The organism is Verrucosispora sp. WMMC514 (assembly GCF_027497295.1).
Classification (GTDB): domain Bacteria; phylum Actinomycetota; class Actinomycetes; order Mycobacteriales; family Micromonosporaceae; genus Micromonospora; species Micromonospora palythoicola.
Genome location: NZ_CP114906.1, coordinates 6,636,147 through 6,691,268, shown reverse-complemented (window position 1 = coordinate 6,691,268; position 55,122 = coordinate 6,636,147). Strand labels below are relative to the sequence as shown.

The 55,122-nt window shown below is 69.7% G+C and carries 58 protein-coding genes and 3 riboswitches (2 of these 61 running past the window's edge); of the genes, 28 read left to right on the top strand and 30 right to left on the bottom strand.

Annotation, left to right across the window (positions count from 1 at the left end; all coding sequences use genetic code 11):
- Positions 1-632, bottom strand: partial view of a DinB family protein gene (locus tag O7597_RS30880; RefSeq protein WP_281581557.1) — the 5' portion only. Its footprint begins 100 nt before the window's first position; only the first 632 of its 732 coding nucleotides appear in the window; its start codon is at positions 630-632; its stop codon lies off the left edge, out of view.
- A gap of 147 nt (positions 633-779) precedes the next feature.
- On the opposite strand from O7597_RS30880, the gene O7597_RS30875 reads away from it, so the two are divergent.
- Complete coding sequence (locus tag O7597_RS30875) at positions 780-1,289, top strand: O-acetyl-ADP-ribose deacetylase (protein WP_281581556.1); 510 nt, start codon at positions 780-782, stop codon at positions 1,287-1,289.
- Between the two features lie 158 nt (positions 1,290-1,447).
- On the opposite strand, the gene O7597_RS30870 is transcribed toward O7597_RS30875, so the two are convergent.
- From O7597_RS30870 to O7597_RS30855, 4 genes are all read right to left on the bottom strand, one after another.
- Positions 1,448-1,801, bottom strand: coding sequence for a DUF1801 domain-containing protein (locus O7597_RS30870; protein WP_269742209.1), 354 nt, complete (start codon positions 1,799-1,801; stop codon positions 1,448-1,450).
- A 381-nt stretch (positions 1,802-2,182) separates the two neighbouring features.
- Positions 2,183-2,842: a hypothetical protein gene (locus tag O7597_RS30865; RefSeq protein ID WP_281581555.1), complete on the bottom strand. Its 660-nt coding sequence runs from the start codon at positions 2,840-2,842 to the stop codon at positions 2,183-2,185.
- Positions 2,817-3,215: a PadR family transcriptional regulator gene (locus tag O7597_RS30860; protein ID WP_281581554.1), complete on the bottom strand. Its 399-nt coding sequence runs from the start codon at positions 3,213-3,215 to the stop codon at positions 2,817-2,819. The genes O7597_RS30865 and O7597_RS30860 overlap by 26 nt, the downstream gene beginning before the upstream one ends.
- Positions 3,216-3,523: 308 nt before the next feature.
- Positions 3,524-4,102: a hypothetical protein gene (locus O7597_RS30855; protein WP_281581553.1), complete on the bottom strand. Its 579-nt coding sequence runs from the start codon at positions 4,100-4,102 to the stop codon at positions 3,524-3,526.
- A 227-nt stretch (positions 4,103-4,329) separates the two neighbouring features.
- Here O7597_RS30855 and O7597_RS30850 point away from each other — a divergent pair, with 227 nt between their 5' ends.
- Positions 4,330-4,815 (top strand): hypothetical protein, encoded by a 486-nt coding sequence (locus O7597_RS30850; RefSeq protein ID WP_281581552.1) that lies wholly within the window; start codon positions 4,330-4,332, stop codon positions 4,813-4,815.
- 420 nt (positions 4,816-5,235) lie between these two features.
- Here O7597_RS30850 and O7597_RS30845 read toward each other — a convergent pair whose 3' ends face one another.
- The 3 genes from O7597_RS30845 to O7597_RS30835 form a co-directional block, all read right to left on the bottom strand.
- Positions 5,236-6,315: a hypothetical protein gene (locus tag O7597_RS30845; protein WP_281581551.1), complete on the bottom strand. Its 1,080-nt coding sequence runs from the start codon at positions 6,313-6,315 to the stop codon at positions 5,236-5,238.
- Positions 6,316-6,956: 641 nt separating this feature from the next.
- Entirely contained in the window at positions 6,957-7,937 is a 981-nt protein-coding gene (locus O7597_RS30840; RefSeq protein ID WP_281581550.1) for a hypothetical protein, read from the bottom strand.
- Between the two features lie 11 nt (positions 7,938-7,948).
- Positions 7,949-8,431, bottom strand: a complete 483-nt coding sequence (locus O7597_RS30835; protein WP_281581549.1) for a sigma-70 family RNA polymerase sigma factor — start codon at positions 8,429-8,431, stop codon at positions 7,949-7,951.
- Positions 8,432-8,613: 182 nt separating this feature from the next.
- Here O7597_RS30835 and O7597_RS30830 point away from each other — a divergent pair, with 182 nt between their 5' ends.
- Both O7597_RS30830 and O7597_RS30825 read left to right on the top strand, forming a co-directional pair.
- Entirely contained in the window at positions 8,614-8,877 is a 264-nt protein-coding gene (locus tag O7597_RS30830; protein WP_281581548.1) for a hypothetical protein, read from the top strand.
- Positions 8,878-9,122: 245 nt separating this feature from the next.
- A complete protein-coding gene (locus O7597_RS30825) occupies positions 9,123-10,241 on the top strand; it encodes an IS630 family transposase (RefSeq protein ID WP_281581547.1) in 1,119 nt (372 codons plus the stop codon).
- A 141-nt stretch (positions 10,242-10,382) separates the two neighbouring features.
- On the opposite strand, the gene O7597_RS30820 is transcribed toward O7597_RS30825, so the two are convergent.
- From O7597_RS30820 to O7597_RS30810, 3 genes are all read right to left on the bottom strand, one after another.
- Positions 10,383-11,096 (bottom strand): VOC family protein, encoded by a 714-nt coding sequence (locus tag O7597_RS30820; protein ID WP_281581546.1) that lies wholly within the window; start codon positions 11,094-11,096, stop codon positions 10,383-10,385.
- Between the two features lie 69 nt (positions 11,097-11,165).
- Positions 11,166-12,209, bottom strand: a complete 1,044-nt coding sequence (locus tag O7597_RS30815) for a hypothetical protein (RefSeq protein ID WP_281581545.1) — start codon at positions 12,207-12,209, stop codon at positions 11,166-11,168.
- A gap of 290 nt (positions 12,210-12,499) precedes the next feature.
- Complete coding sequence (locus O7597_RS30810; protein WP_281581544.1) at positions 12,500-13,519, bottom strand: aldo/keto reductase; 1,020 nt, start codon at positions 13,517-13,519, stop codon at positions 12,500-12,502.
- 154 nt (positions 13,520-13,673) lie between these two features.
- Here O7597_RS30810 and O7597_RS30805 point away from each other — a divergent pair, with 154 nt between their 5' ends.
- Positions 13,674-14,252, top strand: coding sequence for a TetR/AcrR family transcriptional regulator (locus O7597_RS30805; protein ID WP_269742777.1), 579 nt, complete (start codon positions 13,674-13,676; stop codon positions 14,250-14,252).
- Between the two features lie 82 nt (positions 14,253-14,334).
- Here the strand turns inward: O7597_RS30805 and O7597_RS30800 are convergent, their stop codons facing one another.
- The 3 genes from O7597_RS30800 to O7597_RS30790 form a co-directional block, all read right to left on the bottom strand.
- Positions 14,335-14,997, bottom strand: coding sequence for a hypothetical protein (locus O7597_RS30800; protein WP_269742197.1), 663 nt, complete (start codon positions 14,995-14,997; stop codon positions 14,335-14,337).
- A gap of 15 nt (positions 14,998-15,012) precedes the next feature.
- Positions 15,013-16,746 carry a hypothetical protein gene (locus O7597_RS30795; RefSeq protein WP_281581543.1) on the bottom strand — a complete coding sequence of 578 codons (1,734 nt, stop codon included), beginning with the start codon at positions 16,744-16,746 and terminating at the stop codon, positions 15,013-15,015.
- 149 nt (positions 16,747-16,895) lie between these two features.
- On the bottom strand, positions 16,896-17,786 hold the full coding sequence (locus O7597_RS30790) for an alpha/beta hydrolase (protein WP_281581542.1): 891 nt from the start codon (positions 17,784-17,786) through the stop codon (positions 16,896-16,898).
- Between the two features lie 187 nt (positions 17,787-17,973).
- Here O7597_RS30790 and O7597_RS30785 point away from each other — a divergent pair, with 187 nt between their 5' ends.
- Positions 17,974-18,357, top strand: a complete 384-nt coding sequence (locus tag O7597_RS30785) for a VOC family protein (protein WP_281581541.1) — start codon at positions 17,974-17,976, stop codon at positions 18,355-18,357.
- Positions 18,358-18,477: 120 nt separating this feature from the next.
- Here O7597_RS30785 and O7597_RS30780 read toward each other — a convergent pair whose 3' ends face one another.
- A complete protein-coding gene (locus O7597_RS30780; protein WP_281581540.1) occupies positions 18,478-19,380 on the bottom strand; it encodes a hypothetical protein in 903 nt (300 codons plus the stop codon).
- Positions 19,381-19,798: 418 nt separating this feature from the next.
- Between O7597_RS30780 and O7597_RS30775 the strand changes: the two genes are divergently transcribed.
- Positions 19,799-20,458, top strand: coding sequence for a class I SAM-dependent methyltransferase (locus O7597_RS30775; protein WP_281581539.1), 660 nt, complete (start codon positions 19,799-19,801; stop codon positions 20,456-20,458).
- 244 nt (positions 20,459-20,702) lie between these two features.
- On the opposite strand, the gene O7597_RS30770 is transcribed toward O7597_RS30775, so the two are convergent.
- On the bottom strand, positions 20,703-21,596 hold the full coding sequence (locus tag O7597_RS30770) for a WYL domain-containing protein (protein WP_281581538.1): 894 nt from the start codon (positions 21,594-21,596) through the stop codon (positions 20,703-20,705).
- 9 nt (positions 21,597-21,605) lie between these two features.
- Here O7597_RS30770 and O7597_RS30765 point away from each other — a divergent pair, with 9 nt between their 5' ends.
- Entirely contained in the window at positions 21,606-22,652 is a 1,047-nt protein-coding gene (locus O7597_RS30765) for an alpha/beta hydrolase (protein WP_281581537.1), read from the top strand.
- 80 nt (positions 22,653-22,732) lie between these two features.
- Here O7597_RS30765 and O7597_RS30760 read toward each other — a convergent pair whose 3' ends face one another.
- Positions 22,733-23,140 carry a hypothetical protein gene (locus tag O7597_RS30760; RefSeq protein ID WP_269742189.1) on the bottom strand — a complete coding sequence of 136 codons (408 nt, stop codon included), beginning with the start codon at positions 23,138-23,140 and terminating at the stop codon, positions 22,733-22,735.
- A gap of 146 nt (positions 23,141-23,286) precedes the next feature.
- Here O7597_RS30760 and O7597_RS30755 point away from each other — a divergent pair, with 146 nt between their 5' ends.
- Positions 23,287-23,574 (top strand): DUF2277 domain-containing protein, encoded by a 288-nt coding sequence (locus O7597_RS30755; RefSeq protein ID WP_269742188.1) that lies wholly within the window; start codon positions 23,287-23,289, stop codon positions 23,572-23,574.
- Positions 23,575-23,626: 52 nt separating this feature from the next.
- Here O7597_RS30755 and O7597_RS30750 read toward each other — a convergent pair whose 3' ends face one another.
- Positions 23,627-24,574: a hypothetical protein gene (locus O7597_RS30750; RefSeq protein WP_269742187.1), complete on the bottom strand. Its 948-nt coding sequence runs from the start codon at positions 24,572-24,574 to the stop codon at positions 23,627-23,629.
- 190 nt (positions 24,575-24,764) lie between these two features.
- Here O7597_RS30750 and O7597_RS30745 point away from each other — a divergent pair, with 190 nt between their 5' ends.
- Both O7597_RS30745 and O7597_RS30740 read left to right on the top strand, forming a co-directional pair.
- Positions 24,765-25,373 carry a histidine phosphatase family protein gene (locus tag O7597_RS30745; RefSeq protein ID WP_269742186.1) on the top strand — a complete coding sequence of 203 codons (609 nt, stop codon included), beginning with the start codon at positions 24,765-24,767 and terminating at the stop codon, positions 25,371-25,373.
- A 140-nt stretch (positions 25,374-25,513) separates the two neighbouring features.
- Entirely contained in the window at positions 25,514-25,708 is a 195-nt protein-coding gene (locus O7597_RS30740) for a DNA-binding protein (protein WP_269742185.1), read from the top strand.
- Positions 25,709-25,740: 32 nt separating this feature from the next.
- On the opposite strand, the gene O7597_RS30735 is transcribed toward O7597_RS30740, so the two are convergent.
- Positions 25,741-26,298, bottom strand: coding sequence for a helix-turn-helix transcriptional regulator (locus tag O7597_RS30735; protein WP_269742184.1), 558 nt, complete (start codon positions 26,296-26,298; stop codon positions 25,741-25,743).
- A 75-nt stretch (positions 26,299-26,373) separates the two neighbouring features.
- Between O7597_RS30735 and O7597_RS30730 the strand changes: the two genes are divergently transcribed.
- Positions 26,374-27,996 (top strand): bifunctional NAD(P)/FAD-dependent oxidoreductase/class I SAM-dependent methyltransferase, encoded by a 1,623-nt coding sequence (locus tag O7597_RS30730; protein WP_281581536.1) that lies wholly within the window; start codon positions 26,374-26,376, stop codon positions 27,994-27,996.
- Positions 27,997-28,012: 16 nt separating this feature from the next.
- Here the strand turns inward: O7597_RS30730 and O7597_RS30725 are convergent, their stop codons facing one another.
- Entirely contained in the window at positions 28,013-28,633 is a 621-nt protein-coding gene (locus tag O7597_RS30725; protein ID WP_269742182.1) for a LysE family translocator, read from the bottom strand.
- 1 nt (position 28,634) lies between these two features.
- Positions 28,635-29,081 (bottom strand): acyl-CoA thioesterase, encoded by a 447-nt coding sequence (locus tag O7597_RS30720; RefSeq protein WP_269742775.1) that lies wholly within the window; start codon positions 29,079-29,081, stop codon positions 28,635-28,637.
- A gap of 188 nt (positions 29,082-29,269) precedes the next feature.
- A riboswitch (cobalamin riboswitch) is annotated at positions 29,270-29,487 on the bottom strand.
- A 235-nt stretch (positions 29,488-29,722) separates the two neighbouring features.
- Positions 29,723-29,804: riboswitch (cobalamin riboswitch) on the top strand.
- Positions 29,805-29,925: 121 nt separating this feature from the next.
- Here O7597_RS30720 and O7597_RS30715 point away from each other — a divergent pair.
- The 10 genes from O7597_RS30715 to O7597_RS30670 all read left to right on the top strand — a co-directional run bounded on the left by O7597_RS30715 (position 29,926) and on the right by O7597_RS30670 (position 39,657).
- Positions 29,926-30,984 (top strand): prenyltransferase/squalene oxidase repeat-containing protein, encoded by a 1,059-nt coding sequence (locus O7597_RS30715; protein WP_269742181.1) that lies wholly within the window; start codon positions 29,926-29,928, stop codon positions 30,982-30,984.
- A 31-nt stretch (positions 30,985-31,015) separates the two neighbouring features.
- On the top strand, positions 31,016-31,510 hold the full coding sequence (locus tag O7597_RS30710) for a hypothetical protein (RefSeq protein WP_332317159.1): 495 nt from the start codon (positions 31,016-31,018) through the stop codon (positions 31,508-31,510).
- Between the two features lie 77 nt (positions 31,511-31,587).
- A riboswitch (cobalamin riboswitch) is annotated at positions 31,588-31,730 on the top strand.
- 127 nt (positions 31,731-31,857) lie between these two features.
- Positions 31,858-33,312, top strand: a complete 1,455-nt coding sequence (locus tag O7597_RS30705) for a prenyltransferase/squalene oxidase repeat-containing protein (protein ID WP_281581535.1) — start codon at positions 31,858-31,860, stop codon at positions 33,310-33,312.
- Positions 33,309-34,238: a hypothetical protein gene (locus O7597_RS30700; protein ID WP_281581534.1), complete on the top strand. Its 930-nt coding sequence runs from the start codon at positions 33,309-33,311 to the stop codon at positions 34,236-34,238. Before O7597_RS30705 ends, O7597_RS30700 begins: the two co-directional genes overlap by 4 nt.
- Complete coding sequence (locus O7597_RS30695) at positions 34,231-35,475, top strand: CbiQ family ECF transporter T component (protein ID WP_281581533.1); 1,245 nt, start codon at positions 34,231-34,233, stop codon at positions 35,473-35,475. The genes O7597_RS30700 and O7597_RS30695 overlap by 8 nt, the downstream gene beginning before the upstream one ends.
- Positions 35,472-37,103, top strand: coding sequence for an ATP-binding cassette domain-containing protein (locus O7597_RS30690; RefSeq protein WP_269742176.1), 1,632 nt, complete (start codon positions 35,472-35,474; stop codon positions 37,101-37,103). The genes O7597_RS30695 and O7597_RS30690 overlap by 4 nt, the downstream gene beginning before the upstream one ends.
- On the top strand, positions 37,100-37,996 hold the full coding sequence (locus O7597_RS30685; RefSeq protein WP_281581532.1) for an ECF transporter S component: 897 nt from the start codon (positions 37,100-37,102) through the stop codon (positions 37,994-37,996). The genes O7597_RS30690 and O7597_RS30685 overlap by 4 nt, the downstream gene beginning before the upstream one ends.
- Before the next feature lie 142 nt (positions 37,997-38,138).
- A complete protein-coding gene (locus tag O7597_RS30680) occupies positions 38,139-38,753 on the top strand; it encodes a superoxide dismutase (protein ID WP_281581531.1) in 615 nt (204 codons plus the stop codon).
- Positions 38,754-38,758: 5 nt separating this feature from the next.
- Complete coding sequence (locus tag O7597_RS30675; protein ID WP_281581530.1) at positions 38,759-39,019, top strand: superoxide dismutase; 261 nt, start codon at positions 38,759-38,761, stop codon at positions 39,017-39,019.
- Between the two features lie 98 nt (positions 39,020-39,117).
- Positions 39,118-39,657 carry a GNAT family N-acetyltransferase gene (locus O7597_RS30670; RefSeq protein WP_281581529.1) on the top strand — a complete coding sequence of 180 codons (540 nt, stop codon included), beginning with the start codon at positions 39,118-39,120 and terminating at the stop codon, positions 39,655-39,657.
- 40 nt (positions 39,658-39,697) lie between these two features.
- On the opposite strand, the gene O7597_RS30665 is transcribed toward O7597_RS30670, so the two are convergent.
- Positions 39,698-40,408, bottom strand: a complete 711-nt coding sequence (locus O7597_RS30665) for a DJ-1/PfpI family protein (protein ID WP_281581528.1) — start codon at positions 40,406-40,408, stop codon at positions 39,698-39,700.
- Positions 40,409-40,819: 411 nt separating this feature from the next.
- Between O7597_RS30665 and O7597_RS30660 the strand changes: the two genes are divergently transcribed.
- Positions 40,820-41,671: a glycosyltransferase family 2 protein gene (locus O7597_RS30660; protein WP_281581527.1), complete on the top strand. Its 852-nt coding sequence runs from the start codon at positions 40,820-40,822 to the stop codon at positions 41,669-41,671.
- Complete coding sequence (locus O7597_RS30655) at positions 41,668-42,888, top strand: CorA family divalent cation transporter (RefSeq protein WP_281581526.1); 1,221 nt, start codon at positions 41,668-41,670, stop codon at positions 42,886-42,888. Before O7597_RS30660 ends, O7597_RS30655 begins: the two co-directional genes overlap by 4 nt.
- Positions 42,889-42,958: 70 nt before the next feature.
- On the opposite strand, the gene O7597_RS30650 is transcribed toward O7597_RS30655, so the two are convergent.
- Positions 42,959-43,726: an NAD(P)H-binding protein gene (locus O7597_RS30650; protein WP_281581525.1), complete on the bottom strand. Its 768-nt coding sequence runs from the start codon at positions 43,724-43,726 to the stop codon at positions 42,959-42,961.
- 69 nt (positions 43,727-43,795) lie between these two features.
- Here O7597_RS30650 and O7597_RS30645 point away from each other — a divergent pair, with 69 nt between their 5' ends.
- Positions 43,796-44,677, top strand: a complete 882-nt coding sequence (locus tag O7597_RS30645; protein ID WP_281581524.1) for a sigma-70 family RNA polymerase sigma factor — start codon at positions 43,796-43,798, stop codon at positions 44,675-44,677.
- 221 nt (positions 44,678-44,898) lie between these two features.
- Here the strand turns inward: O7597_RS30645 and O7597_RS30640 are convergent, their stop codons facing one another.
- The gene (locus tag O7597_RS30640; protein ID WP_281581523.1) at positions 44,899-45,753 is read right to left on the bottom strand and encodes a DUF6745 domain-containing protein; all 855 of its coding nucleotides are present in this window, start codon (positions 45,751-45,753) and stop codon (positions 44,899-44,901) included.
- A 210-nt stretch (positions 45,754-45,963) separates the two neighbouring features.
- Positions 45,964-46,578, bottom strand: coding sequence for a GntR family transcriptional regulator (locus tag O7597_RS30635; protein WP_281581522.1), 615 nt, complete (start codon positions 46,576-46,578; stop codon positions 45,964-45,966).
- Positions 46,579-46,818: 240 nt separating this feature from the next.
- Here O7597_RS30635 and O7597_RS30630 point away from each other — a divergent pair, with 240 nt between their 5' ends.
- The 3 genes from O7597_RS30630 to O7597_RS30620 are packed head-to-tail and all read left to right on the top strand — an operon-like array spanning position 46,819 to position 49,498.
- Positions 46,819-47,823, top strand: coding sequence for an NrtA/SsuA/CpmA family ABC transporter substrate-binding protein (locus tag O7597_RS30630; protein WP_281581521.1), 1,005 nt, complete (start codon positions 46,819-46,821; stop codon positions 47,821-47,823).
- Entirely contained in the window at positions 47,820-48,683 is an 864-nt protein-coding gene (locus O7597_RS30625; RefSeq protein ID WP_269742165.1) for an ABC transporter permease, read from the top strand. Before O7597_RS30630 ends, O7597_RS30625 begins: the two co-directional genes overlap by 4 nt.
- A complete protein-coding gene (locus tag O7597_RS30620; protein ID WP_281581520.1) occupies positions 48,680-49,498 on the top strand; it encodes an ABC transporter ATP-binding protein in 819 nt (272 codons plus the stop codon). Before O7597_RS30625 ends, O7597_RS30620 begins: the two co-directional genes overlap by 4 nt.
- A 22-nt stretch (positions 49,499-49,520) precedes the next feature.
- Here O7597_RS30620 and O7597_RS30615 read toward each other — a convergent pair whose 3' ends face one another.
- The 5 genes from O7597_RS30615 to O7597_RS30595 form a co-directional block, all read right to left on the bottom strand.
- Positions 49,521-50,738, bottom strand: a complete 1,218-nt coding sequence (locus O7597_RS30615; RefSeq protein ID WP_281581519.1) for an iron-containing alcohol dehydrogenase — start codon at positions 50,736-50,738, stop codon at positions 49,521-49,523.
- On the bottom strand, positions 50,731-52,209 hold the full coding sequence (locus O7597_RS30610; RefSeq protein ID WP_281581518.1) for an NAD-dependent succinate-semialdehyde dehydrogenase: 1,479 nt from the start codon (positions 52,207-52,209) through the stop codon (positions 50,731-50,733). The genes O7597_RS30615 and O7597_RS30610 overlap by 8 nt, the downstream gene beginning before the upstream one ends.
- Before the next feature lie 268 nt (positions 52,210-52,477).
- Positions 52,478-53,554: an ABC transporter ATP-binding protein gene (locus O7597_RS30605; protein WP_281581517.1), complete on the bottom strand. Its 1,077-nt coding sequence runs from the start codon at positions 53,552-53,554 to the stop codon at positions 52,478-52,480.
- On the bottom strand, positions 53,554-54,621 hold the full coding sequence (locus tag O7597_RS30600; RefSeq protein WP_281581516.1) for an ATP-binding cassette domain-containing protein: 1,068 nt from the start codon (positions 54,619-54,621) through the stop codon (positions 53,554-53,556). The genes O7597_RS30605 and O7597_RS30600 overlap by 1 nt, the downstream gene beginning before the upstream one ends.
- Positions 54,621-55,122: the 3' portion of a carbohydrate ABC transporter permease gene (locus O7597_RS30595; RefSeq protein ID WP_269742159.1), read on the bottom strand. Its footprint extends 410 nt past the window's final position; 502 of the gene's 912 nt are visible here — the last part of the coding sequence; its start codon lies beyond the right edge, outside the window — the gene reads right to left on this strand; it ends in the stop codon at positions 54,621-54,623. The genes O7597_RS30600 and O7597_RS30595 overlap by 1 nt, the downstream gene beginning before the upstream one ends.

The window sequence follows — 55,122 nt, the reverse complement described above, 5'->3', positions numbered from 1 at the left end:
CATTGCCGCACTGTCCGCCCCTTGGCGTACGGGGGCCATCTGTCGTCGTCCGGGACCGGCGCGGTCTTCGCGAGCTGAGCAGGCGTGACCTCGGCCAGCCATGTCTCGATCTCCGAAGCCTGCCGGACTCGTACGGCGAGCACCTCGTCGAGGCTCGGTCGGGCGGACGGGTCGAGCCCGTCCTCTTGGTCCATGACCAACGGTGGACCCAGTCCCATGGCCGTGAACGGCTCGGTGAGCCCGAGCACGCAGCGTCGGAACCAAGAGTCGTGCACGAAGACAAGGTGGCGCAGGGTGTCGACCATCGACCACTCGCCGTCGACGCCGCGATGTTCGCTGTCCTCGGGCATCGACCGAACCCGCTCGGTAGTCCTCGCCCAATCGGCGCCCAGTTGCTGCCAGGCATCTCGCAGGTCGTCCGGCTGATCGGAGCGGATCAGCAGCCGTACCGGGTGACGACGGTCGAGTTCCGCCTCGACGTACGACATCACTTCGACCCCGTTGACCACAAGATTGGTGACCAGGCCGTCGATCTCGGCGTCCTGCATGACCACGCCGACCATCCGCGCTCTACTCAGGTCGCACTCGCGGAATTCAGCGCCGGTGAGGTCCTCATCGTGGAAGCGTCGCATACACACAGGCTAGGTCGCACCGCACACGCAACGCCCGGATCTGGCGCCGATCGTGTGGCGGGAGCTTTCGATCTGGCCGGATGAAGTGGCTGCCCGGTTGGCGACGGTGGGCCGGCGTGCCGTCGTCCGGTGTGCCAGGATCCTGCTGTGGTCGTGATCGAGATTGTGATGGGTGACATCACGCGGGAGCACGTGGACGCTATCGTCACGGCCGCGAACGAGTCGCTGCTCGGTGGCGGCGGTGTGGACGGCGCGGTTCACCGCGCTGCTGGGCCTCGCCTGGCGCAGGCTGGCGGTGCGATCGGCCCCTGCGAGCCGGGAGACGCGATGGCTACCCCGGCGTTCGACCTCGACCCGCCGGTGCGGCACATCATCCATGCTGTCGGGCCGATCTGGGAAGGCGGCGGTCACGGTGAGGCCGACGTTCTGGCCTCCTGCTACCGCAGGAGCCTGCAGGTCGCCGACGAACTCGGCGCCCGCAGCGTCGCCTTCCCGGCAATCGCCACCGGCGTGTACGGCTTCCCCGCCGACCAGGCCGCCCGGATCGCCGTAGCAACGATCAGGTCCACCTCGACAAACGTCCAACGTGCAAGACTCGTCGCATTCGACGAGGACACCCGCAAGCACCTACAAGCCGCAGTGACAGCCACCGGCTGACCCATCCGGATCTGCCGCGGATCGGGCGCTACCCAGCGTGACGACGATCGTGGATGCCTTGCGTCCGATCGTGCCAAGGTAAGCGCACATGCCGTTGCCTCGGCCCGCCCCGTGACGAGGTGCGGTCCACCCTCATCCCGGGACGGGGGAGCAGACGATCAGTCGACCACGGAGCGGACGATCTCGGTGATGCGCCTCTCAGTGACGGCATCCACCGTTTCGAAGTACCACGCGGCCGGCATCAGCCCCCCGTCCGCGCCGCCTGCCGCGCGGAAGGCTGCCTTCTCGGTGATCGCGAGGTTCAATCGTTCGTCCATGCGCAGCGTGACGAGCGCGGGTGTGCTCGCCGACCTCGCGTAGGCGGGCATGCCGTACCAGATGCGCGGCTTCAGGGTTGGGGCCGCGGCCATGATGATGTCGTGCACCCGCTGCATCGTCGAACGGGTCGGCTCGTCCATCTTCGAGATCTTGTTGGCGACCTGCGTCAGGTTCTTCTCGTCCTTCGACGACATGTCATGTCCTTTCGTCTACCGATGTCGGGCACCGGCGGTTTGAAGTCGGCGCGACAGTGCGCCGCACCCCACCCGGACATGTCCTGAGCTGCTCAGGTCTCTCCGCGATGATTCACGTGGTCTGTCACGTGGAAGCGCAGTCGGTGGTGGACCACCGCAGTCAGGCTAACGGATCCGCCGCGGCGTGGTCGTCCGGATGGAGCCGCCGAGCGCTCGTCGCTGGAGGTGACTTTGGTGTCGGCCGCTGGTTGCGCGGCCGAGACGCGGATGCCCTTATCGGCAGCATCGTTTTCGGCTTCGTGATGGGCGCGGGCATGACGCATGTCTCGTGGTCCTCCGCCCAACGGCCGACGGCGCTGATGATGCGTCACATCGGCTGGCTTAGCCTGCCGCGGTCACGGACCAGCGGCGGGCCAGCGCCGTTGCGGCGAGGAAGGCGGCGAGGACGATCGTCGCTTCGGTCCCGATTGCCAGTGGGGTGAGCGGGAAGTCGAGCGCCCAGCCGAATGCGGCTGCGGCAGCGATGGCGGCGGCGATCGTGGGTGGCAGCAGCAGTGTCATTCGCGTAGCGGTGTGTCGGATGCGGGGTATGTCGCGCAGGGTGATGCGCACGGCGAGGACGGCGCCGGCGACGACGACCGCCGCGACGGCGCCGTAGAAGACACCAGCGGCGAGCCACACCGGTACGCGTACGTCTCGCGGCAGGTCGAATGCTGCCACGAATGTCTGGTGCAGGCCGATGACCAGGATGTATCCCGCGATGAGGGAGAGCACTGCGCCTGCGCTCGCCACGCCAAGCACGTGGCCGTAGCGCGGTGGGATCCGCTGTACGCCGGCTTCCTCGGCGATCCTCAGGGCGAACTCGGTGGGGTCAGTGCCGAGAAGTGTCGCAGGATCGATCCCGTCGGCAGTTGCGGCGTCGAGTTCGATTCGCAGGTCGGCAGCGAGGGTGGCCCGGTCATGACGGTGGATGCCGAGGGCGCGCCATTCTCGGTCGGCGGCGGCGAGGAGGTGGTCAACGGCTGGCGTCGACGTGCTCATGGTCATCTCCCGGATTCGGTGGACGGACGGTGAGGGTTTCGTTCACGACGCTGGCGAACTGGGTCCACTGCTCGCGCCAGACGTTCAGTCGGTGATGGCCGGTTTCGGTGAGCCGGTAGACCTTGCGGGGTGGGCCGTTGGGGCTGGGCTGCATCGCGTTGGCCACGAGTCCCAAGCGGTGCAGTCGGGTGATCAACGGGTAGACGGTGCCGTAGCTGACCGTTCCGAATCCGGCGGTGTCGAGTCGGCGGACGAGTTGGTAGCCGTGCGCAGGCTCGGCGGCAAGTAGCGCGAGCAGGCACATGTCCAAGCAGCCGCGCAGGAGCTGGGCCTGCCGGTCGGCCGATTCGCCGGCCTCGCTTTTCACTACCATGTGGCACATAGTACGGCCGGTACTATGCGTCGCCCAATAGGTGTCCCGGAAGAGGGTCACAGCGGCTCAGATCAGCCACCCGCGCCACCCAGGTGCTCCATGTCGCGGCACCTCGCCAACCACGCTCGCTCGTGGAGCCCCTCGGCCCGGGTTCCGTGACCGGTCCGGCCCGAAGAGCGACCGAGGTCTGACCGCGCACCCCACGAAGATCGAGCGCACGAATCTGGCGTAGCGATCGTCACCAAAGGTGGCGTCGGCCCAGTTGCTGGTTGTCGAACGTGCCGAGCTGCGGTTGTATCGACGCTGGCTCAGTGGTTGCCGTGAGGCGCGTGATCGGCCTCCGCCCGCTCGCTCGGAGGCGGCGACCCATCGAGCAGGGCACCCAATTGGGCGGCGGATTCGTCGGTCAGACGGTAGACACCCTGGAGGCTGACGGAGCGTTCGAGACGGCCGTTGACGACGTACTTGAGGGTGCGCTGGTCTCCGCGTCGGTTGCGCCAGGTGAGCGTGCTGAGCAGGTCGCCGGGGACGGCGACGTCGAAGCGGATCGGTGTGGCTTCGACGTGTACCGGGCTTGCCCCACATCCATTGGCGCCGAGCATCGCCCAGGCGTGGTGACCCGGATAGGACGGGTCACGCCATGTGGTGGCGGCGGCGCCGCAACAGTCGCGCCGCTGCTTGTCGACGACGCGCAGGCGGCTCACCAGGTAGACCACGCATCGATTGACATGCAGCGCGAAGACGTCGTCGCCGACACCGACGCTGGTCCAACTGGGAAGAGACTGGTGTACTCCGCTGAACGCCACCGAGGGCCGCTCACCGACTCGGTGGCGGCGTAGCTCCCGGCAGACGTCATGGGTCCACAAGGTGGTGAACGCAGTCGGCATGGCCGTGATCATAAGAGCGACGACTGACAGTCTCGACCCCATCACGGTCACCCACTGAGGCCACTACGCGGCCCTCGCGCACCCGCTCGTCGAACCCATGCGGATCTACCGCTTCAGCGCGTCGACAGGCTGCGTACCCGTCGTCGCCGGTAGTCGACCGTCTCTGTGCGGGCGTTCGGCTTCGTCGAGGAGGATGGGTCGATCTGAAGGGCGTTACGCTGCTGTGGGTGAGCTTCGACCTGTACTTCTGGCCGTCCGGGGCAGCAGCGGATCCCCGCCGGTTGGCTGATCGGCTCGCGGACGAGGAGGCCGACGCTCTGGTAGCGGATGAGCGCGTTCTGGCGTTCCGCGCCGAGTTGCTACGCCGCTGGCCGGACCTTGCCGACATGATTGCTCCGTGGCACCACGATCTGGGTTGGCGGCAGCCATGGGGTCGCACTGACCTCGCCGATCGATTCGTCGGGGTGACACTGCCCTACGGTTGGGACGGCACCAGCGCACTGCCGTTTCTGGCCGGTGCGTACGGGCTCGACTCGTACGACCCGCAATCGGAACAGTTGCTGACGGCGCGGTCGTTGTCGCAGGACGGCACGGTCCGGGGTGAGGTGGTGGCGCAGGTCGAGGGATGGGTGACCGAGGAACACGTCGTGCGGTTGCTCCGGCAGATCAGCTCTGCCGAGCACGGTCGACACTTGCGCTGCCTCGTCGGTTGACAACCAGCTACGGCCTGGATGACGAACCTGAAGTTCGAATCGCGCAAAGGCGGCTGGCCGGTAGTACTCCAGGTCGTCGAGCGAGACGGTGGCGCTGCTGCAGCACGGTGTCACGGCGTCCAGAGTTGCAAAGCGAATGGCATAGGCATCGTCCATGCGCTCCTGTCACCAATCGGAATTCCGCGAAGCCGCGCGCAGCCGACTGCCTCGAAGTTGTGACGCCCTTGTCGATGAACGTGACGTCGGCGTACCAGCACGCGACCAGCTCTCCCGCCCGGACACATCGCCGAGACGAACTCGGCCGCAGGACCCGCGGGCCGGCTCCAATGGCGACCAGCCGCTCGATCATTTGCCATTGGAGAAGGCCCGCTCAGGTCAAGGGCGCACTACCGGGACCAAGTGTCTGTCACCGGACAACGATCAGCGAGCGGCGGTGAAGTTGTACAACTCCGACGCGGTGTCGTCGAAATAGGGTGACCACCACAAGGTCGGTGCCGTGTACGAGTTGAGCGTGCTGTTGACGCCGTTGAGGTAGCCCCAGTTCCCATCCCAGTTGATCAACCACGGGCCGCCGCTGGCGCCTGCGGTCAGGTCGCAGTTGATGCGGATCCGCGCCCCGGACTGGGTCGAGTTGCCGCTGCACCTCAGCAGGTTGCCGCCGTCGAACGGCGCGCCGCTCGGGTAGCCGAAGTTGTTGATGCCGACCGTGAAGCCCTGGTGCGTACGGAAGCCGTGGCCGCCGAACTGGTTCACGATGCGGACGCCGTTCCGGGTGTTCATGATGGCCACGGCCATGTCGGCCTCCCAGTTGGAGTTGTCGATCCAACTGCTCCAGGTCCACAGCTCGCGGGCCGTCCAGGTGCCGTGCGGCCGAGGGTTGGCCAGGTCATCGTCGTACGCCGGAACGAAGGACCAGTTGGTGGCGAGACTGCTGCCGGGGCCGCCGTGGATGCAGTGGCCAGCCGTCCACACGGTGTTGAAGCCGACCGAGTTGATGACCGCGCCGGAGCAGACCCACGATCCGCCGTCCATGTTGAAGAAGACCTTGCCGTTCGACCGGGCGGTCGGGTGGTTGGAGCCGAGGTTCGGGTTGATGGCCTGCGTGGACATGCCCGGGGTACCCATCAGTCCCGCCATCGGAGGCACATCCACCGGCCTGGACCGGTTGGTCGGCGCGGCAGACGAGGTCCCCCCACTCTGGGCGAAACGCCGTGCCGCGGCCTTGTACGAGGGAGACTCCTCGACGGGCCTGGCATTGCGCATCCGCTCGGGCGTCCAGTACGCCTCGATCGCCGCGTCGGCAGTCACCTGCGCGCCGTGCCGCTGCCTGCCGGCCGCCCACGCCTCGGCGCTGACCGCCGTGCCCACCTGACGGATGCTGTCACCGTCGGCGTGCGGAGCCCCCTGCGCCGGCTGGCCGACGGTCAGCAGCGGCAGGGTCAAGGCCAGGGCCAGGATGGGGTACCTCAGGCGCCGACCACCGATTGTTCCTGCTCTCATCGAACATCCCTCTTCTCGGGCCGTGTGAGATGCCGGGTATTACCCCGGTCGATATCGAGTTTCGGTTCGCTGCGGCTGGTCATGCGGCCATACTGGACTAGGTGAAACGCCGTTGGACCGCCGTTGTCGAAAAGCAGACAGACGTCCGTCGATCAGTTGTTGATCCGAAGTCGCCGATCAACTGTCGATGTCGTGGCCCCTCGGCAGCAAGTCGGTGTTCGAAGGTCGATCGCAGTTTGTCCGTGGTCGGCGACAGACCTTGACTTGCCCCCATGCAGTGCAATCAGCCGATTGAAGAAGCGCTCGAATGGCCCACAGATATAGGAAGGGGAAACGCTCCATTCCGGATGCTTCGGCAACGGCGGCTACGGCTCCGCGCGCCGGGTCGTCTCGGTGAATGGAGATCAAGTCAGCTGAAACCACCAGCCGGCCGGTCCAACGCAAAATGCACGTCCGCGTGCCGACTCGGCCCGACCTGGAGCTGCTCCAAGCGGCCGGCCCGGCACCACACCGCACCGCGAAGGGGACTGAAATGAGCTTGAGGAACTGCGTCTCCAGCTATTCAAGCGACGGTTGTCACAGGCGCGGTCCGTGCGCGCCGTCCAGGTGAGCGGACGGCGCGCACGGTGCAGGGCCGAGGGTCAGGACTCGCTGGCGCTGATGTCGGCCACCGTCACGCGGGAGACCTTGAAGGTTCCCGTGAAGGTGGTTCCCGTCTCCGGGAAGGTCACCTTGGAACTGATCGGTACCCCGTTCTGGGCGTTGATGGTCAGCACCTGTTGGGTGTCGTCCGTCCACACCCTCGCGGTGATGGTCAGGGTGGGCTGCCCGCCGGTCGTCGAGTCCACGACGGTGACATCGGGGATGGTGGAGATCAGGCGGAGCACGCCCGCCCGTACCTTCGGGTCGCCTCCCCCTGCGGAGAGCACGTCGACGCTGTTGACCCAGAGGTGGTTGGCGGCGATCTTCTTCCGGTCCTCATCGGTGAGCGGCGGCGGGTTTGTGACCCCCTTCTGCCGAAGGATCTCCGTTCGGTCCTGTTCGGCGTCGGTAGGGGGCTTTCCCTCGTCGTACACAGAGTTGATCATTTGTTCCCGGGCTTTGGCGAGGTCGCCGGCTGCCGCGTACCGCGCCGCCGCCACCCCACGGGTGTGGAAGCCGTTGCCGAGGTTCTCGCCACGAGCGATCACCCGTGGGAGTTCGTTCCTGGCCTCCGTGTAGTAGTACTCGCCGCTGTCGGTGTACAGGTGGTAGCGGGTACGAGATGGGACGGTGCCCCGACGGACGTCGACCTTCTCGACGATCAGCGACGCGTCACCCGGCAGTGCGGCGTTGTCCGCGGTGAGGTTGGCTGCCAGGGACACGAGCCTGGTGTTGCCGGCCGATGCCGGGGAAGCGGCCCCGGCCTGACTGTCCGGGCCGGTCGGAGCCGGGGCCGTGCCGAATGGCAGGGCCAGGGCGAGCGCGGCCACGGCCGCGACGCCACCGCCCGCGGCCAGGCCGAGCACGCGGCGCTTGCGCCGCCGGGCTCGGCCGCGCTGCTCGATCGCCTCGACCGGACGATCCATCTGTACGTCGGAAAGGGTCTGCTTCACCGCGTCCCACACCTCATCGTCGTTCATGATCGAATCTCCTAACGGGCTGCGGGCGCAAGCTGCGCCCGCAGGGTTGCGGTGGCACGGGACAGATGGACGGCTACGGTTGGGGCGGAGATGCCCAACACCGCAGCCACGGACCTGGTGTCCAGGTCGAGCCAGATACGTAACACGACCACCTCACGCTGCCGCTGCGGCAGCCGGCGAACGGCCGCCAGCAGGGCGTCGTTCATGTCGAGGTCGTCCTCGATGAGGGACGGCCGCTCGTGCCCGTCGAGGGCCACCTCCCGCCGGCGTCGCCGCCACCAGGACACCCGGATGTTGAGGGCGGTGCGCACCACCCATGCCGCCGGTGCCGGATGGTGGCTCAGCTTTGGCCAGGAGGCCCAGGCTCGCGCGAACGCCTCAGCGACCAGATCCTCAGCCAGCGCGCGATCGCCCGTACCAGCTAGTACGGCACGCAGGCAATTGTCCCGGAAGCCCTGATAGAAGTCCGCGAAGTCCTTCCGTTCTCGTTCCACACGGGGTTCACGCACAAGCGCCCCGATCCATTTACCCTCAAGGAAAAAATCTTCCGTGGATCATGAGGATGGCGGTGACAAATGTGTTGAACCCTACGCGAACCCATCGACGGAGTGGTAACGGCTGATCTCGATCGAGCAGCTGTCACAGCCGAAGTGGCGAAGATCGAGGGAGGTCAACCATGGTCGAGCCGCACATGCTGAGGCGAGCCCTGGGGCGCGAGCTCGTCCCCGATTCACCGCGGCCGTTTGTCCTCGACGTGTACGACGTCAAGCTCATGGCCGTCCTGGTCTCGCTTTGTGCGTCCGTACAGACCAACGGCCAGATCGCTGTCGTCCGAGACCTCGTCCGGCCCTACGTAGGTGAATACGTCACTGTGGTGGCTGGAGACCACCCATCCGGGACCAGGAGCGAGGGTGATGGTACTGAAGTCTCCGGCAGGTGAGCCGGCGTAGACGGGGCCGTACTCGCGCAGGATGTCGACGGCCTGGGCGGCGAGGTCAACGCTGGGTCCGGGGTTTGGCAGTACGACGCACGTCCCGTGGGCGAATGCGACCCAGGACTTGCCGTCCCCTCGGATGATGCGACGCCAGGTTCCGGCTAGTGCCGTGACCACGAACGTTCACGGTGTTGGATGACACGCCGTCCGGCCTGTCGGTCGGGCGGCGTTGTGCCGGTCAGGCTGTGGCGGTGGCAGATCTTGTACGTGTGCGGCGGCTGAGTGATCAGGAAGGTCAGCAGCTGCTCAGAATCACCCGCCGGGGAACCGGCTCACCGATCCGACTACGACGGGCGATGGTCGTGCTCGCGTCTGCCGGCGGGAACACGGTGCCGGCGATCGCCCGTCTCGTGCAGGCCGATGAGGACACGATCCGGCAGGTCATCCACCGGTTCAATGAGATGGGGATGGCCAGCCTGGACCCTCAGTGGGCGGGTGGCCGTCCCCGCCAGATCAGTAGCGACGAGGAGCAGTTCATCGTCGAGAGGGCCAACACCCGCCCCGAGAAACTGGGGCGGCCGTTCATCCGCTGGAGCGTCCGCAAGCTCGCTGACCACCTGCGCGTTCACTCGACTCGACGGGTTCGGGTGGGCCGGGAACGGCTACGGCAGATCCTGCACCGACACCGGATCACCTTCCAACGGACCAAGACGTGGAAGGAGTCCACCGACCCGCACCGCGATGCCAAACTCGCCCGGATCGAGTACGTGAGCAGCCACTTCCCGCAGCGGGTGTTCGCGTTCGACGAGTTCGGTCCCCTGGTGATCCGGCCGCAGGCCGGCACAGGGTGGGCTCCGGCCGGGCACGCACATCGGCTGCCCGCGAACTACCACAAGCTGCACGGTGTCCGGCAGTTCCACGGCTGCTACTGCGTGGGTGACGACCAACTATGGGGCGTCGTCCGCCGACGTAAGAGCGCCGCGAACACCCTCACCGCCTTGAAGTCGATCCGGGCCGCCCGCCCGGACGGGGCACCGATCTACGTGATCCTGGACAACCTGTCCGCGCACAAGGGCTCGAAGATCCGCAGGTGGGCGGCCCGGAACAAGGTCGAACTCTGCTTCACCCCGACCTACGCCTCCTGGGCCAACCCGATCGAGGCCCAGTTCGGGCCGCTACGCACCTTCGTCATCGCCGGCTCGAACCACCCGAACCACCCGGCGCTGACTCGAAAGCTGCAGACCTACCTGCGCTGGCGCAACGCCAACGCCCGCCACCCTGACGTCCTGGCCGCCCAACGCCGCGAACGAGCCCGCATCCGCAGCGAACGCCAACGACGCTGGGGCCAACCCGCCACCAGAGCGGCCTGACCCCAACACCGTGAACATTCGTGGTCAGAGCACTAGACCTTGCTCGGACATGACGATGATCATCCCTGAGTTGACGCACCGGCGCTACCCGCCAACTTGCCCGGCGGACACCTCCGTCCGGACGGCAGTGGCCCTGGCGCGCTAGCGGATGAGGCAGAACGGGTGGCCGGCCGGGTCTGTGAAGACTCTGAAGCGTTCACCGCCGGCTCTCAGCCGGCGGGCGCCCAGCTCCAGTGCCCGGGTCTCGCCTGCGTCGAGGTCGTCGACGATGAGGTCGAGATGGGCTTGCTGCGGGTACGCCGGATCCGGCCAGCGGGGCGGGTTGTAGGCGCTGATCTGCTGGAACATCAGGCTCTTACCGCCACCGGCGACGAGCGCGCCCTCGGGGCCGTCGTAGGTGACCTCCATACCGGTGAGGCTGGCGTAGAAGCGGGCCAGCGCTGACGCGTCGGGGGCGTCGATCGTCACCGCGAACAGCCTCATCACCGACCCGACGCCGTCCGCCTGGCAGAGATCGAACGGATGACCAGCCGGGTCGGCCAGCGTGATCCAGGTAGGACCGTCGGCCAACCGGACCGCACCGAGGGCGACGGCCCGTTCGGCCTGCGCCTGGGGATCGTCGGTCTGCAGGTCCAGGTGGAACTGCTGCGGGTGCTCCTGCCCGGGCCACCGCGGCCCGACATGGTCAGGAGCGTGTTGAAATTCGATCTCCTGGCCGTCCGGAGTCCGAACGCCGAACCGGTCAGGGTCCTGACGGACGATGTCCCAGCCGGCCAACTCGGCATAGAACGAGCCGACCTTGCCAACGTCCGCAGCGTCGAAGATGGCCAGGTCCAGGCGAGCTGTCACGGTCATGGCCACATCCTGCCCCAGCCCACCGACACGAACTGGTGATCAGGCCACGGTCCTGCCCGGCGGCCGGGTTCAGTGGTACGCATGACCATGCCGATCGGTCGGGGGGACGAGGATCTGTGACGGACTCCCTATCAGGCCGGTGGCGAGGGCGTAGCCGGCGGTGGTGGCGCCCAGAGCCACTCCCCAGCCGAGAAACACCAGCAGGGTGCCGGTCACCGCCCACCCTGCCCACACGTCCGACCAAGGCGTGTCGCCGTTGAGCACGTGCCGCGCGAGCGCTGCGACGCTCAGGACGCCGTAGGTGACCAGCGCGAGCGCCACCATCCCGGCGGGGATCACCGCCAGGAGCCGGGGAACTGGTCTGCCCCGCAGCCCCGGTAGGCAGGCGGGGAACTCCTGTCCCCACCGCTGGACCAACCCGAGGACGAGCAGGCCGGCGAGCGGTGGGACGAGGGTGATCGCCACACCCGTCCAGTTGGAGAGGTGCTGGTGGATGTCGTCCAATTGCCGCTGCGGGATGCCGAACGGCACGCCGAGCACCCACAGTCCGTGCGGCACGGCCCACCCGACCACCGGTAGCGCGACCGCCGCGTACGCCCAGCGTCGAGTCCATCGCGGCACCGGCCGGTACCGGACCACCCGCGCCGTACGCGGGGGAGCGCAGGCGGTCGCGAGCCCGGCGAACAGGAGACCGCCGGTCACCAGGGCGAGCCGGGCGGCCAGGTCACGCCAGTCCGAGGGGCGTCCCACCAACGCCGCGGGGATTTCGAAGACCAGGTGCAACGGGAACGCGACGACCAGGAGCAGCGCGGCCGCCGCCCAGCTGCCCGCGGCCGGGTAGCGGCCAGGGATGCGGACCGCACACACGATCAGCATCGCGAGGGCGGCACCGACTCCCACCGCTCCCGACCCCGCCCAGAAGGGCAGCGACTCGACCCGGGCCGCGCCGCACCCGCCCGCCGGGTCGACCAGGTCGGTGCGGTCGCAGGCGGTATACCCCCACCGACCACCCGCGATCCAGTACACCCGCAGAGCCACCTCACCGACGACGAACAGAGCGCACGCCAGTGCCCACGACCGGATCCGGGTGACAGTTGCCGATGTCGCCCTCATCGCCCGGGCCTGGCAGTACCGTCAGTCATCAACCAAGGTTCTACGGTGACGTACGGACTCTCCTCCCCGACAACGGGGAATGCGCTCCCTCGGCCGGGGGAGCGGCCCCTTCGGTGTCCCGTTGCGCCTCCCGGAAGCCCCCTACGACCCGGCCGACCAGGAGCGGCCAGCAGCCATCGAGACTCGGGGATCAATTCAGACCGACCGGCCAGGGCCGCTATGTGATCGACGCCTCGGCGAGACTGCCCACGGCGTCGGCGGTGTCGGCGAAGGGCAGGCATCCGGAGTGGTCAGCGGCGGCGCAGCGCCGGCTCGAGCAGAGCGGGCGGGGTGTCGTTCTTCTCCTGAGCGGCGAGGTCGACGCCGGGAGCCACGATCGCGTCGATCGCGTCCAGCACGTCGGCCGAGAGCACCGTGTCCGCGGCGGCGAGCTGCGAGCTGAGGTGGTCCATCGTGCGGGGGCCGATGATCGCGCTCGTCACGCCCGGGTGCGCGGTGACGAAGCCGAGCGCGAGCTGGATCATGCTGAGGCCGGCCTCGTCGGCGACTGTGGCGAGTTGCTCGACGGCGTCGAGCTTGGCGCGGTTGGCGGGGATGCTGACGTCGAAGCGCTGCTGCATGAAGCCGGAGCGGTTCGTGCTGATTTCCTGTCCGGCGCGGATCGCGCCGGACAACCAGCCCGATGCCAGCGGGCTCCAGGCCAGCACGCCCATGCCGTACTCCTGCGTCGCCGGCAGCACGTGGGTCTCGATGCCACGCTGCAGGATCGAGTAGTTCGGCTGCTCGGTCACGTACCGGCTCAGACGTCCCTCGCGGGCGGCCCACTGTGCCTGCACGATGCGGTAGGCGGGGAAGGTCGAGGAGCCGAAGTAGCGGATCTTGCCCGCGCGCTGCAGGTCCGTCAGCGCCGACAGCGTCTCGTCGTCGCTGGTCGTCGGATCCCACCGGTGCATCTGGTAGAGATCGACGTGGTCGACGCCGAGGCGGCGCAGGCTGTTCTCCAGTGCGGTGACCAGCCAGCGGCGGGAGCCGCCCCGCTGGTTGGGGCCGTCGCCCATCGGCAGGGTCGCCTTGGTGGCCAGGACGACGTCGTCGCGGCGGCCGGTGATGGCCTTCCCGACCATCTCCTCGGACTGGCCGCCGCTGTAGGCGTCGGCGGTGTCGATGAGGTTGATCCCCGCATCGAGTGCCGCGTCGACGATGGCGGTGGCGTCGTCCTGGGTGGTGTTGCCGATCTTGCCGAAGTTCATTGCGCCGAGTACGAGGGTGCTGACCTGCACACCAGTGCGACCCAAGGGGCGGTACCGCATGACTGTTCTCCTCACAGACGTCCGGCGGTGTTGGTTTGTGGCAGCCCGCCCGGTTCATTATGCTGAACAAGCGGAGCGGTGTTCCGGTAAGCACGATACGGAACAGCGTTCCGGATGCCAAGCGAGGTGACGGAGGTAACTCGACGTGGCCGATATCGACAGCGGCTCGGAGCAACCGGTCCCGCGCAAGCGGGCCGACGCCCGGCGCAACGAGAGGGCCCTGCTCGACGCCGCCGCCGCGGCGTTCGTCACCTCCGGCGTCGACGTCCCCGTGCGGGACATCGCCACGCGGGCGGGCGTCGGCGTGGGCACGATCTACCGCCACTTCCCCAGCCGAGCCGACCTCATCGTCGCCGTCTACCGGCACCAGATCGAGGCGTGCGCCGAGGCGGGGCCGGCCCTACTGGCCGACAGCGACACACCGCACGCCGCACTGGCGCAGTGGATCGACCTGTTCGTCGACTTCCTGGTCACCAAGCACGGTCTCGCCGCCGCGCTCCAGTCCGACGACGCCGCCTTCCAGACCCTGCACGCCTACTTCCTCGACCGGCTCGTCCCGGTCTGCGACAAACTCCTCGACGCCGCCGTCGCCGCCGACGAGATCCGACCCGACATGGACGCCTACGGCCTGCTACGCGGCGTCGGCAATCTCTGCATCGGCGCGGGCAACGACCCCCGATACGACGCACGCCGCCTGGTCGACCTCCTCGTCGCTGGACTTCGCGTCCGATAGGTGACCGGATCGAGCCCGTGATTCACCACGGCGGCCGGTTCCCGGCCTGCTCATCACCAGTGCGTGCCCGAGCTCCAGGGAGCTACATGTCGTACGGCAGGGACAACGCGGCCGCCGTCGCGGCCGCGTTCCGGGCGAGGGCCTCGCGGCCGCCGGCCGGGCCAAGGGCGATCACCGCACGAACGCGTGCAAGGCTCTCCTCTTTCCAGGGCAGCGGGTGCGGCTTGGAACGGTTCAGCTCCCCGGCCTCCTCGGCCTGCGCTGCCGCGACCAGCGCCGCGTCCCAGTCCCCGCGGATCACATGCAGGTAGACGAGTTGCTCGGACGCCCGCATTTCCGGGGCGCTCAGGCCACGCTCCGCCTCCCGGGCCTCCCGCTCCAGCTGGTGAGCGAGGAAGCCCTCCACATCCCCGTAACGGTCCAGGAACGGAACACCCTCCCGCAGTACGGCGTCCCGGATGTCGGCCATCACCGGTTCGTAGCCAGCCAGGGCGTCTGGCTCAGGGAACACGCCATCCAGGCGCCGTGAGCACGTGTAGCCGTCGGTCATTGGCACCGCGAGCAACCAGACGATCACCTCCACCTGGAAGGTGGGCCGTTGGCGCAGTGGTGGTAGCGGCTGCACCGTCTGGGCGGTCCAGCCGACCAGCCCTCGCACCAGCCGGCCGTCCGCAGCCCGCCAGCCGTCACCCAGGGCGGGTAGCAGGTACCCGTCGACGGCCTTTTCCCATTTGCCGACATCCACGTGATCGTCCCCTCCTCAGCATCGAACCGTGATCGCAGGAATGCTCTGGTACCTTTCCGGGAGCTGCCTCTTGAGGTCTTCGTACCACTTGAGCTCGAGCCCTTTGGCGCCGGTCTTCAGATCGAGGAAGAGCTCCGGTTCCAGTTCGCTCACGCCGAGCACTACATCCGGTGCCTTGGCGCCCTTCTCCCAGCCCTCCCGTCCGGTGACCGGATTCTTCCACCGTCTGGCGAGAGTCTCGTTGAGGTAGCCGACCTCCGCGAACAGGTTGGCCGACGCCGGTTCCGCGTCGACGAGTTCCGCGAGCCGTCTGTGCACCCGGTCGCCCCAGTGCTGCGCGGACTCGCCGGGCCACCGCTGCACGTCAGCGCAGGCCTGCTTCGCGAGCTGTTCGACACGGGTCCTTGCCTGCTGCTGCCGGGTGTTCAGGGCGGGCGGGCTCACGCCGGGCGGCAGATACTCGTGCGACTTGTTCGGCGGCTTGACGCCCAGCGCGCCATTGCGTTCGATCTCGTCGGCGAAGTCCGCAGCCATCTTCTTGGCGTCCGTCGTGGTCACCGCCCGGGCGACCGCCGTGTACGCGGCGTAAATCTGGTGGGTCTTGGGATTCCGAGCGGGCGGAATATAGTACGACGCGCGGCATCGGGCCGTTTTGGTGTCCTTCGGCTTCATGGTCAGAACCACTGGGCAGAATTTCACCAGCTTGCCGTCCAACGTCATGGTGATGTCCACCTCGACGGTGACCTGCTTACCGATCGTCACGTATTTGGACGCCGACGTCACCCTGCTGCGGAGCTTCAGATTCGCGGTGCAGCCGCTGGTGGTGCAGGGGCTGAGGCTTGCCTTACCGGTAAGCGACACCTGGACGATACTGTCGAGGGCCTGCGACAGTACGCTCATTTGACGCTTCACCTCGTCGAACAGCAACTGTCGCTCGTCGTCGGTGAGGACCTTTAGCTTGGCCCGCAACTCGACGTCACTGACCCGGTATGCGATCGGCTGGAAGCCGCCCCCCGACTCGGTCACCGGAACGGTGCTCACTCCCAGCAGCTGCTTGGGTTCGGCCGTGCTGATCAGGTACGTGACACCGCCGAGGACCACCGCTTGCGCCTCGACGCCGTCCACCGAGCTGATCGCGCCGAGTTCGGGTGACTCCTCCTGCTGTGGGTAGCCGTTCTCGTCGATGCTCGGCACCATGCCGGTGGCGAACAGAGCAGGTGCCAGGACGTCACCGAAGTCGAATCCGAATAGGTCGCCGGGTACGCGCACCCACTGCTTGGCGAAGTCCTTCTCGCGTCCGTCGGTGATCCCGGCCTTCCGCCAGAACGCGGCGCCGACCTGGATGAAGGTGCGATCGCTCAGGTCCAGGATCTCGGCGGTCTGGCCGCCGGTGGTCAGCTCGCCTCGCACCGTGCCCTCGTTGGTCACCCGGACGTCCATGCGAATGCGGTCGCCGTCCGGTCCGGTGAACGACCCCTCGTACCGGATCGCCGGCGTGGTGAGCAGCCGCTCGGCAGCCCGCCTCAACTCCTGGTCGGCGGTGTTCGCCGCGGCCTGTGCCTCGGTGACTCGTGCCTCCTCTTCACTGAGATCACCGGTGATGCGGGGCCCGACGATGATCGCGCTGATCGCGCAGATCAGCAGGATGGCCAGGGCCGAACCACCGATCAGCAGCCCGATCCGTCGCGGCCGAAACGGCGCTGGCACTGGCGAAAAAGGCGGAGGCGATGGGGGCGTCGGGGAGTTCATGACACCTCGATTCATCAGCGAGAGCAAGCACCAGTCAATGTAGAAGCTGCGGTAAATACCGGGTGGTGCCGCTGATCTGTCATACCAATGCGTGGGTGTCGCGTGAGGTCGACGAGGTCAGTGCGGGATCTGTAGCCGCGATCCGAGCGTTACTGCGGACTTGCGGGTTCGCGGTGAACGTGGCTGGGAGTCTGGTGACTGTGTTGCGTCAGGAAGGTGGTGATCGCCTGTCGGAAGTCGTGCGGGTTCTCGACCCACGGCAGGTGGCCGCAGCCGGCGAGGCTGACCCGTCGACTGTTCGGCAGCGCTTCGTGCAGTGAGTCGACGGCCCAGCGGGGGCGGATGTCCTCGGCGCCGTCGATGATCAGCACGGGCAGGTCGAGCGCCCGGCACTGCACGACCAAGTCGGCGTTCCTGTGTTCTTGCTTGACCTCGGCGTTGAGGGCCTGGTTGCAGTCCTGGTTGATGCCCAGCCACGGGGTGGCCATACGTTCGGCGTGCCGCAGGGCGGTGCCGGGGTCGGCGAAGTCGGCCGACCATTGCAGTACCGCCCGCTCGCGTTGTTCTGCGGGCGTGCGGACGCGGGCGCCGAGCGTCTCCCAGCGGTCCAGATGGTGTCCGAGCCGCTGTCGCAGGTTCCGCTGGTAGTGCGGGTGCCAGCCGCGTTCGGGGTCGATGCCGGTTCCGGGCGCGTAGATCAGGTGGCTGACCCGTTCGGGGTGCTCGATGGCGTACCGCAACGCCAGGTGCGCACCCCACGAGTGGCCCAGCAGGGCCATGACCGGTCCGGCGAGTTGGTCGCGTACCGCGTCGAGGTCGGCGACGAAGCGGGCGACACTGTACGGTCCGCGCCGCTGCGAGCGTCCGCAGCCGCGCTGGTCCCAGCGGATGGTGCGGGCATGCTCGTCGAGCAGCCGGGCGACCGGGGTGAGGTAGTCCCACAGGCCCGGACCGCCGTGACAGAGCACCAGCGGCGGCCCGGTGCCGGACTGCTCGGCCCACAGGTGGCAGTTGTCGTCGCTGCGCACGTCCAGGCCCATGGCGACAGTATGGCGGTTCGTGCCGGGCCGCTCTGCGATGTCAGACAGCCGCACTGGAGATCGCCGAGACGCACTCGTCCAACAGGTTCCGCCGATCGGGCGTGCTGTTGCGGCACAGGCGTCGGGGTGGGGCCGACGCTCGGTCGTGCCCGATGACAGCGTGTCGTAGCTCGCGTACGTTGGCGCCGTGGCGACTTTCTGGACCTTGGGATGTGACGCCGACGATCCCCAGCGGATCGCCGCCTTCTGGGCGCTGGCCCTCGGCTACGTCAAGGAATCCGGTTTCGACGAGCCCGACAACGCCTCCATCGTCGATCCGGATGGCCGGGGCCCCGCCATCGGCTTCCTCAAGGTGCCCGAGGGCAAGTCCGCCAAGAACCGCATGCACATCGATATCCGGGTGGCCGGTCCAGGCCCCTGGGACATGGCCGAGCGCACCCGACTGATCCGGCAGAAAGTGCCCGAGTTGGTCGCCGCCGGCGCGACGGTGGTCCGTGAGCAGTGGTACGGCGACGACGTCGGGCACGTCGTCATGCATGACCCCGAGGGCAACGAGTTCTGCGTCGCCTGATGCCATGGTCAGCACCATGTATCGGCATCCGGAGCGCTGCCCCGAAGCGCCCGCTACGCGCCGCCTTGGCAGCTCGTCTCGCCGGCGTCTGAACCTGCCGGTGCGAACGCACTGGAGCGGTCACTTCACGTAGGTCACGTTCATGGTGCCGGTGGCGAGAAAGAAGGGTGATGGCACAGCGACACGTCGTGCGTGAGTCATCCGCAGTCGGGCGGCCTGCCACCAGGATTCGACGTCGTAGGTGCCGGTGACGAAGACGAGTCGTCGCCTGCCGGAGAGCGGGATGACCGAGGGGCCACAGACTCCGCGCGCCATCCACGATGGGATGGCGGGTGCGGCGGTGTCGAGCACGCGTTGTGGCGTCGACCAGGCCGCGCGGTCCGGCGACGGGGTCGCGGCTCGCATCACCCACAGTCCCTGGTCGGGGTAGGGCGTGGTGCCGTGCAGGTTGGTACCGCGGGCGAGTGTCATCTCCCACCCGTCCGGGGTCGGGTAGACCGCGTTGTCGAAGTAGCCTTCCTCGGTTGCGGTGAAGCGGCGGGAAGGATCCCACCGGATACCGTCGGTGCTGTCAGTCACGCGCAGCTCGTAGTCGGGCTGCTCACCGGGGGCGACTTCGTGCGGTGTGGCGAGAAACCACATTCGGTAGCCGCTGTCGACGGCGATGACGAGCGGTTCGAGCACGCTGGGTCGGCCTGGCCATCCGCGCAGAACCGGCGCCGCGTGTCGCGCCCATCGCCCTCGGGGATCCTGGGTGAGGACGCCGATCGCGTACTCGCTGCCCCGGCCGTAGTGTCGTGCGCCGCCGCGGCCCGCGTAGTAGATGCGCGCACCGTGTGCATGGTGGGGTGGCACGTAGCTCGGGGTGTGCATGCCGCCCGCGTCCCACGCCCCTTTGGGCGGGTCGGCGATGATCGGACGCGGGTCGAGCACCCAGCCGGCCTGCTCTGGTCCGGTGTCGGCGGGCAGGCGTGCCTGGTAGAGCCGGTTACGGAAACTGGTGGAGAACCCGCCGATGAACATGACCCAGCGGCCATCGATCAGATGGACGTCGGGGGTCGCTCAGCCCGAGGACCCCGCTCGGCATTCTGGTACCGAGCATGTCCCAGATCGGTTGCCCGGTGACCGGACCCGGCGCAGATGCCATGGCAGACCCCTCAGTGAGCGCGCCTCAACGCGGACTCCCCTGAGCGCCAGGTAGGTCACCGTGAGCCTAACGGTTTGCGACGTGACGCGACATGCCGGCTCGTCCGCACCCGGGTCGCCGACCGCGACGCCGGTGCGGTCAGCCGGCAGCGACAGGAACGGTTCGCGTCGCCTGGACATCAACGACCTGACCCGCCGGCGTCAACAGGGGCCTCCGGCGCTCCCTTCTGTTCGGCTCTGCGTTCTGAGGTAGGTTCGCCGCCACGACGGCTGAGGACGGGAGGGGCAGCGGGGGATGGACGCCGGTACGGAGGAACTGCGGGACGCGCACAATGTGTTGTCGGAGTGGTATGCGGAGAACCTGGTCGGGGTGCTGGAGCGCATGCCGGTCGAGCGGACGATGCTCGACCTGTTCGCCGAGCTGACCTTGACGGTGGGTGTCGCGGTCGCGGACGTGGGCTGCGGTACCGGGCGACTCCTTCCGTACCTCGCGGGCCGGGGCCTGGCGCCGTGCGGGGTGGATCTGTCGCCCGGGATGGTGGAGGTGGCGCGGCGGGAGCATCCGGGTTTCGGGTACGCGGTCGCGGATCTGCGGGAACTGCCGTTCGGGGACGCGTCGCTGGCCGGGGTGGTGTGCTGGTACTCGTTGATCTTCCTGGCGCCGGACGCCCGGGTACGGGCGTTCGCCGAGTTGGCCCGGGTCGTGCGGCCGGGCGGCTACCTGGTGGCGGCGTTCAAGCACGGCGACGGGACCGGGCATCGCAACGGTCCCGGTAGCCGCGTCGGCAGTCTCGGCGTCGACTTCGATCGGTACTGGCTCTCGGCCGGCGAGATGGCGGACCGGTTCTCCGCGGCCGGGTTTGCCCTGGTCTTCCAGGGCAGCACCCCGCCCGAAGAGGCAGAGCCGCCGCACGGGTACATGCTGGTCCGCAAGACCGGCTCCACGAACGCGTAGTGCGGGGATCCGCCGCGAGTCGGGCTCGACCAACGGCTGAGGGACGGATCAGCCGGGAACCGTGCACTCGATCACGGCGATGGGCGCGCGTTGCAGCTCTACCACTGTCCGGCGCGGCCAGGGACAGGTAGGTGTCCACCAGCTCCGAGCCACGCGTGCGCCGATAGTCGGCCGGGTGGAACAGCGCCGCAATCAGATCGTGTGCCGGACGATGGGGGTCGTCACGCCGCTGGTGCTGCCGGTCTCAGGCGTATCGCTCGACGAGCATGTTGCCGATCGAGGCCAGGTGGTCGCGCACAGCCGGCGGGCCGGTGACGTCGATCCATTCGACCAGCCCGGCAAGCTCGCCAGCGAGTGTGTGTTCGTCGTTGCCACGGATCACGACCTCGATGCGGCCGTCGGTCGTGGCGCCTCCGACTTCGAGCCGACCGCCGAATCCGATCCGGAGTATGCCTATCGCCTGGGGCGCGCACACCGCCCGGGCTTCGAGTGGTGTTCGTTTGCGATCGACGTCGTCGGCGATCACGCGCCAACTCTCGGCGAGGTCGAAGTCCTCCGGCCGGTGCACGGGGTCGCCGGTCGGGTCGGCGGATGACACGCGGTCGATCCGGAAGCTCCGCCGACCGGCCTCGGTGTTGGCGACGAGGTACCACGACTGGCCTTTGGCGACGATGCCCAGCGGGTGGACGGTTCGCTCGGTTGCGGCGCCTTCGCGGTCGACGTAGCCGAGCCGGACCTGGACGCCGCGGATCACCGCGTCCTGGAGCGCATCGAGGAAGCGGGGTGGTCGGGGCTCGATCCGGCTCGCTCCCCATCGTCGCGGGTCCAGCACGAGCGACGACGCTGCCGTCTCGGCCTGTACCCGGAAGGGTTCCGGTAGGGCGTGGACGAGCTTGCGTAGCGCCGCTTTCACGGCCGGCGTCGCCGCCGAGGCCGGGCCGGCGACCAGGAACAGGGCACGGGCCTCACTCGCGGTCAATCCGGACAGGTCGGTGCGGGCGCCGCCCACGAGGCGCCAGCCGCCGCCCCGGCCCTGAACGGAGTACACCGGCACCCCGGCCATGCCCAGGGCGTCGAGGTCGCGACGGGCGGTGCGTTCGGAGATCTCCAACTCTCGGGCGACCTCCGCTGCGGTCACCTGCTCGCGATGTTGCAGCAGAAGGAGGATGGCCATCAACCGGTCGGCTCGCACTCGGACAACTCTCTCAGGGAAACCGGTCAGGAGGTGACCGGTTTCGCTGTGCAGGATGCCGGCATGACTACCGACTTTCCCGAGCCCACCCGCGTTTCGGTCAACGGTGTGGAGCTGGAGGTGTTCGAAGCCGGCCGGCAGAACGCGGGGAACCCCGTCGTGCTGTGTCACGGCTGGCCGGAGCACGCCTTCTCCTGGCGCCATCAGATGCCCGCCCTCGCGGCGGCGGGCCACCACGTCATCGTTCCGAACCAGCGGGGTTACGGCAACTCGTCCCGCCCGACCGAAGTCACCGACTACGACATCGCACACCTGTCGGGCGACCTCGTCGCACTGCTCGATCACTACGGATACGACGATGCCACCTTCGTCGGTCACGACTGGGGCGCGGCCGTCGTCTGGGGCCTGACCCTGTTGCATCCGGGCCGGGTCAACAAGGTGATCAACCTGAGCCTGCCGTACCTCGAGCGCGGCGACCGACCCTGGATCGAGCTCATGGAGGATGCGCTCGGTAGCGACTTCTACTTCGTCCACTTCAACCGGCAGCCGGGCGTCGCGGACGCCGTGTTCGAGGAGAACACGTACCAGTTCCTGCGGAACCTGTACCGCAAGGATGTGCCCCCCGCGGAGCCGGGACCGGGCAACGCGTTGATCAACCTTGCCAGAATGGAAACCCCGCCCGGTGAGCCCATCATGAGCGACAGCGAACTGGCCGTCTTCGTCTCCGCCTTCGAATCAACAGGGTTCACGGGCGGCATCAACTGGTACCGCAACCTGGACCGCAACTGGCGGTTGCTGGCGGACGTGGACCCCGTCATCCGGCAGCCCGCCCTCATGATCTACGGCGACCGCGACACGGTCGCGAGATCTGAAAGATTGCCACAATTCGTGCCGAACGTGGATGTGGTCAGTCTGGACTGCGGTCACTGGATCCAGCAGGAAAAGCCGGAAGAAACTAACCAGATTATCCTCAAGTGGCTGGACCAGCGGGGTGTCGTCTAGCGCAGCAGGAGATCTGAACCGCCCCGGGTTCTGTGGAGTCAATACAAGATCCGGGGCGGTTCAGGGGCCCGCGCTTCGGCTCAATCCCGGGTGAAGCGGGCGCCAAGAAGGTGCCCCAGTGCGGGGCCGAGGATCTCGTGTGCCGGATCAACCTTCAGCCACAGCAACTTGTGGCGGCTGCCGTCATCCATCTTCAGCGCCAGCCGATCCGTCAGGATCCCGCGGTGCAGCCGGGCCTCAGCTACCTCATCGAGCGGGATCACCTTGTTGGTCCGGTGCGCGGACGTGATGTCCCGCAGAGCCAAGGACGACGCCGGCACCTCGGGCAGCGGGACGGGGACCGTACGGCCGTCCTTGTTGGCGCGTGTCTCGCGGAGGGTCAGCCGACGTCGGACCAGATGACGTGGCAGCAACCACAGCTCACCATGGATCCAATCGGCCCATCCAGTCGTGCAACTCCTACTGATCAGCCGTGCTGTCTCGTCCACGGCGACACGCTAACGAACCGCGATGGGTAACCTCCTTCGCGTACCCCACGTCGTGTCCGGTCCGACACCAGACCGCGGCCGACAGTGGTCATCGGCGGGCCGAGCGACGAGGCCAGCCAGGTGGAGCTGCGTGGCATGGTAGGGACATGTGCAGAAACATCCGCGTGCTTCACAACTTCGAACCGCCGGTGACCGACGATGAGATCGAAGCCGCCGCCCTCCAGTACGTGCGCAAGGTCAGCGGCGCGACTCGGCCCTCGGCGGCCAACGAGGAGGCGTTCGGTGAGGCGGTCCGCGCCGTCACGGCGGCCACCCGGACACTACTGGACAGCCTCGTCACGAAGGCGCCTCCCCGCGACCGGGACGTGGAGGCGGCCAAGGCGAAGGCGCGCGCGGCCGAACGGTACGGGTCTCAATCGACCGCCTCGCGCTGATCGGCGCCGAAGGTAGCTGCCGGTCAGGAAACCGTCGGGTGCGCCGTGCCGCCTACTGTCGGGTGAGAAGATTGCGGCGTTCGGTGTCGATCGTGGCGAGTTTTGCGGCTACCTGGGTTGCCCGTTGCTCCAGCCGGGCTTGCACGTCGCGCACCAGTCGCATGGACCGGGCGACGTTCTGCTCGGCCTGCTTGATCCGATCTCGTACCGCGAGGTCGGTGAAGATGTTGTCGAACCAGACGTCGACGAACCGGGTCAGGCCGTCGACTGCCAGCTGCGGGGCGGTGAGCGCCACCCCTGGGACATCGGCGAGTTCGGTGCGCAGCACGGCGAGACAACGATCGGCATAGGCTGCGGCCTGGGCCGCCTCGTCCAGCCGAGTGTGTTTGATCGCGCTGCTGATCGCACCGCCGCCGAGAAACGTGTCATAGGCTGACCAACCGGACGCATTACCGAGCTTGTCCCGTACCTGGGACAGGGCGCGCGAAGCGGTGTGCGCGGCCTGCATGGCCTCGGTCACCTCGTGCGTCTCACTGGTGAGCCGGCCCCGCTCGGCAGCCAGCTCCAACAGTGGCGCACGGCGCGGGTCCCCGGAGCCGGCCAGGTATCGCTCCTTGTCGTCGAGTACGGCGGCATAGGTGCTCGGCGCCCCGGCGAGCTGACGCAGCCGCGCCTCCGCCGCGCTGTGCTCCCGCCGTATCGCCTCAAGCCGGCCCTCGGCCTCGGCCACCCGATAGCGTGCGGCCTCGGCCTCCGCACGTTCACGCGCCAGCGTGTCGCCACGGGCACCGCGCAACGAGACCAGCACCCGGGTCAGGGACAGACCCTCCAACCGCTCGACGTCCTCCCGCTCGCGGGCGTGCCGTGCGCGCAACGCGGCGAGCTGCGCGGTCATCTCCTCCGTGCGCCGGCGCAGTTCCGCACTACGCCGGGTGGTCATCTCGTACTCACGGAGCGCTTCGGCAGCCGAAGCCAGCCGATGTTCGATGTCGTCAGCCACACCACCCATCTGACGACAGCGGTGCAAGGGCACAGTTGGCGGTTCATCCGCCGGCGCGGTCGCGGGTGACCGGGCGGCGGCTACCGGAGTGGGGTGGGATGCTGGAGGGCCTGGATGGCGCCGGACGTCGCACTGGCGGGCAGGAATCCCCTGATGCGGAGCAGGAGGCAGAGTGAGGAACCTGTACGTCGTGACGCACCCAGAGGCGACGCACCACGTCGATGGACTGGTCGGTGGGTGGTTCGACTCTGACCTGACTGCCCGGGGCCGCGCGCACGCTGACCTGATCGCGCAGGTGCTCGCCGACCGGTTGTCCTCTGCTGCCGGCGTCGAGGTGTTCTCGTCGGACCTGCTCCGTGCCCGGCGGACAGCGGAGACGATCGGTGAACGGCTCGGATCGAGCGTGGTGCTGGACGCCGACCTCCGTGAGAAATCGTACGGTGAAGCCGGAGGACGCCCGCAGGCGTGGCTGGACGGACGGTTCGTGCCGCCGCCCGCCACCGGTGAGCGGATGCGTCATGACGAGGGCATATCCGGCGCGGAGACGAAGTGGGAGCTGGCCGTACGGGCCTACGCCGCGCTGGAGGGGATCCTACGGTCGAAGGTGGAGCATCAGGTTGTGGTGACCCACGGGGGAACGGCCACGTTCCTGCTCGCGGCCTGGATCGGCATGCCCCTCGGCGCGGCGGGTCTGGTGGGCATCCGCTTCTCTGCTGGCGGCATCACCCACCTGCGCGAGGACGACTACTTCCACAACCGCTGGATCGTGCAACTGAACGACACCCACCACCTGGCCTGAGGGCGGATTCGACCGCATTCCGGCCTGGGCCTTGTCGTCAGAGCCGCCGCCTGGACGCGTACGGCCGGTGTCAGCCAGACACCGAAACCGTGGCCGCGACGGGTCGATCCTGCGGGGGAGCGGCGGTCTAGCATCGAGCGGTGGAATCGTCCCTTGACACCCTGCCGAAGATCGGCGCACCCGCGACGCGGGCGCTGAACGCCGCCGGCTACACCGCCCTACGCCAGCTCGACGGTGCGCCGCGTGCGGAGCTTGCCAGGTTGCACGGCGTGGGGCCGAAGGCACTGGACATCATTGAGACCGCCCTCGAACAGCACAATCTCGGGTTGAGCTGACGCGAGGCACCCCACCCTGGCGGGTTGCGCGCTTACTGGTGCAGATGCGCGCGCTGGCCCTCGCGGTCGAAGATCATGATCAGCTCGGCGGGCTCGTCGAGCGCTGTCATCGAGTGGGGTGTCATCGTGGAGAACTCGGCTGCTTCGCCCTTGCCGACCTCGATCCGCCGCTCGCCGAGCCACAGCAGCACCCTGCCGTCGAGGACCAGGAACCAGTCGTACCCCGGATGGACCCGCTGGGCCGGCATCGTCGCCTCGGGCTCCAACCGGACCTTCATCGCCATGGTGCGCCCGTCGACGCGGCTCAGCGGCCAGGTGGTGCGCGAGCCCGAACGGTGCTGCACGGGACGGATCACCACGTCCTCGTCGCTGGTCGCCTCGAACAGGACGTCGAGGCTGACCTGTAGCGCGTTGGCCAAGGGGACGAGCACGTCGAGGCTGAGTGTACGTTTGCCCGTTTCGACCCGGCTGATCGTCGACGGGCTGAGATTGGTGCGTTCGGCGAGTTCGTCCAGGGAGTAGCCGAGCGTGGTGCGGATGCTTCGCAGCCTTGTGCGCGCCAGATGCTCCACGTCACTGCGGTCGGTCATGTCCCCAGCATGACACGCCTTGCGAATTCCGCAAACCACCTTTCACCAATCGCCAGGCGTTCCTACGCTTGACGCATGACGAACCACGCCCACGAAGCCTCCGACCACCCACCCCACCAGCGCGTCGTCCGCCGGTGCGACGTTGCCGTCATCGGCGGCTCGGCGGCCGGTCTGGCGGCCGCGCTGCAGCTCGCTCGTCAGCGACGCTCGGTCATCGTCGTCGACGACGGCACGCCGCGGAACGCGCCGGCGGCGCACATGCACGGCTACCTGGGACGTGAGGGCACCCCGCCCGAGGCGATGCGGGCCATCGGGCGGGAGGAGGTCCGTAGCTATGGTGGCAACGTCCTCACCGGCCGTGTCCTGGCCGTGCGCAAGGAGGACGACGGGTTCCACCTCGCCCTCTCGGGCGGCCACGGTCTCGTCGCCCGCCGGATACTGGCCGCGACCGGCATCGCCGACGAGCTTCCCGACATCGAGGGCCTCGCCGAGCGTTGGGGCCGCGAGGTGATCAACTGTCCGTTCTGCCATGGCTGGGAGGTCCGCGACCTGCGGGTCGTGCAGATCGTCACGACGCCGATGGGACTGCACCCGACCCAGCTGATGCGGCACCTGACCGACCAGTTGACCGTGGTGCTGCATGACGCGACGGGGATCGACCCGGCCGTGGTGCGGACCCTCGTCGCCTCCGGGGTTGCGGTGGTCGAGGGCGCGGTGCGCCGGGTGTCCGACGCCGACCCGGACGGTTCACTCGTCGTCGAGCTTGCCGACGGCCGCAGCCTGCCGGCCGACGCGGTCCTCGCCGGTGCCCGGTTCCGTCCCCGGGTCGAGATGCTCGCGGGGCTGGGCATCGACATCACGGCTCACCCCAGCGGACTCGGTGACCTCGTCGCGGTCGACGCCACCGGACGTACCAGCGTGGCGGGCGTGTACGCCGCCGGGAACCTGACGGACCCGAGCGCCCAGGTCCTGCCGGCCGCCGCGAACGGCAGTTGGGTCGGTGCCCAGATCGCCTTCAGCCTCGCCGCCGAGGACACCACGGCGGGCCTGCGCCCCTCCGGCGTCGAGATCGAGTGGGACAGCCGGTACGGGGATCAGGAACGCATGTGGAGCGCCAACCCGAACGGCACGCTCGTGGCGGAGGCGACGGACCTGCCCCCCGGCCGGGCGCTCGACGTCGGCGCCGGTGAAGGAGCCGACGCGATCTGGCTGGCCGAACGAGGCTGGCAGGTGACCGCCTCCGACGTCTCCGGCAGAGCACTGGACCGCATCCGGGCCGAAGCGGAGCGTCGCGGGCTCGACGTGCGTACGCTGCACCGCGACGCCAACGACCGGGCCGCCTTCGCGGACGAGACCTACGACCTGGTCTCCCTGCAGTACGGTTCGTTCCAGCGCACCCCCGAGCAGCGCGGACTGCGCAACCTGCTCGACGCCGTGTCCGTCGGTGGGACGCTGCTCGTCGTCGGCCACGAGCTGACGCCGCTCCAGCAGCCGGCGGACCCCGGCGAGCAGACCCGCATGTACGACCCGCAGGCGTACGTCGGCATCGACGAGATCGCCGCCGCGCTCACGGCCTCGGGCGACTGGCGAGTCGACGTGAACGAGAGCCGGCCGCGTCCGCCGGGAGCGATCAGCACCCACCACGTCAACGACGTCGTGCTGCGCGCCGTCCGGCTCGACCATCGCAAGGAGCGGTGAGGCCACGCCGCAGGGGTCAGCCGGCGGCCAGTCGTAGTCCGAGCACGACGAACGCGACGGCGCAGATCCGGTTGACGCGCCGTGACCAGCGGCTGTCAGTCATCCTTCGGGCCAGGCGTCCGGCGCCCGCGCCGATGGCGATGTCGACGGCGAGCTGCACGGCCATGAAGACAGCGCCGAGCAGGACCAGTTGGGCGGTGGGGTCACCGGCGGCCGGATTCACGAACTGGGGCAGGAACGCCACGCTGAACAGGATCATCTTCGGGTTGAGCAGGTTGGTCAGCAGCCCTCGCAGGAACGCCTGTCCGCTGGTGCCAACCCGCTTCGTCTCGTCGGCGGGCGCGCCGGCACCGAGCAGGGCGCGAATCCCGAGGGCGACCAGGTACACCGCGCCTGCCCAGCGGATCGTGGTGAACAGCACCGGCGAGGCCGCGACGAGCGCGGCCAGTCCGCAGACGACGGCCGCGATGTGGATCGCCTCCCCGGCGGCGACGCCGATCGCGGCGACGATACCCGCCCGGGTGCCGTATCGGGTGGCGTTGGCGAGGACGAACATCATGTCCGGCCCGGGAGTGACCATGAGTAGGGCGATCGCGGCGAGGTAGCCCGCGAGGGCCGTTGTGGACAGTCCGAGCATCTCAGTACTCCTCGGTGCCGTCGAGCAGGGCGCGCCGCAGTGCCAGCCGGTGCTCGCGACGGATCTCTGCCTCGCGGTAGCGCCGCCGGTCGCCGTCGGTCTGGGGGAGCAGCGGTGGCACCGGCCGGGGCTGGCCGTCGTCGTCGACGGCGACCATGACCAGGTGGGCGGTGGCCACGTCGGTCGGTGGTACGGCCCGGTCCCATCGGTCGGCCGTGACCTTGACGGTGACCTCCATGGAGCTGCGTCCGGCCCAGGTGATGCGGGCGTCGACGTGCACGACGTCGCCGACGCGGACCGCGCGGAGGAAGGCGGTCTCGTCGATGGCGGCGGTTACGGCCGGTCCGTCGGAGTGCCGGGCGGCGACCACTCCGGCGACGGAGTCGATGAGGTTGAGGATCCGGCCGCCGTGGACCGTACCCATGAGGTTGGTGTGGTGCTGGTCCATGATCTGCGACAGGGTCAGATGGGAGGCCGACGGTGGTCGGCCGGCGAGTGTGGTGGTCGTGTCCTGCACGGGGGCGTCCGTCCTCGGAAAGGAGGCCACCGACCGGGGGGCGCGCACGTCGAGGAACACGCCGACGCGGCGCGTCACCCCGCCCGACCCACCCGCGAGGTCGACGGCAGGCGCACACACCTTGTGTACGCAGCGCGGGCAGGTCTTCGGACTCGTGGGCGGTGCCGGACTCGTCCGTTCTCCTACTGGCCGTCGCTTCCCAGGCCGGGTGGCCCAGTGCGTGGTGACGGCGGTCGTTCCCACTCACCGCTGCGGGGCAGTCCCGGATTCTCACCGGGTTCCCTCTTGCGACGCCCCACCGGTAACGGTCGGGCGAACCAGCGCCGTCGGTCACCCTATCCCGACCCGGCCGGTCAGCGGGCTCGCCTGGTGCTCGCTGTGAGCTGTCTCCCTCGACGGTCCACCTGTTCCGTGGCCGGTGCAACGGAAGCGGGGTCTGGCGGAGCGAGAGCGAGACCCGGCCGCCGCCTGCCGCGTTGTGGTTACCCAAGGTGCGCATCCGGTTGCTGATTGACAGTGGTCGTGTGGCCGACGAGACTGGCGCGACAACTGAACAACGCGCGTGCGTGTGGGGGAAGTCCGGTCGAAGTCCGGCGCTGGCCCGCAACGGTAGGCCGCCGGGGAGCATCATCCCTGGTGGCGAGCCCGAATACCTGACGTACCCGCGAGTCTCTGCTCCCCACCCGTCGTGGCCCACGGGTCGGAGGCCGGTCCGCCGTGGCATCACCGAGCGGGCCGGGTCTCGACGACCGCCGGGCCGGAAAGGCGCCAACCGATGGTCGTTCGCCTGGGCCGGCACCGCCTGCTCGCCCTGCTCTGCGGGATACTCGCCGCCCTCACTCTCACCACACCCACGATCGCCGCACCCACGATCGCCGCACCCGCACACGCGGGTGCCGTCCGGACGGATGCCGCCGCCGGTTGGTTGGCCCGACAGTTGGTCGACGGAGAACGTTTCGAGGCCGTCTTCGACGGGGTCGCGTACCCCGACCAGGGGTTGACCCTGGACGCGGTTTTCGCGTTCGCCGCCGCCGGTGTCGCCGACGACTTCGGCGCTCAGGCGTTGGCCTGGGTGACCCGGCCGGACGTCCGCGACGGGTACATCGGCGACGGCACCACTGAGGCGTACGCCGGCGCGACCGCCAAACTCGCTCTCGCCGTCGCGGTCCGCGGCGCTGACCCCACCGACGTCGGCGGTGTGGATCTCATCGCCCGGCTGCGGTCGCTCCAGGACCCCGATGGCCGGTTCACCGACCGGTCGGCGTGGGGTGACTACAGCAACGCGTTCAGCCAGTCCTTCGCGATCTTCGCGCTGGACCGGACCGCGCAGGGCGTGCCGGCGGTCGCCGCCGGCTGGCTGGCCGGCACCCGGTGCCCGGACGGAGGCTATCCGCTGCTGCCGGAGCAGCCCGTCTGTGTCTCCGACGTGGACGCCACCGCCGTCGCGGTGCAGGCGTTGCGGGCCGCCGGACGCCCGGCTGACGCCGCCGCGGGATTGCGCTGGCTGGTCTCGGTGCAACGCGCCGACGGCGGGTTCACCAACTCCGGTGGGGTCGCGAACGCCAACAGCACCGGGTTGGCGGCCCAGGCGTTGCGCGACGGCGGCCGGCCGCTGGCCTGGGTCCGGGCCCGCGTGTTCCTGGCCGGTCTTCAGGTCGGGTGTGCCGCCCCGGTCACCGACCGGGGCGCGGTCGACTTCGACGGCGGTGTCTTCGATCCCGGTACCGCCCCCCGTGCCACCACCCAGGCTGTTCTCGGCCTGGCCGGCACCGGATACGCCCGGCTCTCCACCGTCGCCGCGACCACCGGTGCACCCACCCTGCGCTGCCGTTGACCGGCCGGCAGGTTCCGTCCCATCAGAAGGAGTGCTCATGTCCCAGGTCTACGATCCCGTCCGTCGGTGGCTGGCGAGCATCGTGGTGGTGGCTGTCGTCGCCGTCGGGTTGATCGCTGTCGAACCGTCTCCCCGAGCCGCGCAGGCCGCCGCGTGCACCGGGACGACCGGGGTCACGGTGGTGGTCGACTATGGTTCGCTCGGCGGCGGCGTCCAGGTGGCGTGCGCGCTCGGTGACCCGGCCACCGGGCTGGCCGCCCTGCAGGGTGCCGGCTTCACGGTGACCGGTACGAAGCGGTGGGGGTTGGCGTTCGTCTGCCGGATCAACGGAAAGCCGACCGCCGCGACGGAGCCGTGCATCAACACCCCGCCGGCCAGCGCGTACTGGTCGTACTGGCACGCCTCCGGCAGCGGCGCCGCCTGGACCTACAGCACGCTGGGAGCGACCAGCTACAACCCGGCGCCGGGGACGGTGGAGGGCTGGTCGTTCGGCTCCGGCGCGGCGCCCAGTATCACCGCGCCCTGACCTGCGGGTAGGCTGCCTGAGCTGTCGACGCGTCGGGTGTCGTCCGCCACGCTGGCGCCGAAAGGTGACCGGGCGGTACGGTGGCGGCACCCGGCGCGTCGGGTACTCAACTGAATACGTCCTGTGTGGGGGGAAGTCGGTAGAAGCCGACGCTGACCCGCAACCGTGAGCGAGAGCTGTCTCGCGAGCCGGAATGCCCCGCACCGGACGAGCGGCTTCCACTGTCGAGGTCTACAGGGTGGAGTCCGGGCAACCTAGGTGCGGCATCTCATCGCGGCCACGCGAGCGGATATCGCCACCGGTGCCTTCCGGAGCTTTCACCGACCGCTCTGCGAAAGGCACCCCTCATGCCCACGTCCCCGCTCCGGCGCGTCGGCGCCGGTTTCGGCGCCGCCACCGCCATCGCGTTCGCCGTCGTCACGGCCACCCCTCTCGTCGTGACCGCCGCGCCCGCGCCGGCTCACACCGTCGCCGCGCGTGACGCCGCGACCTGGCTCGCCGGGGAGTACACCGACGGCGTGCTGCCCGGCCCGTTCAGCCCGCAGGACTGGGGGCTGAGCATCGACGGCGTGATCGCCCTCGCCGCCACCGGGGCGGCCGGCCCGACGCGGCAGGCGGCAACGGCGCAGATCGCCGCGCACGTGCGGTCCTACAACAGCTACGACGACTGGGGCATCGAGGGCTTCACCGACGGGGGTGCGACGGCGAAGCTGCTCTACGTCGCCTCGTCCGCGGGCGCCGACCCCACCGACTTCGGCGGCTGGGACCTGCGCGCCGAGACCGTGGCGCTGCTCTCCGGGGCGGGCACCGGTCACCAGCACGGCCGGATCACCAGCCGGACCACCGAGGAAACCGGCCCGGACCCGAGCAACACCTTCGACCAGTCCTTCGCGGTCCTGGGTCTGGCCCGCAGCGGCGGCACGCCGCAGGAGACCGTCGACTTCCTCATCAGGCAGCAGTGCGCGGCCGGCGGTTTCCGGCTCTATCCCGACGCCGACGGCGTTCCGTCGCCGTCCTGCGACGATCAAGGCAACGCCACGCTCGACGTCGACTCGACGGCCATGGCCGTCCAGGCGTTGCTCGCAGCCGACGTCGCCGGTGCGGACGAGGCCGCGCAGCGCGGCGCGGACTGGCTGGTGGCGCAGCAACGCGTCGACGGATCGTTCGGCGGGTCGGGGCCGACCAGCGGCGCGAACTCCAACAGCACCGGCCTGGCCGGGCAGGCGCTCGCCGCCGCCGGTCGCGATGCCGAGGCGGCACGTGCCGCCGAGGCCCTGGCGGCGCTGCAGCTCACCACCGCCAACGGTGGCGCCGCGGCGGCCGATGCCGGCGCCATCGCATACGCCAGCGACGCCCTGGCCGAGGCGGTCCGCGACGGGATCGCCGAGAGCTTCCGGGACCAGTGGCGTCGCGCCACCGCCCAGGCGTTGCTCGGGCTGGCGCAGATTCCGCTGGGCCAGATCGGTCTCGATCTTCCGCCGTCCGGCGAGCCGACACCGACGGCAACCGCGTCACCCACGCCGACGGCGTCGCCTACGGCGACCGCCACGCCTTCGCCGACCGGCTCGCCCACGCCGACCGCCACCGCCTCGCCCACCGGCAGTCCGACGCCGAGCGGCACGCCGACCGCGCCCACTGCCACGGCGACGACTCCCACCGGCTCCGTCACCAGTCCCGCCGGGGGCGGGGCGGGTCGCCTGCCGACCACCGGCGTGGCGATCGGCGGGTACGTGCTCACCGCGCTGCTGCTGCTGGGTGGGGGAGCGGTACTGCTGGTCCTCGGCCGCCGGCGGACCACATGATCATCCGGGCGGCCCGGTTCGCGTCGGTCCTCGCACTGACCGCGGTGAGCGTCCTGATCGGGCCGGGATCGGCTGCGGCCGCGGGCAGCGCCGGCTACTGCCCGGATGCGGGCGGAGTCACCGTCGTGGTGGACTTCAAGGAACTCGGCGGCGGGACGGTTGTCCGGTGTGCGCGAGGCGACCAGGCCACCGGACTGGCTGCGTTGAAGAACGCCGGTTTCCAGATCACCGGCACGCTGCGCTGGGGCGAGGGGTTCATCTGCCGGATCGAGGGCAAACCCTCGACCAGCGCGGAGAAGTGTGTCGACACGCCGCCGGCCAGCGCCTACTGGTCGTACTGGCACGCACCCAACGGGGGCAGTTGGACGTACAGCGACAAGGGGGTGCTCAACCGCAAGCCACCGGCGGGCAGCTTCGAAGGCTGGTCGTTCTCGCTCAACCGCAACGCCGACAACGCGCCCCGCCCGGCGGTGGCGCCCACCCGGCCGGCACCCCCGCCGCGCACCACGCCACCGGCGCCGCCGCGCACCACCGCACCGGCACCGCCACCCCGTTCCTCGTCGCCACCGACCGTCCCACCGCCGGTCGGCGGTGGACCTGTCGCGCCGCCCGGAACCACACCAACCGGCATGGTCGGCTCACCGCCGGCACCCACCGCAGTGGACCCGACCACGGCCGGCAGCCCGCCGCTGTCATCAGCGGCGACGGCACCCACGGACACCGGCCTGACCTCGCCCGGGGCCGCCACCACCGCCACCCCGTCCGACGAGTCGACGAACTCGTTCTCACCGACCGAGGTCACCGCCAGCCGCGACACCGACGGACTTCCGGTGGGCACCCTGGCCGGGCTGCTTCTGCTGGTCGCGCTCGCCGGCGGTGGGCTCGTCGCGGCCCGCAGGCGGCGAAGCGTCGGACCGGATGACTGATCAGGTCACCGCCGGCACGGCTTCCCCCCAGTTGGCGGAGGCACTGCGGACTCGTCGGCCGGCCACGACGGGGGCCGGGCGACTACCTCGGGCGTTGCATCCGGGGGCATGGTGGCTGTGGGCGCTCGGTCTGGCGACCGCTGCCAACCACACCACCAATCCGCTGCCCCTGGCGCTGCTCGTCGCCGCCGCCGCACTGGTGGTCGTCCGCCGCCGCACTGATGCTCCCTGGGCGTTCGCGTTCCGGCTGTACCTCGTGCTCGGCGCGGTGATCGTGGCCATGCGGGTGGTGTTCCGCCTCGTCTTCGGCGGCGGACAGGGCGAGCATGTCCTTCTTCACCTGCCAGAGATCCCGCTGCCAGCCTGGGCGGCCGGCATCCGACTGTTCGGGCCGGTCGCCGCCGAACAACTCCTCGGCGGCTTCTACGACGGGCTGCGTCTGGCGACGATGCTCATCTGCCTCGGCGCCGCCAACGCTCTGGCCAATCCGAAGCGCCTGCTCAAAGCCGTCCCCGGTGCCCTGTACGCGGTCAGTACCGCCGTGGTTGTCGCGCTGTCGGTCGCCCCGCAACTGGTCGAGAGCGTACTGCGGGTACGCCGGGCCCGTCGGCTACGTGGCGCCACCGGAAAGGGACTGCGTGCCCTGCGGGGGATCGCCCTGCCGGTGCTGGCCGACGCCCTGGACCGATCCCTGGCCCTGGCCGCGGCGATGGACTCGCGCGGCTACGGCCGCACCGCTGCGACACCGGCCGGCCAGCGCGCCCTCACCGGTGGACTGGTGCTCGCCGGACTGGTGGGGGTCTGCGTCGGCACGTACGGGCTGCTCGACGCCACCGTGCCCGGCTACCTCGGCCTGCCGATGCTGCTCGCCGGCCTGGCCACGGCCGTCGTCGGCATGCTGTTGGCCGGCCGTCGGGTCCGCCGTAGCCGCTACCGTCCGGACCGCTGGCGGATCACGGAACTCGTCGTCGCCGGCTGCGGGGTGGCCACGGCCGCCGTGATGATGGCGGCCGGGTCGGTGGACCCGGCCCGGCTCTACCCGCCGGTCAGCCCGCTCACCTGGCCCGAACTGACCCCGCTGATGCTCCTGGCCGTCGGGGTCGCCGTGGCCCCGGCCTGGCTGGCACCGCCCCCGACGCTGGCGGCCGACCGCACGTCACGACCGGTGGCCATCTCTGAGGAGGACGTGACCCACGGCGCGCCGAGCCGCGACACCCTACCGGAGGCGCAACGATGATTGACTTCGACCGGGTCACCGTCCACTACGCCGAGGCCCGCGAACCGCTGCTGCGCGAGGTGGATCTGCACATCCCCGAGGGAGAGCTGTGCCTGGTCGCCGGTCGTACCGGCGCCGGCAAGTCGACCCTGTTGCGGGCCGTCAACGGGCTGGTGCCGCACTTCACCGGCGGCACCTTGTACGGCACCGTCACCGTGCAGGGCCGTGACACCCGCAGTCACCCTCCCCGCGATCTCGCCGACGTCGTCGGAGTCGTCGGCCAGGACCCTCTCGCCGGCTTCGTCACCGACACGGTCGAGGAGGAGCTGGCCTACGGCATGGAACAACTCGCCCTGCCCGCCGCGGTGATGCGCAAGCGCGTCGAGGAGACCCTCGATCTGCTCGGCATCGCCGAGCTGCGGGACCGTCCGCTGCGGACGCTCTCCGGCGGGCAGCAGCAGCGGGTCGCCATCGGCGCGGTGCTCACCTGCCACCCGCAGGTGCTCGTCCTCGACGAACCGACCTCCGCCCTGGACCCCACCGCGGCGGAAGATGTCCTGGCCGCCGTCACCCGTCTGGTCCACGACCTCGGCGTCACCGTCGTGGTGGCCGAACACCGCCTCGAACGCGTCGTGCAGTACGCGGACCGGCTGCTCTACCTGCCCGGCGACGGCACCGTCGTCGACGGCGAACCGGCCGCCGTCCTGGCTGACATCGACCTCGCCCCGCCCCTTGTCGACCTGGGCCGGGCCGCGGGTTGGAGACCGCTGCCGCTGTCCGTACGCGACGCCCGCCGCCGCGCGTCGGATCTCCGGCAGCGGCTCGCCGACGCCGCTCCACCGCCGGCGGCGCCGGCCCGTGACGGCACCCCGGCGCTGGCGGCCCGCAAGATCGTGGTGCGCTATCCGGGCACCGTCGCCGTGGCGGGCGTCGACCTCGACCTGCATCCCGGCCAGGTGGTCGCGCTGATGGGCCGCAACGGCTCGGGTAAGTCCAGCCTGCTCTGGGCGTTGCAGGGCAGCGGCCCTCGACAGGGCGGGACGGCCGTCGTCACCGGCCCCGACGGCGCCGTCGACCCGAGGACCCTTCCCGCCGGCCGGGCCCGACGACAGGTCGGCCTGGTCCCGCAGACTCCGGGGGACCTGCTCTACCTGGAGACGGTGGACGCCGAGTGCGCCCAGGCCGACCGCGAATCCGACGCACCTGCCGGCACCTGCCGGGCACTGCTGGACCAGCTCACCCCCGCGCTACCCGGTGACCAGCACCCCCGTGACCTGTCGGAAGGGCAGCGGCTGGCACTCGCCCTCGCCGTCCAGCTCACCACCGCACCGCCGGTCGTGCTGCTCGACGAGCCCACCCGCGGTCTCGATTACCTCGCCAAACGGCAGTTCACCGCCGTTGTCCGGCGGTTGACCGCCGAAGGCCGGGCGGTCGTCGTCGCCACCCACGATGTCGAACTCGTCGCCGCCCTCGCCGACCGGGTCGTGGTGATGGCACAGGGGGAGATCGTGGCCGACGGCACCACCGCCGAGGTCATGCTCGCCTCACCCGCGTTCGCCCCGCAGGTCGCCAAGGTGCTGGCCCCGCAGGCCTGGCTGACCGTGGATCAGGTCACCGCCGCGCTGGCCGCCACCGGGACCCGGGGATGAGACCCGCACTGCGGGTCGCCCCGCGCACCGCCGTCGTGCTGGCCCTGGCCTCCGTCGCCGCACTGGCGACCTTCAGCTGGCCGTTCTTCGTGCCCGCCCAACCCGAGAGCATGGCCCGCACCACCGAGGCGCCGCTGGTCTTCATCGTCGTACTGCCGGTTCTTGTGGCCCTTGTCCTGGCCGAACTCAGTTCCGGCGGCGTCGACAGCAAGGCCCTGGCGATGCTCGGTGTGCTCGCCGCCGTCAACGCCGCCCTACGGCCGCTCGGCGCCGGTACCGCTGGCATCGAAACGGTGTTCTTCCTGCTCGTCCTCGCCGGCCGGGTGTTCGGGCCCGGCTTCGGGTTTCTGCTCGGCGCCATTTCGTTGTTCGCCTCCGCCCTGCTCACCGCCGGTGTCGGTCCATGGCTACCGTTCCAGATGCTGGCCGCCGCCTGGATCGGCCTCGGCGCCGGCCTGCTGCCGGCCCGGCTGCGGGGCCGGGCCGAGATAGCCGTGCTGGCCGGCTACGGCACGATCGCCGCCTACGGCTACGGGCTGCTGATGAACCTGTGGTTCTGGCCGTTCAGCATCGGCGCGGACACCCAACTCTCCTACGTCGCCGGGGCACCGGTGCTGGACAACCTGCACCGCTTCGCCGTGTTCACCGCCGTCACCTCCACCTTCGGGTGGGACACCGGCCGCGCCATCACCACCGCGACGGCCATCGTCCTGATCGGACCCGCCGTCCTGGCCGCGCTTCGCCGCGCCGCCCGCCGCGCCGCCTTCGACGCACCGGTGGCCTTCGTGACCGCACCAGAACCTGGGTTGAGCGCGCCGCCGGCTGAGCAGGTTCGGGACGCGGACCTGGCGCGGTCGGAGCGAACCGAGACCCCGCCGCACGACGGCCGGTAGACCGGCGCAGCCGCGTCAGCGGGCGCCCCGTCCGACCGGTCCACGCTGTGACGAATCACTACTCCGCACCATGGTGTAGGAGCCTGTTGCAAAATAGTGGCAGTAGCCATAGCTTTGCAGCAAGTTCCCGGGAGGAGTCCTGATGGCGGTCTACACCCTGCCTGACATGCCCTACGACTACGGCGCGTTGGAGCCGGCGATGTCCGGCCAGATCCTGGAGTTGCACCACAGCAAGCACCACGCCGCGTACGTCAAAGGCGCCAACGACGGGCTGGAGCAGCTCGCCGAGGCCCGGGCCAAGGGTGACTTCGGCACCCTTGTCGGTCTGGAGAAGACCTTCGCGTTCAACCTGTCGGGGCACGTGCTGCACACGATCTTCTGGGGCAACCTCTCCCCGGACGGTGGTGATCGTCCCGACGGTGAGTTGGCGGCGGCGATCGACGAGCACTTCGGTTCGTTCGAGGCGTTCGCCGGGCAGTTGTCGGCGGCGACCAAGAGCGTGCAGGGCTCTGGTTGGGGTGTGCTGGCGTGGGAGCCGCTCGGTGAGCGGTTGATCGTGGAGCAGGTGTACGACCACCACGGCAACGTGGGACAGGGGTCCACGCCACTGCTGGTGTTCGACGCCTGGGAGCACGCCTACTACCTGCAGTACAAGAACGTGCGGCCGGACTACGTGGACCGGTTGTGGAATCTGGTCAACTGGTCGGACGTGATCGCCCGGTTCGACGCCGCCCGCGCCGCCACGCCGAAGATCTGACCGGCGTGTCCAATTCCACCCCGGCGGCCGCGGAGTTGGTGCAACGCGCCGCCGGGGTCATCGCCGCCAAGCATCGTGGTGACCTCGCCGGCGCCGAGGAACTGCTCGCCGCGTTCGGCTCCGAGCAGGCGAAGACCCTGGGGTTCCACCTGCTGGCCGATCTCAGCCTCGGGCTACTGCGGACGCACAGTGGGCAGAGCCTGGACGACCTCGTCCGGGAGCTGTCGTTGCTGGTCGCGGCCAGCGCCGGGCCGACCGAGACCTGACGGCCGGTTGTTCGTCCGGGCGGGGCGGCCCGATCTGCTCAGTGGTCCGCCCCGACCCGGATGTGACGACCGGCGAGAACGCCCGGGAAGGGGGGAGCATGGAGACCGGGAAGCGGCGGTACCTCCCACCGGTCCGGCTGTTTGACGCCGGTGCTGTCGACGGGTTGCTCGGCGACCTGCGGGACTGCTATCGGGCGGTGTTCTGCGCACCGCCCTGGAACGAGCCCTCGCAGCGCGCCGAGGAGTTCGCGGTGGCCGTACGCCAGCACGCCCACCAGGCCGGCTTCGTTGGGGCGTACGTCGCGGACAGTCAGGGCGTCATCGTCGGCTTCGCCTACGGATTCGACACCGCGCAGCCGTTTCCGACCGCCGGCAGCTACGCCACCCTCGCTGATCTGCTCGGTGAGCGTACCGACGAGCTCGTCGGCCGGCGAGAGGTCCGGGAGGTGGCCGTGCACCCCGACGTGCGGCAGCGCGGTCTCGGCAGGGCACTGCTCGCGGCGACCGTCCAGGACGTTCCATCGTGGCTGCTTACGGCCAGCGCGATCACGACGGCCACCACCTTCTACCAGCGGCTGGGCTGGCATCGGTTGATCGCGGCGGGCGGCCTGGCGGTCTACCTGAGCCCGCCCGCCTGACGTACCTCGAGATTCACGTGTTGCCGGGCACCGACCGGGGTCAGGCGCGCCAGACGGTGCCGCGTCGTTCGTACTCCAGCACCTGTTCGACCTGGACGGCGAGGGCCGCGCCGAGCTGACGCTCGACCAGCCAGAGCGCGAGGTCCAGGCCGGAGGTAACACCACCGGCGGTGACCAGGTCGCCGTCGTCGACCACCCGGGCGTCGGTGACGATGCCGCCCTGGGCCCGAAGATCGTCCACCGCCCGGTGATGGGTGATGCAGGGACGGCCGGCGGTGAGTCCGGCCGCCGACAGGAGCATGGTTCCGGTGCAGATGCCGGCGATGGTCAGGCCGCGCCGGCGCGCGGCGCTGATGGCCGCGGGCAGCACGCCCCGTTGGATCTCGTACGCCACACCAGGTGTGTCCGCCCGCCGGTATCCGCCGCCGGGCACCACGAGCAGGTTCGCCTCCCGGGGCGACCAGCGGCCGGGCACCTCGACCCGGGTGCCGTGGGTGGCGGTCACCGAACCTGTGGCGTCCACCGTGACCAGGGTGGTGGTGACGTCACCGCCGAGCCCGCGGGCCATGCCGAACACTTCGACCGGCCCGGCGAAGTCCATCTCCTCCACCCCCGGGTACATGAGGATGTGTACCCGTACGGGCCGCTTCGGCGGACTGGCGTTGGCCGCCGATGCGCCGGCGACCGCGCCGACGGTGGTTGCTGTGGCCCCGGCCGCGATCGTAGCCCGGAGGACGCTTCGACGATCCATGATGGTGCCCCTCTGCTTGGGGATAGAGACCTCTGTTCAACCAGTCGGCCGGCCCCACCATTCAGTTCCGTCGATTCGTGTCGATGCGGAGGACGGCCGGATCGGGGCCCGACCGCTCCGACCGAGCGCGGAAATCATCGCGCTGCGGTTTCGGAGGGGCGGTGGGGGCACGACCGTCACGCCCCAACCGCGGGGTCCGCTCGGGAGGCGACGGCGGCGACGAGTCGTTCGGCGTCGGCCCGGAACACGGCCTGGAGACCGATGTGGTATCCAGGCCCGGCGGGCCTCGCAGCGGACCAACCCACCCAGGATCGCGCAGCTAGGGCCTGTGTCGAAGTCCCTTGCCGGACCGCCGCCTGGCCTCCGCTCCGGCTCGACCGAGGACTTCGACACAGGCCCTAGGATCAAGGGATGATCAGCGTCATCACGCCTGTTCTGCCGGCTCACGTTGACCTGCTCGCCCAGGCCCACGAGTCCCTGCTCCGGCAGGACGGCGGCCCGGACTGGGAGTGGCTGATCCAGATCGACGGCACCCTCGAGCGGCCGGTCGAGGTGGACTTCCCGGCGGCGGTCGACGACGGCCGGATCCGGGTTGCCGCCAACGGGGACCGACTCGGCGTCAGCGCGGCGCGCAACCGGGCCCTGCTGCGCTCGACCGGGCGCTGGGTGGCACCACTCGACGCCGACGACGAGTTCTTCCCGGACACGCTCGCGCTGCTCTCCGAGCCGTTGCGGACCCGCCCGGAGGTGAGGTTCGTCTTCGGTGAGAGCGTCGACGTCTTCCCGGACGGCAAGCGGCTGACCCGCTTCACCCGCCGGCCGTACCAGCCGGGTCCGGTGCCACCCGGGCGCCTGGAGGAGGTCTGGCGGCACCACAAGAACCTGTTCTTCCATCCGGGCGCAGTGATGTTCGACCGCACCTGGTTGCTCGCCGCCGGTGGTTGGCCCGCCGGTACCCAGATGGAGGACCAGGACGTCCTGCTGGCCATCTCGACGTTCGCGCAGGGGTGGTACGTGCCGCACCCGGTCCATCTCTACCGGCAGCACCGGGACCAGACCGTGCGGACCGCCCGGTTCGAGGCCAACCGGGAGAGCTACCGCCGGTGGAGTCATGCCCGGCTGGTCGCGCTGCGGACGCTGCGCGGCGACGATCCCGACGAGTTGCGGAAGCTGGAGACGCCCTTGCCCTCGCCCGAGGAGATCAGCACGTTCACGACGCCGGAATGGCAGGCCGAGATCGCCGGTCAGGTCACCGCCGGATGAGCCCCGTTGCCAGTTGCGAATTGCGGATCACCCGGAACGATCAGGAACTGAGGCTGGTCACCGGCGCCCGGGCTGAGATCGACCGACGCAACCGTACGATCACTCAGGCGGACAATTTCCGGCACGAGGTGCTCGGGGCCGGTTGGATCAGTGACGGCGTCGACCTGGCCGCGATGGTCGCCGCCGACGCGGACGGCTGGGACCTGGAGGTCGGCGAGTCCGGGGCCGGGGCCAGCGCCGGGATGCGGCTGCTCCTCGCCGACCTGCTCCCGGCCGGGGCGGTGGACGAACTGGCCACGCTCGCCGACGGGCTGCGCGACGACCCGATGCCCTGGCATGCCGAGTGGATCCCGCCCGTCCCGCCGGCCCTGGCCGGCGAGGGCGCCGCCTGGTTCGACGTGCTGGTGCCGTCGGTGAACTGGCGGCAGGACGACGCCGCTGCCGATCCGGTGGCTCATCACCGGCACGCCCGGATCATCTGGGCGCCGCGCTGGTGCGTGGTCGTCTGGACCGGACGGACCGGTGGCGAGGGCTCGAAGTACCGGACGTGGGGGCTGCCCGACCGGCGGTTCGAGGGGCGGCCGTCGGACGGCGGCGGCGCGGAGCGGATGGCCCGCGTCCTGCGCGCGGTGGTGCGGCACATCGAGTGGTCCGTCGACATGGTCGACCTGGAGTTGGAGACCTGGGAGAACTACTTCCTGACGCAGGCGGCCGGCGACGGTGGCCTGTTCGTCGGGCCGGACTTCCACCGTCTGCAACGCCACCTCGCCCTGCTCGGCCACGGCACCGCGCTCAACCGGGACGCCATGCGTACCCTGGTCCGCCGGATCGAGATCCAGCCTGGCATCCCCGCCGACGTCCGCGACCTGGTCCGGGAGAAGTGTGAGCGGTTCCTGTCCCAGTCGCAGGCGCAGCGCCGGGCGGTCCGGCAGTCGTTCGACCTCGTCGCCAACGCCACCTCGGGCCAGCAGTTCCGGTTGGCCCAGGAGCGGGCCGACCGGGACGGCGCGTTCCAGGCCATCGTGGGAATCCTGGCGGCCGTTTTCGTGGCGCCCGGCCTGATCGCCGCGTTCTACGGGGCGAACGTGAAGGGCCTGCCGGGCGCCGACGCGCGGGAGGGTCTCTGGTTCATGCTGCTCGGTTCGGTCCTCGCCGGACTGATCAGCGTCTGCCTGATCCTGGTGGTGCGGGCCCGGTCCCGCCGTCCCCGGAGCTGAGCGGCGCGGCACCGGCCGCCGGTTCAGGTGGCGGCCCGCAACGGGCCGCCACCTGAACCGACGCGAGCAGCTACCTCGGGGTGGTCCGGGCGGCGAGGAACTGTTCCCAGGTTTCGGTGCCGGCCGATGCTTCGACCGCGAGGTTGGCGCCGGATCGGTAGGCCCTTCCCAGCTTGCCGGGGACATGGATCGGAAGGCGGACACGGCGCTTGCCGACGGCGGCGAGATAGCTGCGTTGGAGTTCCTCCAGGGTGTGCGTGTGTGGTCCGGCCAGGTCGGTCACCCGGCCAGCTGGGCTCCCCGAAGTCAACTCAGCGAGCCGCGATGCCACTTCGGCGGAGGCGACCGGCTGCCAGCGGACTCCGGTGGGCGCGAGCAGGACCGGCAACTTCGCCATGGCTCGGACTGTCCGCAACGCCAGGTCGTGAAACTGCGCGGCGCGCAGGATCGTGTGCGGGATGCCGGAGGTAGCCACGATCCGCTCCGCCCGCGCCTTGCGGGCGAAGTACCCGATCGGGACGGCGTCCGCGCCGATGACCGAGATGAGTATCAGGTGTTCCACGGTGCCCGCCCGCCGGGCGGCCCGGACCAGGTTACCGGTGCTGACGTCGTCGCCCTTGGGCCCTCCGGCGAGGTGGAGCACGATGCGTACCCGGTCGAGAGCGTGGTCGATCTCGTGCGTGGCCAACAGATCGACGGCCGCGTGCTGCACGCCCTCGACCGGCTGCCGGTGGTGACGGCTGAGGGTTCGGACCGTCTGCCCGGCATCCCGAAGCAGCGGTACGACCTGCGAACCCAGCAGACCGGTACCGCCGGTGACCAGAGTTGTGGAGGACATCTGTCGATCTCCCTCTTGTAGGTTCGGACTGCGACACGGCTACGACCCGAACCGGCCAGGAGACGTGACATGACGGTCCAGGACTCCCCGCTGCTCGACCTTTTCGAGGCGGAGCGGCCCCGGCTACGGGCGCAGGCCTGTCGGATGCTCGGCTCCAGCGCCGAGGCGGACGACGCGGTCCAGGAAGTGTGGCTGCGCTTCGACCGCACCGACATGTCCGAGGTGAAGAACGTGGCGGCCTGGCTGACGACCGTGCTCAGCCGCGTATGCCTCAACCTGCTGCGGGCCCGGCAGGCCCGGCGTGAGCAGCCGCTGGACGGTCACACCGTCGACTGGCTGACAGCGGTCGACGAGAACCGGATCCCGCAGGAAGAGGTCGAGTGGGCCGAGTCGGTCGGTCTGGCGATGCTGGTGGTGCTCGACCGCCTCACCCCCGCGGAGCGGATCGCGTTCGTCCTGCACGACATGTTCGATGTGGCCTTCAGCGATATCGCGCACACGATGCAGCGCAGCGTCACCGCCGTCAGACAGCTCGCCAGCCGAGCTCGGGCCAAGGTGCGCGGCAGGCAGGTGCGGACGGCGGATCGGGACCGTCGGCGTGCGGCGGTCGAGGCGTACCTCACGGCGACGCGGGTGGGGGACTTCGCGGCGCTGCTGACCCTTCTGGACCCCGAGATCGAACTTCGCGCGGACGCGACGGTCACCGGGACCGGGAAGCCCCTGACTCTCCACGGCGCCCTGGCCGTGGCGAAGAGCGCCGTGGCGGCGACGCCCCGGGCACGCCACACCGCCCTGGCCCTGGTCGATGGAAGCCCGGCTCTGGTCATGGCCCCACTCGGCCAGCTGTCGCTGGTGATCCAGTTCGGCTTCCTGGGCCCGGCCATCACCACCGTTCAGATCACCGCCGACCGCGATCGTCTCCGCACGTTCACTATCGCCCTGGCCGGATGACTCGGCACTGCCGCAGCGAAGCGTGCCCGGACCGCACGGCTGGCGGTCTGCACGCGGATGGCCGACGTGCGCCGGCCATGCCGGCAATGGCGGACGTGAGCGGCTTGGCGAGCGGCGACCGGCCCGTGGTTCCCGGCCCTCCCGCGTTGCGGCGCCGTTGGCTGCCGCAACGGCCGCCCGCCAAGCCTGTCCCGTCCTCGTTGTCGGTGTTCAGCCGTCGGTCAGCACGGCGGTGGTCGCCAGCCGTCGCGGTACCGGACACCGTCCGGCCGGAGCCGGACCTCGTCGTACCACGAGCCGGGCACGGGTTCGGTGTGGATCACTGCCGGCCGCTCCACCACGACGCAGACGGTCGAGCCGGGCCACCACCAGCCGCCGGATCGCGCCAGCTCGGTCCAGGCCCGCAGCTGGTCGCTCGTCTCGGCGGGGTACGCGGCCAGCCCGAGCCGGTGCAGCGTGTCGTAGTAGCCGACCCAGAACGCGTCCTGCTGGCCGTACCAGCAGACCGGGGTCTGTCGGTCGCCACCGGGCAGCCCCGCGCGGACCGGTTGCGTGAAGCCGGGTACCAGGCTGCGGTGCAGGGCGTTGCGGACGCCCCGGTGCAGCACGACGCCGAGTGGCACCTGCCGGTCGAGGGCATCCTGCGGTGGCAGGTCCGGCCAGGGTTCGCGCGCTCTGCCACGGCGGACGGGCGACAGTTCGGGGTCGGTGTGCCGGACGCCGTCGCTGAGCGCTGCCCTCATCCGGGACGCCACGGTCGCGACGTCGCTGGCCGGGGTCGGTGGGCCGGCCGGGACGGGGTCACGGACCCACTGGAGGAGTTGGTCGAGAGTGGGCAGTCGCTGGATCAGCGGCACGGCCGCGGCGGGGGAGTCCACCCAGGCGAACCGGGGCTCGCGGCGACCGGCCCGGGCGTAGATCGCCGTGAGGCACTGTTCGGTGGTGGGTCGGTCGGCGGGTTCGGTGGAGAGGGCGTACCCCAGCCACTCCTGCCGGATCACTTCGGCCTGCCGCCACAGCTTGCGGGAGGTCGGGGAGAGGGTCGCGGCCTCGTCGTGCCGCGTGGGCGCGGTCAACGCGCCAGGGCGTGTCCGCCCTTCCGGTTGGAGATCATCGCTAGATGATGGCCGATCGGGTCGCTTCGCGCAACCGGTCTGGCTGACCGGGGAGGCGTGTGAGACCGTCGACGCAAGCTGTTCCGAAGTGGACTGACGCGGGGCGGGTGGAGTCGGAGGGTGATGACTCGCCGCTGCGCTGCACGGTTCGGTGGTGCGCCTGGTCCCGGTTCAGCCGATGGCGTCGGTGACACGTAGGGCGTCGTGCACGTCCGCACGAGTGTGGGCGATGTGGTCGCGGGCGATTGTCGCGGCGGCGTCGATGTCCCGACGTCGGATCGCATCGGTCAACTGCCGGTGTTCCCGCAGCGAGTCCGCGCGCCGCTTCGGTGCGACGGTGAGAAAGTAGAACCTCGCCCGGCGACCGAGCCGGCGGATCGCGTCGGTGAGGATGCTGTTGTGTGAGCATGCGGCCACGGTGTGGTGGAACTGTTCGTTGATGCTGGCGAGTTCGGGCGCGTTGGTCGCAGCTGCCTGAGCGTCGAGGATGCGGGCGAGTTCGTCGAGTTGTGTCGCGGAGCGGCGCTCTGCGGCGAGGGCGGCGGCCTGCGACTCCAGCAGAAGTCGCATCTCGAACAGGTCGGCCAGTTCCTGCGGCGTCCGACTGCGGACGAAGGCGCCGGAGTGTGGGCGCATCTCCACCCAGCCTTCGGCGTGTAGTGAGCGCAGCGCCTCCCGGACCGGGATGTGGCTGAGCCCGAGTTGACGGGCGAGGGTGTCGGCGTTGAGGTGTGCGCCGGGTCTGAAGCCACCGCACAGGATCGCCTCGGTCAGCACTGCACTCACTCGGTCCGCGGTCGCCCCGGCCCGGCCGGTGCGTTCGAGTGTCGCGAGGACGAACGGCTCCTGAGGAGCGGCGTGACCTATAGGAACCATGGCCAGATCATAGCGCTCGCCCGTGTGGCGAGACCGACTACGTCTGTGGGTGCGGTTGCCAGCAGCAATTTTACCGGCACCTGACCACGTAGTGACAGCCGAGAAATACGGCAAGCGTCCTATAGGAAATCCAAGCCACTGGGAGGTCTCGTGAAGCGACGGACGACCACGCCACGGGTGCTGACAGCCGCGCTGGCAGGCGTACTGGTTCTGGCCGGCTGTGGCGGCGTCGCCGGCGACACCGGCGGAGCTGCCGACCCCGCGGATCGGGTGGCCTATGACGGGCCACGGCATGAGGTTCGGGTGGGCGTGCTACGGCAACCGCACCTGTCCCACGCACTGTTCTATGAACGTTATCTGCCCGAGGGGGTGACACTTGAGGTCGTTCCCTTCGCCAACTCGACTGAGATCAAGAACGCGGTCGTCAGCGGTGACCTCGAGTTCGGCGTCACCGGCATCACCTCGGCACTGCAGGGCGCGGCATCCGGAGAACGGGTCGTCGTGGTGGCCGCCGCAGCCGACGGTGGCTCGGCGATCGTGGCGGGCAAGGACGCCGGCATCACTGGGGTGGCGGATCTGCGTGGCAAGCGGATCGGCTATGTGCCGGGATCGGCACAGGACATTCTGCTGCGGTTGACGCTGCGCGACGCCGGCCTGGCGGTGGCCGACGTGAGCCTGGTGAACGTCCAGTTCGCCGACATGGCGGCGGCGTTGAGCCGAGGTGACATCGATGCCTTCTCCGGTGCCGAGGTCGGGCCGTCCGATGCGCTGGCCAAGGGGGACGCGGTCCTGGTGACCCACCCGTACGACACCGACATGGGAAAGATCAACATTGCTTTCGTCACCAATGCCGAGGTGATCGAGAAGTCGCCCGCCCTCGTGACGGCGATGGTCGCCGTACACGCCAAGGCCACGGAGCACATGGCTGCTGCCAAGAGCGACTGGATCCGGGCGGTCGTCGACCAGTACGGGTTCCGGGAGGAGTCGCTCAGCATCGCGGTCGAGAACATCACCCTGCGCTGGCTCATGGACGACTCCTATCTCGCCCAGATCAAGGTGCTCGGCGAGCAGATGCGCTCCGTCGGTTCCCTGCAACAGGAGCCCGACTACACCACCTTTGTCGATACGTCGTTCGTCGGGAAGGCGAGGCCATGACCGAGGTACTGAACTCGCCGCCGACCGCTGCTCGCACCACAGTTCGCACCACGGCCGCAACTGCCCCGGTGCGGCGTCACGTCGACCGGCTCGGACGGGCTGCCCTGGCGGTCCCGGTGCCGGTGCTGGCGCTGACGCTATGGCAGGTCGCGGTAAGACAGGGATGGGTGGCCAATCTGCCCGCGCCGGGCGACGTCGGCAGGAGCGCGCTCGACCTGCTCCAAGGTGGCTCGGCGTTCGGCTCGACCCTCGGCCTGCACATCCTCGCCTCGGCCGAGCGGGTCGGCATCGGGTTTGGCATCGCATGCCTGGTCGCCGTGCCGCTCGGGGTGCTGATGGGCCGGTCCGCGTTGGTGTCGCGGATGCTCGACCTGATGATCTCCCTGCTCCGCCCGATACCGGTCACCGCGTGGGCGCCACTCATGGTCGTCATCGTCGGAATCGGCTCGAAGTCGGCAATCGTCCTGATCGTCATCGCCGGTTTCTTCCCGGTGCTGCTGAACACCATCGCCGGAGTGAAGGCCGTACCACCGCGGCTGCTCGAAGCGGCGGCGATGTTGGGCACCGGCCGACACCGTGCCCTGTGGAAGGTCGTCCTCCCGGCGGCCGCCCCGAACGTGTTCGCCGGCATGCGCATCGGGCTCGGCTTCTGCTGGGTCGTCCTCGTCGTGGGCGAGACCGTGGGTGTGCAGACCGGCCTCGGTGCCCTCATCACCCAGGCGTGGCAGGTGAGCCGTACCGAACTCATCATCGTCGGGATGCTGACGATCGGGCTGGCCGGCTACCTTTCGGACCGTTCCATGACTCTCACGCTGCGCCTGCTGCTGCGCGGCCGTCCGCTCCTGGGAGGCCACCGATGACCGACACCGTGACTCCACTCGCGCTACGCATCAAGGACGTCGGGAAGACCTACACCGGCCATCGTGGCACCGCCGTCGAGGCGTTGCGTGGAATCAACCTCGATGTCGCCGAAGGCGAGTTCGTCTGCCTCGTCGGCGCCAGCGGGTGCGGCAAGAGCACTCTGCTGCGTCTGGTCGCCGGCTTCGAGGGCATCACCAGCGGGCAACTCGACGCCCGCAACGGCCCGGTCGACGGTCCGGGACCCGACCGGGGTGTGGTCTTCCAGGACTACGGCCTGTTCCCCTGGCTGACCGTCGCGGCGAACATCGCATACGGCCCGAGACAGCGCGGCCTGCCGAGCGCCGAGATCGCCGCCCGGACCGCCCGCTACCTCACCATGGTTCAACTGGACAGCTTCGCGGACCGATATCCCAGCGAGTTGTCCGGAGGCATGCAGCAACGCGTGGCCATAGCTCGGGTGCTCGCCAACGATCCGGCGGTGCTGCTGATGGACGAGCCGTTCGGCGCATTGGACTCGCTGACCCGCGAACGCCTCCAACACTCCCTCACCGAGATCTGGCAGCAGGTCCGACCGACAGTGCTGTTCGTTACCCACAGCGTCGAGGAAGCGCTGTTCCTCGCTGACCGGGTAATCGTCATGAGCGGTGGACCGAATCACGGTGTTCCCGGCCATATCGTCCACGAGGAGCGGGTGACTCTCGCCCGCCCCCGCGACGTGACGGCACCGGAGTTCAACAGCATCAAGCGTCGCCTGCTCGACGCCATCCACGCCCAGTTGCCGGACGTTGCCCTCGCCTCGGTCGCCCCGAGGTAGACAAACGCCACCTCGCCGCCGGTCAGGGCCGTCGGGTCCGGTCCCCGGTCCAGGCCGCTTCGAGGATCGCGGTCAGACTGGCGGTGTCGGTCGGGCCCGGGTGGTTCTGGATCAGGCGGGTGACGCCACTGGCCATCTCCGCGAAGCGGGGGAGGTCGGCGCGGGCCACGCCGATGTCCGCCAAGGTGGGCGGGATGCCGATGTCGGCGAGGAGCCCGTCGAGCCAGGCGAGGAACGCGTCTGCCGCCTCGGCGTCCGAGGCGTCGGTCACGTCGAGCCCGCACACTCCGGCGAGGATGGCCAACCGGTCGGCGATGGCGTCCCTGGCCGCGTCCAGCGCGTAGGGCAGGAGCAGCCCAACGCCCAGGCCGTGTGGCGTGTGCGTGGCTGCGCCGATGGGGTACTGGAGGGCGTGCGGGGCCGCGTTGCCGGCGTGGGAGAAGGCCAGCCCGGCGAGCATGGACCCGTAGGACATGTCGGCGCGCGCTTGCGTGTCGCCGCCGTTCCGGACAGCCCGAGGCAGGCTACGGGCGATCCGCTCCGCGGCCAGGAGGGCGTAGTGGTCGGTGATCGGGTTGCGGCCGAGGAACACCTGCTCCACCGGGTCACGTGGTCCGTGCGGCCGGGGCCGCGCGGTGTAGCTCTCCACGGCGTGACAGAGCGCGTCGATGCCGGAGTGGGCGGTGACGGTCGCCGGGCAGGTGTACGTGAGTTCCGGGTCGACGATGGCGAAGTCGGGCACGATGTGGACGCTGGAGATGCCCACCTTCAGCTCTCGGTCCGGGTCGGTCAGCACCGAGACGGGGGTGAGTTCGGAGCCGGTGCCCGACGTCGTCGGGACCGCGACGAGGGGAATCGTCCGCCCCGGCACCTTCGACTCGCCATAGAAGTCGCGCGGCGTCCCACCGTGGCGTCGGATGACGCCGACGACCTTGGCGAGATCGATCACCGTGCCACCGCCGACGGCGAGGATCACGTCGGCGTCCACCTCGGCGGCGACCGCGACGGCCAGGGCGACATCGGCCAGTGGCACGTCCGGAGTCGCGTCGGAGAACACCTCGACGGCCTCGACCCTCTTCCGCACGGCGGCGACGATCTCGGCCACGCCCGGCTGCCCCAGCAGCACCCGGTCGGTCACGACGAGGACGCGGGAGCCGCTCTCGGCCACCACTCGTGGGATGTTCTGTGCGACCCCTTCACCGACGATCAGCTGGCGTGGTCCGCGGACGGTCTCAAGCATGTCGGTGCCTCTCCGGAACGTCGATCGCCGCGTAGGTGACGTCGAGGTACTCGAGGATGCCCTCGTGTGACCCCTCCTTGCCGATCCCGGACTGCTTCACGCCGCCGAACGGAGCCGACGGGTCCGATATCAGACCACGGTTGACGCCGATCATCCCCGTGTCCAGCCCCTCGGTGAACCGGAGCGCCCGCGCAAGGTCGCGGGTGAAGACGTATCCGACCAGGCCGTGCTCGGTGTCGTTGGCCTTCGCCAGCACCTCGTCGTCGGAGGTGAACGAGATGATCGGCGCGACCGGGCCGAAGATCTCCGCGCTGAGCATCCGCGCGTCCTCGGGCACGTCGACCAGGACGGTGGGCGGGTAGAAGTGACCAGGCCCGGCTGGACGCTTGCCCCCCACCAGGACCCGGGCGCCGCGATCGACAGCGTCGGCGACCAGCCCGTCGATGGTCGCGACCGACGCCTCGTCGATCAGTGCGCCGACGTCCACGCCGTCGTCGAGACCGTGACCCACCGAGAGCGCGCCCATCCGCTCGGCGAAACGCGCGGTGAACTCCTCGCGCACCGGTTCCTCGACGTAGATCCGGTTGGCCGCGATGCAGGACTCCCCGATGTTGCGCATCTTGGCCACCATGGCGCCGTCGACCGCGACATCCAGGTCGGCGTCGGCACACACGATCAGGGCCGCGTTGCCGCCCAGTTCCATGGAGGTGCGCAGCACGTTGTCCGCAGCCTGTCGGAGCAGCACCCGCCCGACCTCTGTCGACCCGGTGAACGACAGCTTGCGGGTGCGGCTGTCGGCCAGCAGCGCGGAGACCACGGCACCGGAACGCCTGGTGGTCACCACGTTGACGACGCCCGGAGGGATGCCGACCTCCTCCATGATGCGGGCCAGGAGCAGCATGGTGAGTGGCGTCTGGCCTGCTGGTTTGGTGATCGTCGTGCAGCCCGCGGCCAACGCGGGGGCGATCTTGCGGGCGCCCATGGCCAGCGGGAAGTTCCAGGGCGTCACGAAGACGCACGGGCCGACCGGCTTCGGCACGGTGAGGATGCGGTACCCGCCCCCGGGAGCGATGCTGTAGCGCCCTTCGACGCGTACCGCCTCCTCGGCGAACCAGCGGAAGAACTCGGCGCCGTACGCCACCTCCGCCCGAGCCTCGACGAGCGGCTTGCCCATCTCGAGCGTGATCAGCCGGGCGATCTCCTCGGTTCGCTCGGTCAGTGCCCGGTGTGTCGCCGTCAGCAACTCCGACCGTCTCCGTGGTGGGGTCGCCGCCCACCGCCCCATCGCCGCGCTCGCCGCGTCCAGAGCCGCGAGCCCGTCCCCGACGTCGGCGTCCGCCACCTCGGCGATGGTCGTGCCGGTGGCCGGGTCCTCGACGGCGAAGGTGGCTCCACTCGCGGCGTCGCGCCAGGCGTCACCGATCCGGAGCCGCCGATGTTCGGGAGCCAGGACGTCCATCGGGTCACTCATTGCGCCGCCTCCTCTGATCTTCCTGGTGATGTCCGGCTGCCTCGACGACCGCGCGGTACGGGTAGTCGGACGGGTCACCCGCCCGCGCCGGGGACGAGGTCGCCGAGCGGGTCGGATGTGGCGGTGGTCTGGTCTGCCGGGCGACGCCGCGCGTCACCGGTCGCCTTCCGTGGCCGGCTGCGCGCCGTCAGGCCTCGCGCGGTGGTGACGGTCCGTCGAGGTCCGATCGCCGGGTACGGGCGCATGGTGCCGTCGCCGTCCGGCGCGGTTACCGCCCGGCCTCGGACAGCGACAGCCCGGTGTCCGCGTCGAACAGGTGCGCACGGTCCAAGTCGACCGTGACCTGCACCCGTTCGCCCGGTGTTCCGGTGACGGTGGGTCGTGCCTTGACCTTGAGGATCTCCGTCCCCACCTGGACGTCGACCACCGTCCGGTCACCGAGCGGCTCGAGGCCGTAGAGCTCCCCGGACAACGACGCGTTCCCACGCTGCTCGACGGACAGGTCCTCGGCGCGTACGCCGAGCAGCAGTGGACGACCGTCCTCGGCGGTGCTCCAGCGGGGCCGCGGCAGCGTCCAGCCCTGCGCACCGACCAGACGATCGCCCTCGGCGTGGCAGGCGAGCAGGCTGATCGGCGGGCTCCCGACGAAGCCGGCGACCCACTGGTTGGCGGGACGCTCGTACACCTCGGTCGGCGTGCCGACCTGTTGCACCTTCCCCTCCTTGAGAACCGCGACCTGGTCGGCCATGGACAGCGCCTCCACCTGGTCGTTCGTCACGTAGACGAAGGTCGCTCCGAGGCTGCGGTGGATGCGGGTGAGCTCGGTACGCATCTCGACGCGGAGCTTCAGATCGAGGTTTGTCAGCGGCTCGTCCATGAGAAACGCGCGCGGGCTACGGACCAGCGCCCGGGCCAGGGCGACCCGCTGCATCTCACCGCCCGACAACTGGGCGGGACGACGTTGCAGCAGCCGGTCGATGTGCAGCAACCGCGACATCCGCTCGACGGCGGCGGCGATCTCGCTCGCGGAACAGCGACGGGCCCGCAGCGGCGAGGCGATGTTCTCGTACGCCGTGTGTCGCGGGTAGAGGGCGTAGTTCTGGAAGACCATGGCCAGGTCGCGGTCGGCCGGAGCGTCACCGGTCGCGTCCCTGCCGTCCAGCTGCACCGACCCGGCGTCGAGTTTCTCAAGGCCGGCGATCGCCCGTAGGGTCGTCGTCTTGCCTGCCCCGGAGGGACCGAGCACGACGAAGAACGAGCCGTCCGGCACGTCCAGCGTCACCCCGTCCAGGGCCTGGACCTTGCCGAAGGACTTGCACAGCCCGTGCGCTGCCACGGTTCCCATCAGGCCACCAGTTCTTCCGTGTGCACGTCGTAGACCGTCGGGGTTCCGCCGGTGTGCCGCAGCCCGACCGGGGCGTCAGCGTCGAACCGGACCGTCGGTGGCATCCGCACCCGTACGTCCCGTTGGCCGCTGTGGTCGATCACGTAGATGATCTCGTCGCCCAGCCACTCCGCCGAGACCACGCGGGCCGGGACGGAACGTTGCGCCCCCGGTTCGGTGACCTCCAACGCCTCCGGCCGGACGCCGGCGACCAGGCGACGGTCGCGCGGCAGGCCGGGCGGCGGGCTGAGGACCAGCCCGCCCTGACTGCGCAGCTTCCCGTCGGCCACCTCCACCTCGATCAGGTTCATCGGCGGGGAGCCGATGAACGCGGCGCAGAAGAGACTCGCCGGACGGTTGTAGACCTCCAGCGGCGTCCCGATCTGCTCGACGCGGCCCTTGTTGAGGATCGCGATCCGGTGCCCGAGCGACATCGCCTCGACCTGGTCGTGGGTGACGTAGACCATCGTCGTCCCCATTTCCCCCTGCAGGTGCTTGATCTCCGTGCGCATGTCCGCCCGCAGCTCCGCGTCCAGATTGGTGAGCGGTTCGTCCATGAGGAAGGCGCGTGGTCGTCGCACCAGAGCGCGAGCCAGCGCGACGCGTTGCTGCTCCCCGCCGGACAGCTGGCGTGGTCGCCGGTCGAGCAGCGAATCGAGCCGCATCAGGCGGGCGGCCTCGGCGACCCGCTCGCGCACCTCCGCCTTGGGCAGCCCCTCGGCCCGCAGTGGGAACGCCAGGTTGTCGCGGGTTCTCAGATGCGGGTAGAGAGCGTAGAACTGGAACACCATGGCGATGTCGCGCTCGGCGGGCGGCAGGTCGTTGACCAGCGTGTCCCCGATGCGGATGTCGCCCTTCGTCTGCCGTTCCAGGCCGGCGACGGCCCGCAGTGTGGTCGTCTTTCCGCAACCCGACGGGCCGAGCATCACGAACAGCTCGCCGTCGTCGATGGACAGGTCGACGTGATCGACCGCGACCGTCCCGTCCGGGTAGCGCTTGTGCAGGGCGGTCACCTCGATGCCCGCCATCAGCGTCGCACCGCCCCGAGCGTCACACCGGCGACGAGGTGTTTGCGTACCAGGTAGGCGAAGACGAGCACCGGCAGGGCGAACACCACGGACGCGGCGGCCACCAGACCCCAGTCCGTGGTGGTGCCACCGATGAGGCCGGCGATGGCGGGTGGGGCCGTCCGCACGCTGTCGCTGGAGGTGAGGAAGATGGCGAACACGAACTCGTTCCACGAGAAGATGAGCGCGAAGACCGCCGTCGCGGCGATGCCGGGTACGAGCAGGGGAAGGGTGAATCGCCAGAACGCCTGCAGGCGGGTGTAGCCGTCGAGCATGGCGGCGTCCTCGTACTCCGCGGGCACCTCGTCGACGAACCCCTTCATCATCCAGATCGTGAACGGGACGTTGAACGCGGTGTAGATGAGGATCAGGCCGAGCTTGCTGTCGATGAGTCCGACCTGGCGGTACATCAGGAAGATCGGGATCACCACCACGACGGGCGGCATGAAGCGGGTGGACAGG

Excerpts from the sequence above, each read along its gene's own strand:
- O7597_RS30690 (WP_269742176.1), top strand. The coding sequence starts at position 35,472 with ATGATTGACTTCGACCGGGTCACCGTCCACTACGCCGAGGCCCGCGAA.
- O7597_RS30725 (WP_269742182.1), bottom strand. The coding sequence starts at position 28,633 with ATGCTCGGACTGTCCACAACGGCCCTCGCGGGCTACCTCGCCGCGATC.
- O7597_RS30870 (WP_269742209.1), bottom strand. The coding sequence starts at position 1,801 with ATGTCGTCGAAGGACGAGAAGAACCTGACGCAGGTCGCCAACAAGATC.
- O7597_RS30730 (WP_281581536.1), top strand. The coding sequence starts at position 26,374 with ATGACGAACCACGCCCACGAAGCCTCCGACCACCCACCCCACCAGCGC.
- O7597_RS30685 (WP_281581532.1), top strand. The coding sequence starts at position 37,100 with ATGAGACCCGCACTGCGGGTCGCCCCGCGCACCGCCGTCGTGCTGGCC.
- O7597_RS30815 (WP_281581545.1), bottom strand. The coding sequence starts at position 12,209 with ATGAGGGCGACATCGGCAACTGTCACCCGGATCCGGTCGTGGGCACTG.
- O7597_RS30645 (WP_281581524.1), top strand. The coding sequence starts at position 43,796 with ATGACGGTCCAGGACTCCCCGCTGCTCGACCTTTTCGAGGCGGAGCGG.
- O7597_RS30865 (WP_281581555.1), bottom strand. The coding sequence starts at position 2,842 with ATGAGCACGTCGACGCCAGCCGTTGACCACCTCCTCGCCGCCGCCGAC.
- O7597_RS30720 (WP_269742775.1), bottom strand. The coding sequence starts at position 29,081 with ATGGACCAGCACCACACCAACCTCATGGGTACGGTCCACGGCGGCCGG.
- O7597_RS30715 (WP_269742181.1), top strand. The coding sequence starts at position 29,926 with ATGGTCGTTCGCCTGGGCCGGCACCGCCTGCTCGCCCTGCTCTGCGGG.
- O7597_RS30615 (WP_281581519.1), bottom strand. The coding sequence starts at position 50,738 with ATGCTTGAGACCGTCCGCGGACCACGCCAGCTGATCGTCGGTGAAGGG.
- O7597_RS30610 (WP_281581518.1), bottom strand. The coding sequence starts at position 52,209 with ATGAGTGACCCGATGGACGTCCTGGCTCCCGAACATCGGCGGCTCCGG.
- O7597_RS30600 (WP_281581516.1), bottom strand. The coding sequence starts at position 54,621 with ATGGCGGGCATCGAGGTGACCGCCCTGCACAAGCGCTACCCGGACGGG.
- O7597_RS30755 (WP_269742188.1), top strand. The coding sequence starts at position 23,287 with ATGTGCAGAAACATCCGCGTGCTTCACAACTTCGAACCGCCGGTGACC.
- O7597_RS30695 (WP_281581533.1), top strand. The coding sequence starts at position 34,231 with ATGACTGATCAGGTCACCGCCGGCACGGCTTCCCCCCAGTTGGCGGAG.
- O7597_RS30625 (WP_269742165.1), top strand. The coding sequence starts at position 47,820 with ATGACCGAGGTACTGAACTCGCCGCCGACCGCTGCTCGCACCACAGTT.
- O7597_RS30735 (WP_269742184.1), bottom strand. The coding sequence starts at position 26,298 with ATGACCGACCGCAGTGACGTGGAGCATCTGGCGCGCACAAGGCTGCGA.
- O7597_RS30700 (WP_281581534.1), top strand. The coding sequence starts at position 33,309 with ATGATCATCCGGGCGGCCCGGTTCGCGTCGGTCCTCGCACTGACCGCG.
- O7597_RS30830 (WP_281581548.1), top strand. The coding sequence starts at position 8,614 with ATGGTCGAGCCGCACATGCTGAGGCGAGCCCTGGGGCGCGAGCTCGTC.
- O7597_RS30665 (WP_281581528.1), bottom strand. The coding sequence starts at position 40,408 with ATGGATCGTCGAAGCGTCCTCCGGGCTACGATCGCGGCCGGGGCCACA.
- O7597_RS30860 (WP_281581554.1), bottom strand. The coding sequence starts at position 3,215 with ATGGTAGTGAAAAGCGAGGCCGGCGAATCGGCCGACCGGCAGGCCCAG.
- O7597_RS30855 (WP_281581553.1), bottom strand. The coding sequence starts at position 4,102 with ATGCCGACTGCGTTCACCACCTTGTGGACCCATGACGTCTGCCGGGAG.
- O7597_RS30670 (WP_281581529.1), top strand. The coding sequence starts at position 39,118 with ATGGAGACCGGGAAGCGGCGGTACCTCCCACCGGTCCGGCTGTTTGAC.
- O7597_RS30605 (WP_281581517.1), bottom strand. The coding sequence starts at position 53,554 with ATGGGAACCGTGGCAGCGCACGGGCTGTGCAAGTCCTTCGGCAAGGTC.
- O7597_RS30795 (WP_281581543.1), bottom strand. The coding sequence starts at position 16,746 with ATGAACTCCCCGACGCCCCCATCGCCTCCGCCTTTTTCGCCAGTGCCA.
- O7597_RS30650 (WP_281581525.1), bottom strand. The coding sequence starts at position 43,726 with ATGTCCTCCACAACTCTGGTCACCGGCGGTACCGGTCTGCTGGGTTCG.
- O7597_RS30705 (WP_281581535.1), top strand. The coding sequence starts at position 31,858 with ATGCCCACGTCCCCGCTCCGGCGCGTCGGCGCCGGTTTCGGCGCCGCC.
- O7597_RS30660 (WP_281581527.1), top strand. The coding sequence starts at position 40,820 with ATGATCAGCGTCATCACGCCTGTTCTGCCGGCTCACGTTGACCTGCTC.
- O7597_RS30620 (WP_281581520.1), top strand. The coding sequence starts at position 48,680 with ATGACCGACACCGTGACTCCACTCGCGCTACGCATCAAGGACGTCGGG.
- O7597_RS30655 (WP_281581526.1), top strand. The coding sequence starts at position 41,668 with ATGAGCCCCGTTGCCAGTTGCGAATTGCGGATCACCCGGAACGATCAG.
- O7597_RS30780 (WP_281581540.1), bottom strand. The coding sequence starts at position 19,380 with ATGTTCATCGGCGGGTTCTCCACCAGTTTCCGTAACCGGCTCTACCAG.
- O7597_RS30840 (WP_281581550.1), bottom strand. The coding sequence starts at position 7,937 with ATGAACGACGATGAGGTGTGGGACGCGGTGAAGCAGACCCTTTCCGAC.
- O7597_RS30680 (WP_281581531.1), top strand. The coding sequence starts at position 38,139 with ATGGCGGTCTACACCCTGCCTGACATGCCCTACGACTACGGCGCGTTG.
- O7597_RS30810 (WP_281581544.1), bottom strand. The coding sequence starts at position 13,519 with ATGCGGTACCGCCCCTTGGGTCGCACTGGTGTGCAGGTCAGCACCCTC.
- O7597_RS30820 (WP_281581546.1), bottom strand. The coding sequence starts at position 11,096 with ATGACCGTGACAGCTCGCCTGGACCTGGCCATCTTCGACGCTGCGGAC.
- O7597_RS30765 (WP_281581537.1), top strand. The coding sequence starts at position 21,606 with ATGTTGCAGCAGAAGGAGGATGGCCATCAACCGGTCGGCTCGCACTCG.
- O7597_RS30790 (WP_281581542.1), bottom strand. The coding sequence starts at position 17,786 with ATGGGCCTGGACGTGCGCAGCGACGACAACTGCCACCTGTGGGCCGAG.
- O7597_RS30775 (WP_281581539.1), top strand. The coding sequence starts at position 19,799 with ATGGACGCCGGTACGGAGGAACTGCGGGACGCGCACAATGTGTTGTCG.
- O7597_RS30845 (WP_281581551.1), bottom strand. The coding sequence starts at position 6,315 with ATGAGAGCAGGAACAATCGGTGGTCGGCGCCTGAGGTACCCCATCCTG.